This is a genomic window from Leifsonia sp. NPDC056665, assembly GCF_042791795.1.
Classification (GTDB): Bacteria; Actinomycetota; Actinomycetes; order Actinomycetales; family Microbacteriaceae; genus Leifsonia.
On the sequence record NZ_JBHTXK010000015.1, the window covers coordinates 24958 to 80976 of the forward strand.

Consider the following 56019-nt stretch of genomic DNA (forward strand, 5'->3'; position numbering starts at 1 on the left):
CCCGGGTGGCCGCGCGGGCGGTCGTGGCCCTGGGTGCCCACCGAGCCGGTGCGTTTGGGGCGGGGGGCGGGCGGGGGGGCTGCACCGGGGGGCGCGGGGCGGGGGGGGGGGGGGGGGCTTTCCGCGTGTTCGGCACGGGGGGGCGGCGCCCGCCCCCCCCCCCCACTCTTCATTCGCTAGCGGTTGAAGGCGACGCACTTCTCGGTGAAGCTGCTCACGTTGCCCGGGGAGACTCCGAAGCCCCAGTTCAGTGTGCTCTTCCCGCTGTTATACGAGTACGAACCATTCGCCGTGACCTGGCGAACAAGGGTGTCCTGCGCCCACGCCATGTTGGAGGTGAAAGTGAAGAGATTCACCGTGCCGGTGCTCTTCCAATCGATCTGAGCGGTCTTCCCCCCTCCGCAACCGAGAGTTCGGATCCCGAAGCCGGACATGGCGGTCGCCGGAGCGGCGGTCAGAACACCGCCGGCCAGGACGCCGGCTGAGACAGCCAGGACCGCAACAACGCGCTGGATAGCCTTCATCAGTACCTGCTTCCAATCGTTAGTGATACATCGCACAGCGGGCGTGACTGACGACCGGAACCGGATTCCCGTCGTCGTCCGCGAACGCCCACGTCAGCGTGTGGTGTGCGCTGGCGTACGAGTGCTCGCCCCGAGGTGCGGGAACGTCCGTCGTGGCTCTCGCGCCCGCGGTGTTGTTCTCGTACACGGTGAGGTGGAGGGCTGCGTCACTCTGCCACGACACTTCGACGACCCCCGCGCCGCATCCCACCGTCTGCCTCTCGCTGACAGAGGTCCTTTCGGACCGCTCGGGGGTTGCGGCACCGGGGGCGCCGGGGAACCCTACCGACAGGGCCGCGAGCGCCATTGCACTGAACGTCGCGGATCTGAGGAAGGGAATTGTGGTTCGCACGCTAGTGATCGTAGCGCGTTGAATCAGGAATTTCAATGTAACCAGAAGTACTTGCAACTCCAGCGCAGAGGCCCTATGGTCTGAAGTCGACCCCGCTCAGGAGGAAATCGTGGCCATCAGACTTCTCGGTCGTACTTTCGCTGCTCTAGCGGCGGCCGGCGTGCTCGTGCTCACCGCCTGCAGCAGCCCCGACGCCGCGTCGAAGGCGGACACGGCCGCCATCGTCACCGTGAACGGCAGCGAGCCGCAGAACCCGCTCATCCCGACCAACACGAACGAGGCCGGCGGCGGCAAGATCATCGAAGCCGTGTTCTCCGGGCTGCTGACCTACCAGGCGGACGGCAAGCCGGTCAACGATGTCGCCCGGTCGATCGAGACGAGCGACTCGCAGCACTTCGCCATCACGATCAACGGCGACCGCACCTTCAGCAACGGCGAGAAGGTCACCTCCCGCTCGTTCGTGGACGCCTGGAACTACGGGGCCAAGAAGAGCAACGCGCAGCTCCTGAACTCGTTCTTCGAGGACATCGAGGGCTTCTCCGCCGACACGGACAGCGAGCTCACCGGCCTCAGCGTCGTCAGCGACACGGAGTTCACCGTCGACCTGAAGACCCCCGTGTCCGACTTCCCGCTCCGGCTCGGATTCTCCGCGTACTATCCGCTGCCCAGCGTCGCCTTCGACGACATGGCGGCCTTCGGCGCGCACCCGATCGGGAACGGTCCGTACACGCTCGCGAGTGCGAAGGCCTGGAAGCACGACGAGAGCATCGACCTCGTCGCGAACCCCGGCTACACCGGCCCGCGCACGGCGAAGAACGGCGGGCTCCGCATCGTGTTCTACGCCTCGCTGGACTCGGCGTACGGCGACCTGAGGTCGGGGACGCTCGACGTCCTCGACGCGATCCCCGAGGCTGCGATCTCGACTTTCGAGAAGGACCTCGACGGCCGGGCGGTCAACCAGCCCGCCGCCGTCTTCCAGAACGTCGCGATCCCGGAGCGGATCGCGCACTTCGCGGGCGAGGAGGGCAGGCTGCGCCGCCAGGCCATTTCGCTGGCGATCGACCGGCCGCAGATCACCAAGGTCATCTTCGACGGCACGCGGACTCCGGCCAAGGACTTCACGTCGCCGGTCATCCCGGGCTGGTCCGGCAGGCTCGACGGCTCCGGCGTGCTCGATCACGACGCGAAGAAGGCCAAGCTGCTCTGGGCGGAGGCCGACAAGCTCTCGCCGTGGACGGGAGTGTTCACCATCGCCTACAACGCCGACGGCGGCCACCAGGGCTGGGTGGACGCGGTCGCGAACAACCTCAAGAACACCCTCGGGATCGACGCGAAGGGCGACGCCTCGCCGACGTTCGCACTGCTCCGCACCGCGATCACCGATCACACGATCGACTCGGCGTTCCGCGCGGGCTGGCAGGGCGACTACCCGGGGCTGCTCACCTTCCTCCGGCCGGTGTACGGGACGGGCGCGCTGTCCAACGACTCCGGTTACGCGAACCCGGAGTTCGACGCCCTGCTCGCGAAGGGTCTCGCCGAGCCGGACGTGGAGGCCGCGAACGCCGACTTCCGCGCCGCGCAGGAGCTCCTGCTGCGGGACCTGCCGGCCATCCCGCTCTGGTACTCGAACGTCACCGGCGGCTACAGCACGTCGGTCGACCACGTCACGTTCGGGTGGAACTCGGTGCCGCTCTACGAGCAGATCACCAAGCACTCCGCGTCCTAAAGCGATGATCCGCTTCCTGGGCTTCCGGGTCCTGCAGGCCGTCCCCGTCCTGCTGGGCACGACGCTGCTGATCTACTTCATGGTGTTCGCCATGCCGGGGGACCCCATCGTCGCCCTGTTCGGCGACCGGACTCCGAGCCCGGCCGTGCTCGCGGAGCTGCGCAGCCGGTACCTCCTCGACCAGCCCTTCCTCGTCCAGTACCTGAACTACCTCGGCGGCATCCTGCGCGGAGACTTCGGGACGTCGTTCTCCGGCGAGCCGGTGAGCGAGATCCTGGCGCGCACGTTCCCGGTCACGCTGCGGCTCGCACTGCTCGCACTCACGATCGAGATGGTGTGCGGCATCGCTGTCGGGCTCGTCAGCGGGCTGCGGAAGGGCCGGCTCTTCGACGCGAGTGCGCTCGTGGTGAGCCTGCTGCTCATCTCGGCTCCCATCTTCGTGATCGCGTTCGTCCTCCAGTACGTGTTCGGGATCTGGCTCGGCTGGGCGCGGCCGACCGCAGGCCCGGGGGCGCCGCTCCAGGACCTCGTCCTCCCGGCGGTGGCGATGGCGGCGATCAGCTTCGCCCAGATCGTGCGGCTGACCCGTTCATCCGTCATCGACACGAACGGCATGGACTTCGTGCGGGTCGCGGCGGCCAAAGGGCTGCCGCGTCGCCGGATCGTGCCGGTGCACGTGCTGCGCAACTCGCTCATCCCGGTGGTCACGTTCCTCGCGGCGGACTTCGGCGTGATGCTCGTCGGGGCGACGGTGACGGAGGGCATCTTCAACGTCCCCGGCGTCGGGAGGACGCTCTACCAGGCGATCATCCGCGGGGAAGGGCCGACCGTGGTCTCCTTCGTGACGGTCATGGTGCTGCTCTATCTCGTCGTCACCCTGCTCGTCGACCTCCTCTACGCCGTGCTCGACCCGAGGATCCGCCATGCGTCGTGACGAGCCGTCCGCCCGGGCCGCCGCCCGGGCCGCCACCCGGCCCGCCACCCTGGGGTCGGACGCCTGGGAGGACCTGCGCCGCCGGCCGATGTTCTGGTGCTCGGTCATCCTCATCGTGCTGATCACGGCCGTCGCCCTGTTCCCCGGCCTCTTCGCGCAAGCGGCGCCGAACAGCGACTGCCTGCTGAGCAACAGCAACGGCGGCCCGGCGCCCGGCCACCCGCTCGGGTTCACCAAGCAGGGCTGCGACATCTACTCGCGCATCGTCCACGGAACCGGGACGTCGCTCTCCGTCGGCGTGCTATCGACCGCGCTCATGGCGATCCTCGGCGTCGTGTCCGGCGCGCTGGCCGGCTTCTACGGAGGCTGGATCGACGCCGTGCTGTCACGCGTCGGCGACATCTTCTTCTCGATCCCGTACATCCTCGCGGCCGTCCTGATCATGTCGGTGTTCGCGAAGTTCGCGAACGTCTGGGTCATCTCGCTCGCCATCGGGGTCTTCGCCTGGCCCGCGACCGCGCGTGTGCTCCGGGCGGAGGTGCTCCGCGTGAGGACGGCCGACCACGTGCTGGCCGCGACGGCGATCGGGCTGTCCCGGTTCCGCATCCTGCTGCGCCACGTGCTGCCCAACTCGCTCGCGCCGGTCATCGTCGTGACCACGCTGTCGCTCGCGGGCTCGATCGTGGCGGAGGCGACGCTCTCGTTCCTCGGCGTCGGGCTGCCGAGCGACGTGATGTCGTGGGGCAACGACATCAGCCAGGCGCAGAACGACCTCCGGACGGCGCCGCAGACGCTCGTCTACCCGTCCCTGGCGCTCTCGGTCACCGTGCTGAGCTTCATCATGCTCGGCGAGGTGGTCAGGGACGCGCTCGACCCGAAGGCGAGGGCACGCCGGTGAGCGCAGCATCGGATCAGACCGGCGCGAGCCCGCTGCTCGTCGTGTCGGGCCTCCGCGTGGGGTTCCCCTCACGCGGCGGCGTCGCCACCGCGCTCGACGGCGTCGACCTCACCGTCCATCGCGGGGAGACTGTCGCGATCGTGGGGGAGTCCGGCTCGGGCAAGTCCACCACCGCGCAGGCGATCATCGGGCTCCTGCCCGGCGCCGGCCGGGTCCTCGGCGGCTCGATCGTGCTCGACGGCGTGGAGCTCACCACTCTCGGCCGCAGAGAGCTGGAGGCCGTCCGCGGCCGGGAGATCGGCTTCGTGCCGCAGGACCCGATGTCGAGCCTGAACCCGGTGTGGAGCGTGGGCTTCCAGGTCGAGGAGGCCATCCGGGCGAACGGCGTCGCCACCGGCCGCCGTGCGGTGCGCGCGAAGGCGATCGAGGTGCTCGAGCGCGCCGGTCTCGCCGACGCGGGCAGCAGGCTCCGGCAGTACCCGCACCAGTTCTCCGGCGGGATGCGCCAGCGCGCGCTGATCGGGATCGGCCTCTCCGGCGACCCCAAGCTCCTGATCGCGGACGAGCCCACCTCGGCCCTCGACGTGACGGTGCAGCGCGGCATCCTCGACCACCTCGGCACGCTCACTCGGGAGCTCGGCACCACCGTGCTCCTGATCACGCACGACCTCGGGCTCGCGGCCGAGCGCGCCGACCGGGTGGTGGTGATGCACCGGGGCCGGGTCGTGGAGGCCGGACCGAGCCGCGAGGTGCTGCTGCGCCCCGCGCACCCGTACACGCGCAGCCTGGTGGAGGCCGCCCCGAGCGTCGCCGCGGGCCCGCTGCGCGCGACGGACCGGCGACTGGCCGCGGCGGCCCAGGCGACCCCGTCGACCCCGGCCATCGCGGTCAGCGGGCTCACGAAGGTCTACCGGGTGCGCAGCGGCGGCCTCCGGTCGACGGCCCTCACGGCCGTGGACGGGGTGAGCTTCACCGTGCCGCGGGGCACCACCACCGCCCTCGTCGGCGAGTCGGGCTCCGGCAAGTCCACCGTCGCGAAGCTGATCCTGCGCCTGGAGGAGCCGACCAGCGGCCGTGTCGCTATCGACGGTCAGGACACCGGCGCCCTGAACGTGCGGGAGGTCTTCGCCCTCCGCCGCCGGATGCAGCCGGTGTTCCAGGACCCGTACGGGTCGCTCGATCCGCTCCGCAGCGTCGGCGCCAGCATCGCGGAACCGCTCGCCGTGCACCGGGTCGGCGACCGGGCGTCGCGTCGGCGGCGCGTCGCCGAGCTGCTGGACCGCGTGGCGCTGCCCGCCGCCTTCGCCGCGCGCTACCCGAACGAGCTCTCCGGCGGCCAGCGGCAGCGCGTCGCCGTCGCCCGGGCGCTGGCGCTGAACCCCGACATCGTCGTGCTCGACGAGGCGGTGTCGGCGCTCGACGTGCTGGTCCAGGCGCAGGTGCTCGACCTCCTCGGCGAGCTGCAGGACGACCTGGCGCTGACGTACCTGTTCATCACGCACGATCTCGGGGTGGTGCGCCGGATCGCGGACCACGTCTGTGTGATGCGGAAGGGCCGGCTGGTGGAGCAGGGGACGGCGGCGGAGGTGCTCGCCACGCCGCGCGAGGAGTACACGCGCGCCCTGCTCGACGCCGTTCCCGGTGCGGACATTCCGCTCGGTCATCGGCCGTTAACGGAGGCGCCCGGCCGCTGGGATAGAATAGACCGTTCCCCTTCTTCCTTCTGACGAGAGTCGAGCCCTCACGCATGTCCGAGAACGCCGTCGCCCACCGCGACGATCTGCGCAATGTCGCGATCGTCGCCCACGTCGACCACGGCAAGACCACGCTGGTCGACGCCATGCTGCGGCAGACCAACTCGTTCGGCGACCACGAGCACGTCGAAGAGCGTGCCATGGACTCCAACGAGCTGGAGCGTGAGAAGGGCATCACGATCCTCGCCAAGAACACGGCGATCTCCTACAAGGGCAAGCACGCCGCCAACGGCCCGATCACCATCAACGTGATCGACACCCCGGGTCACGCCGACTTCGGCGGCGAGGTCGAGCGCGGCCTGTCGATGGTCGACGGCGTCGTCCTGCTGGTGGACGCGTCCGAGGGCCCGCTGCCGCAGACCCGCTTCGTGCTGCGCAAGGCGCTGGAGGCCAAGCTCCCGGTCATCCTGCTGGTCAACAAGACCGACCGTCCGGACGCGCGCATCGACGAGGTCGTGCACGAGAGCCAGGACCTCCTGCTCGGTCTCGCGAGCGACCTCGCCGACGATGTGCCGGACCTCGACCTGGACGCGATCCTCGACGTCCCCGTCGTCTACGCCTCCGGGCGCAACGGCGCGGCCAGCCTGAACAAGCCCGAGAACGGCGACCTGCCGGACAACGGCGACCTCGAGCCGCTCTTCGAGGCCATCCTCGAGCACATCCCGGCGCCGACCTACGACCCGGAGGCTCCGCTCCAGGCCCACGTCACCAACCTCGACGCCTCGCCGTTCCTCGGCCGCCTGGCGCTGCTGCGCATCTTCAACGGCACGCTGCGCAAGGGCCAGACCGTGGCCTGGGTGCGTCACGACGGCGACGTGCACAACGTGCGCGTGACCGAGCTGATGATCACCAAGGCCCTCGACCGCTACCCGGCCGAGAGCGCCGGCCCCGGCGACATCGTCGCGGTGGCGGGCTTCGCCGACATCATGATCGGCGACACGCTGGCCGACCCGGACGACATCCGCCCGCTGCCGCTCATCCACGTGGACGACCCCGCGATCTCGATGACCATCGGCACCAACACTTCCCCGCTGGTGGGCAAGGTCAAGGGCCACAAGCTCACCGCGCGCATGGTCAAGGACCGCCTCGACCGCGAGCTGATCGGTAACGTGTCGCTGCGCGTGCTCGACATCGGCCGCCCCGACGCGTGGGAGGTGCAGGGCCGCGGCGAGCTGGCGCTGGCCATCCTGGTCGAGCAGATGCGCCGCGAAGGCTACGAACTGACCGTCGGCAAGCCGCAGGTGGTCACCAAGAAGGTGGACGGCAAGACGCACGAGCCGTTCGAGCACCTGACCATCGACGTGCCGGAGGAGTACCTCGGCGCGATCACCCAGCTGCTCGCGGCGCGCAAGGGCCGCATGGAGAACATGTCGAACCACGGCACCGGCTGGGTGCGCATGGAGTTCATCGTCCCCTCGCGCGGCCTGATCGGCTTCCGCACCGAGTTCCTCACGATCAGCCGCGGCACCGGAATCGCGAACGCGATCTCGCACGGCTACGACGAGTGGGCCGGGCAGATCATCACCCGCAGCAACGGCTCGATCGTGGCCGACCGCTCCGGCGTGGTCACCCCGTTCGCCATCATCGCCCTCCAGGAGCGGATGACGTTCTTCGTGAACCCCACCGAGGAGGTCTACGAGGGCATGGTCATCGGCGAGAACTCGCGCGCCGACGACATGGACGTGAACATCACCAAGGAGAAGAAGCTGACCAACATGCGTCAGTCGACGGCCGACAACTTCGAGTCGATGACTCCGTCCCGCCAGCTCACGCTGGAGGAGTGCCTGGAGTTCGCCCGCGAGGACGAGTGCGTGGAGGTCACCCCGGAGGCCGTGCGCATCCGCAAGGTCGAGCTCGACGCGACCGCCCGCGGCCGCGCCGCGTCGCGCCTCAAGCGCCAGGACGCGTAAGCGTCACGCTCGGCTCCGCGGCGCGCATAATCGACTCATGAGACGCTCCCGCCTGCTCGCGCTCCCGGTCGCGGCCCTCCTGTTGGTGGGGGTCGCGCCGGCGCTCGCGGGCTGCAGCTTCCAGACCGTCGTGAAGAACGTCACCGGCGGCAACGTGGATCTGGGCGGGAACAAGGTTCCCTCCGACTTCCCGAAGGCCGTCCCGCTCGCGAAGGGCGCCGTCGTCTTCGGCGCCAGCGTCGGCAGCGGCCACGGCAAGGTCTGGAACGTCACGATCAAGGTGCCGGACGCGAAGGCATACCAGGACATCGCGAAGCAGCTCGCGGACGCAGGCTTCGACGGCGGCTTCGGCGCCCAGGGGCCGGACGGCGGAGGCACCGGGACGTTCTCGAACAGCGAGTTCGGCGTCCTCGTCGTCGTCAGCGACGCCGGCAGCAACGGCTGGGTGGCCAACTACTCGGTGTCGCGCGCGGCCGTCGAGACCCCCGCGCCCACGGCGACGCCGTAGCAGCAGGTCAGGCGAAGAGGGGGGCGCCGACGTAGGAGCCCTCGCGGGCGCCGGGCGGCACCGCGAACACCGCGGAGCCGACGTGCTTGAGGTACTCGTTCATGAGGTCGTTCTTCGCGAGCTGGTTCTGGATGGGGATGAACTGCTTGCGCGGGTCGCGCTGGAACGCGATGAAGAAGAGCCCGGCGTTCAGCCGGCCCAGGTCGTCGTTGCCGTCCACGAAGTTGTAGCCGCGGCGCAGGAGCTGCGCGCCGTCGTTCATCGTCGGATGCGCCAGGCGCACGTGCGAGTCGGGGTCGATCGTGGTGCCGCCGGCCGGTGACAGCGCGAGGAAGTTCGGCTCGCTGAACTCGGTGCCGCCCGAGAGCGGCGCGCCCTCGCCCTTGTCCCGCCCGACGATGCGCTCCTGCTCGCCGAGCTGCTGGCGGTCCCAGGTCTCGATGACCATGCGGATCTTCCGCGCCACCAGGTACGAGCCGCCGTGCATCCACGCCGCGCCGTCGCCGCGGTCGGCCCAGACCTGGTCGGCCACGACGGAGGAGTCCTCGGCCTTGATGTTCGCGGTGCCGTCCTTGAAGCCGAACAGGTTGCGGGCCGTGGTCTGGCTGCGCGAGGTGGACGAGGTGCGGCCGAAGCCGAGCTGCGACCAGCGGATGGCGGCGCGGCCGAACGCGATGCGGGACAGGTTGCGGATGGCGTGCACGGCCACCTGCGGGTCCTCGCTGCACGCCTGCACGCACAGGTCGCCGCCGGTGAGGCTGTCGAGCAGCGCGTCGCCGGGGAAGTGCGGGAGGTCGACCAGCGCGGCCGGGCGCTTGCCGGCGATCCCGAACCGGTCGGTTCCGTCGGAGGCCGTGAACAGCGTCGGGCCGAAGCCGAACGTGAGCGTGAGGCCGCCGGGCGGGAGGTCGAGCGCTTCGCCCGTGTCGTCCGGGGGAGCGTCGGACGGGCCGGAGGCCGGGCCGTACTTGCCGGCCGGCTTGCCCTGCGTCATCCGCGCGGCCGCGACGGTCCAGTCCTGCAGCAGCTCGATGAGTCCGTCCCGGTCGAGCCCGTCGGCGACGTCGAACGCGGCGAAGTGGAGGCGGTCCTGGGTGGGCGTGACGATGCCCGCCTGGTTCGCGCCGTAGAACGGGTAGGTCGCGCTGTCGGGGGAGGAGGCGACCGCGTGGCCCACGGCCGCGCCGGCGCCGAACCCGACGACGCCGGCGCCGACCGCCGCGCCGGCGAGGCCGAGCATCCCGCGCCGGGACAGGCCGGAGCGTCCGGCGCCCGCCTCGGGCGCCGGACGATCGGCGGAGGTCGTGTCGTCTGCCACCGTCACTTGACCAGGATCGAGGTGAGCTGGCTGAGCGGCTCGCTCAGGGCGTTGACCGAGTCGGAGAGCTCCTTCACCTGCGCGGTGGTGAGCTGGGTGTAGCTCACGTAGCCGGCGCCCTCCGTGTACTGCGCGAGGAGCTTGTCGATCGTCGCGAACTCGACGTCGAGCTTCTGCGCCGTGGTCTTCCCGGTCGCGCCCTTCTCCAGCAGCACCGCCCGGACGTTGCCGTAGGCGACCTCCGCGCCCTCCACGTTGGCCTTGAAGTCCCAGAGGTCGGTGTGCGAGAAGATCTCCTCCTCACCGGTGATCTTGCTGCGCGAGACCTCCTCCATCAGGCCGGCGGCCCCGTTGGAGATCTGGTCGAGCGTGAGGGTGAAGTCCTTCGCGTGCACGAGGTCGTAGAGCCGCTGGGTGTCGGCGACGAGCCGGTCGCCGAGGGTCTTCCGGCCGGCGGCGTCGGAGGCCGTGAACCCGGCGGGCGCCCACAGGTCCTTCTCGATGCGGTGCCAGCCGGTCCACTCCTGGCCCTGCTCCAGGTCGGCCTCGCGGAGGTCGAGGGCGGGGTCGATGTCGCCGAACTGCTCGGCGGTCGGCTCGATCCGCTCGTAGTAAGAGCGCGCGACAGGGTACTGGGCGCGGGCCGCCGCGTCGTCGCCGGCCTCGTAGGCCGCCGCGAACGCCTTCGTCGCGGTGAGGAGCTCCCCGGCCTGGTCTTTGACATAGGAGACGTAGTTGGTCACGGCCTGCGCGACCTGCTTGCTCTCGCTGACGGACTTCGTGTCGCCGGCGCCTTTGGTCACGGTGAACTTCGCGACCGAGGTCGGGTTGCCGACCATCCCCTTGCGGCACGCGGTGAAGTAGCTGCCCTCGGCGAGCTGGACGACGTAGTTGACCGTGGTGCCCGGGCCGATGTTCTCCTTCTCGCCGGCGATGCGCAGCTTGTCCGGCGCGAGAACCTCGAACTCGTTGACGTCGCTGCCGGTGTTGGTGACCTGGAAGGTGATCGGGCCGGCGGGAGCGGTGGCGGTCTTCACGGTGCAGGCGGTGTCGGTCAGCGTGACCTGGATGGCCTCCGCCTCGGCGACGGCCTTGTTGGGGACGCAGCCGGTGAGGGCGAGTGCGACGGCCGCTGCGGCGGCCAGGGTGCCGGCGATCGTGCCGAGCTGACGGTGTCGGGGCATGGCGATGCTGTGCTTTCTGCTCTGGTGGATGCTGTGGGCCCGCGCGGTGGCGGGGCCGGATCAGGAGTGGACGGGCGTCCGCGGCGCGGGGGCGGACGGGGCGGAGGGGGTGGCGGCCGGTCGCGTCTGCGACGCCCGGTGCTGTCGCACGTAGAAGAACGTCACGACGACGATGTAGCCGGCCCAGGCGATGACCTGCGGCCAGGTCGGCGACGGGTTGAAGTTGAGGATGCCCGCGAGCGCCGTGCCGTACCAGCTCGACGACGGGATGAGGCCGCTGATGTCGTACGCGTGGATGCCCGCGCCGGGGATGACGCCCGCCTCCTGCAGGTCGCCGATGCCGTAGGCGAGCACGCCGCCCGCGACGAGGATGAGGAACGCGCCGGTCCAGGTGAAGAACGAGCCCAGGTTGATCCTCACCATGCCGCGGTAGAGGAGGAAGCCCAGCACCGCGGCCGTGACGAGGCCGAGGACCGCGCCGATCACCGGCTCCCAGCCGCCGCCGATGCTGGCGACCGTCGCCCAGACGAAGAGCGCCGTCTCGATGCCCTCGCGGCCCACGCTCAGCATGGCGAGGATCACGACGCCCCAGCCCGCGCCCACGAGCGCGGAGTCGAGCCGGTTCTGGAGGGTGGACTTCATGCTGCGGGCGGTCTTGCCCATCCAGAAGATCATCCAGGTGACGAATCCGACCGCGATCAGCGACAGCGTCCCGCCCACGATCTCCTGCGCCTCGAAGCTGAGTCCGTACGGGCCCCAGGTGAGCAGCGCGCCGATCCCGAGCGGGACGACGAGCGCGATGCCGACGCCGACCCACAGTTTCGAGAGCACGTCCGTGCGCCCGATCTTGACCACGTACGCGACGAGGATGGTGACGATGAGCGCCATTTCGAGGCCTTCGCGGAGGCCGATCAGATAGTTCGCGAGCACAGAAGACCTTCGAGTGGAGGCGGGGGGATGTTGGTAAGGCTAACCTTACCTGTTCGACTCTAGAACACGTCCGGCCGATGTGTCCAGCTAGGATTCGAGCATGCTGAGCCGGATCGTCAACGCCGTCCTCCTGGTCGTCGCGGGAGCGGTGATCGGCGGGATCGGCACGGTCGCGCACCAGCTCACGGTCACCTGGGGCGTCACCATCCCGCTCGGGCTGATCGGCTCGCTGCTCTGCTTCACCGCGCTGCTGGTCGGTCTCCGGTTGCTGGGCGGCTCCCGCTGGCCCGCGCTGTACGCGGCGCTCGGGGCGATCGCCGTCATCCTCGTTTTCACCCAGCAGAGCCCGGGCGGCTCCGTGCTCATCCCGAACAACCTGTGGGGGCAGATCTGGCTGGTCGGGCCGATCCTCATCGCCGCCGTCGTCGTCTCCTGGCCGGACGTCAAGCGCGCCGCGGGCCGGGCCGGAACGGCCTAAGCTAGAGGGACAGCCACCCGCCGTCCGAAGGGAACCTGAAGCACAGTGACCTACGTCATCGCCCTCCCGTGCGTCGATGTGAAAGACCGCGCCTGCATCGACGAGTGTCCCGTCGACTGCATCTACGAGGGCGAGCGCTCGCTGTACATCCACCCCGACGAGTGCGTCGACTGCGGCGCCTGCGAGCCGGTCTGCCCCGTCGAGGCGATCTACTACGAGGACGACCTCCCCGAGGAGTGGGCCGACTACTACAAGGCCAACGTGGAGTTCTTCGACGACATCGGCTCGCCCGGCGGCGCCGCCAAGGTCGGCGTGATCGCCAAGGATCACCCGCTCATCGTCGCCCTGCCGCCGCAGGCGCACTGACGTGGCGCTCGGGGAACTGCCGGAATACCCCTGGGATCTGATGGCGCCGTACGCGGCGCGCGCCCGAGCAGCCGAACCCTTCGGTGACGCCTCCGGGATCGTCGACCTCTCGATCGGCTCGCCGGTCGACCCGACCCCCGCACTGATCCGCGACGCGCTCGCGCACGCGACCGACGCGCACGCCTACCCGCAGACCGTCGGCACGCCCGCGCTGCGCGAGGCGATCGCCGCGTGGTTCAGGCGTCGCCGCGGCGTGCCCGGCCTCGCGCCGGAGGACGTGCTCCCGACCATCGGCTCCAAGGAGCTCGTCGCCTTCCTGCCGTTCTTCCTCGGCCTCGGCGAGGGGGATGCCGTGGTGCACCCCCGCGTCGCGTACCCGACCTACGCGATCGGCGCGGCGTTCGCCGGCGCGGAGGCCGTGGCGAGCGACGATCCCGCCGAGTGGCCCGAGAACACGCGCCTGGTCTGGCTGAACAGCCCCGGCAACCCGGACGGCCGCGTGCTGTCGGTGGAGGAGCTGCGGGCGGCCGTGACGCGGGCCCGCGAGCTGGGCGCGGTCGTCGCGGGCGACGAGTGCTACGCCGAGCTCGGCTGGGACGCGCCGTGGGACGACGCGCCGACCCCCAGCGTGCTCGACCCGCGCGTGGTCGGCGACGACCGCAGCGGCGTGCTCGCCGTCTACTCGCTGAGCAAGCAGTCCAACCTCGCCGGCTACCGGGCCGCGTTCGTCGCGGGCGACCGCGCGCTGATCGCGCGCCTCACCACGGTGCGCAAGCACGCCGGGCTCATGCTGCCGTCGCCGCTGCAGGCCGCGATGGTCGTCGCGCTCGGCGACGACGCGCACGTGGCGGAGCAGCGCGAGCGCTACCGGGCGCGGCGCGCGCTGCTGAAGCCCGCACTGGAGGCCGCGGGCTTCCGTATCGACCGCAGCGAGGCCGGGCTCTACCTCTGGGCGACCGAGGGACGCGACGCCTGGGACAGCATCGGCCGGCTCGCGGACCTCGGCATCCTGGCCGGTCCCGGCGTGTTCTACGGCGACCACAATGCGGAGCACGTGCGCCTCTCGCTCACGGCCACGGACGAGCGGATCGCCGCCGCGGCCTCCCGGTTGCGCGCCTTTGGAGAGACCCTCTAAAGGACCTCCTCAGCCTTTGCCCGATGCGACAGTTGTCGTGTGGGTTGGCTAGGCTGTACCAGCACGGCTTCACTGCGTCGTCGACACGATCGGCACGCGAAGCATCCCCAAACCACTCAGGAGGCGTTGTGAGCGGACTCGGCACCGAGCAGGCCGGCACCGATCGGACTGCCGTTCAGCCGCAGGCGGAGCAGCGCGGCCCCGCCCAGGACGCGGCCACCGCCCGGCTGAGCTACCCCGGCGGCGTCGCCGAGTTCCCGATCCTGCCGAGCACGCAGGGCGCGTCGAGCATCGACCTCTCCAGCCTGACCAGGCAGACCGGGCTCACCAGCCTCGACTACGGCTTCGTCAACACCGCCGCCACGCGCTCGGCGATCACCTACATCGACGGCGATGCGGGCATCCTGCGCTACCGCGGCTACCCGATCGAGCAGGTCGCCGAGAACTCGACGTTCCTCGAGGTGGCCTGGCTGCTCATCCACGGCGAGCTGCCGACGCCGGCAGAGCTCGCCGACTTCGACGAGCGCATCCGCCGCCACACGCTGCTGCATGAGGACCTGCGCCGCTTCTTCAGCGCCCTCCCGCACGACGCGCACCCGATGTCGGTGCTGTCGAGCGCGGTCTCGGCGCTGTCGACCTTCTACCAGGACTCGCTCAGCGTCAGCGACCCGGAGCAGGTGGAGCTCTCCACCATCCGCCTGCTCGCCAAGCTGCCCGTGATCGCGGCCTACGCGCACAAGAAGAGCATCGGTCAGGCGTTCCTCTACCCGGACAATTCGCTGAGCTTCGTCGACAACTTCCTGCGGCTCAACTTCGGCACCATGGCCGAGCCGTACGAGGTGAACCCGGTTCTCTCGCGGGCACTGGAGCGCCTGCTGATCCTGCACGAGGACCACGAGCAGAACGCCTCCACGTCGACCGTCCGCCTGGTCGGATCCACACAGGCGAACCTGTTCGCGTCGGTCTCGGCCGGTATCAACGCGCTCTACGGCCCGCTGCACGGCGGCGCGAACGAGGCCGTCCTGCAGATGCTCGCGGACATCCGCGACTCCGGCGAGAGCGTCCAGAAGTTCGTCGAGCGGGTCAAGAACAAGGAGTCCGGCGTCAAGCTCATGGGCTTCGGTCACCGCGTCTACAAGAACTTCGACCCGCGCGCCCGGCTCGTCAAGCAGTCCGCCGACGAGGTGCTCGCCGCCCTCGGCGTGCACGACCCGCTGCTCGACATCGCGAAGGAGCTCGAGGAGGTCGCGCTCGCCGACCAGTACTTCGTCGACCGCCGCCTCTACCCGAACGTCGACTTCTACACCGGCGTGATCTACAAGGCGATGGGCTTCCCGACCCGGATGTTCACCGTCCTGTTCGCGATCGGCCGCCTCCCGGGCTGGATCGCCCACTGGCGCGAGATGACGCAGGACCCGAGCACCAAGATCGGCCGCCCGCAGCAGCTCTACGTCGGCGACGCCGAACGAACCTGGCCCACCGCCCGCTGACCGCGCACACCCTTCCACCGAGGGGCACGTCGTTGTCACTTTTCGCCGCGAAAAGTGACAACAACGTGCCCCTCGATGCTTCTCAGGGCGTGAGGGTGAGGGTTTGGGTGGCGGCGGTACGCGTCGCTTTTGCCGTGAAGGGCCAGGGGCGGGTCTGGCCGACCGCCCACAGGCGCGCCTGGTCGGCGTAGTGGGAGTCGAACGCGTGCCCTGACGCGCCGGTGAGGTTGATCCAGGTGCTGCGGTCGAAGTCGCCGAGGTCAACCACCATCCGCATCGAGGGCGCCCTGGTGACCTGGTAGCCGTCGGAGGCGTCCCAACCGGTCGCGTCCACGACGCTCGACCCGCCGCCCAGCGGGTACGGCCCGCGGTTGAACAGCCACTCGATCGGCGGGACGCCGGACGACCCGAACGACGCGTTGGTGAGCTCCAGGGTGTGCAGGCGGTCCCAGCGCCAGCTCTTCGGGTCGCCGCCGAGGGTGCTCTGCGTCTCCTTCCAGGCCTGGTTCGCCGCGTACTCGATCATGTCGTCGCGGTCGAGCGTGCCCAGCCTGCTGTCCGCCCACCACGCGGAGTCCGGCTGCTTCACGAGGGTCTGGACGACCTGGAACCAGCGGTCGCCTCCGGTCGGGGGCGCGTCGGCCGGGAGCTTGCGGCCGAACGCGTCGGCCAGCAGGTTCTTCCAGAACACCGCGAAGTAGGCCGCAGCGGCGCTGTCGCCGTCGTCGTGGTAGTTCCAGCCGCGCAGCAGCGCCGCGCCCTTGGCGACGCCGGAGGTCGGGTCGGCCTTCGCGCCGACCGCGATGAGCAGGGGAGCGAGCGTGGCCGCGTTGGCGTCGTAGGTGTCGGCCTGGATGGCGGACATGTCCTTCGAGGTCACCTTGTGCCCCGCGTTGAGCAGTTTCGTGAGGCGGAGCTGGATCTGGTTCGCGCGGTAGCCGGCGTCCCAGTCCTGCGTGATCATCGCGGGGAACTGCGAGCCGACGGCGGCGTTGTTGGCCGTCACGATGTACCCGCTGGGCGGGTTCAGCACGCTCGGGAGCTGGTCGTAGGGGATCGTCCCGACCCAGCCGTACGCGCTGGTCCAGCCGGGCACCGGGACGGTCCCGTCGCCTTTCGCCCGCACCGGGATGAGGCCGGGCGCCTGGTAGCCGATGTTGCCGTCCACGTCGGCGTAGAGGAGGTTCTGCGACGGCACCTGGAACGACGCCGCGGCGGCCCGGAAGCTCGCCCAGTCGTGCGCGGTGTCGAAGGCGAAGATCGCCACGGCGGTCGGGCCGGGCGTGAGCGCAGTCCACTCCAAGGAGAGCTGGAACTCCTGCGCCGGGACGCCGAGCTTCCCGGCCTGGTCCTTCGCGATGACGCCGTAGCCGTCGCTGAGGTCGGTGATGATCGGGCCGTGCCGGGTCGAGCGGACCGTGATCCGCACGGCCGGACCTCCCGCGACCTGGATCGTCTCGTGCCGGATGGTCAGCGGCACCTGCGCGCCGTCGTACTCGTAGGTGTCGCCGGTGACCTTCTCGACGTAGAGGTCGGCCACGTCCGGCCCGAGGTTGGTGAACCCCCACGCGATGCGGTCGTTGTGGCCGATGATCACGCCGGGGAGCCCGGAGAAGCTGAAGCCGGAGACGTCGAACGGGCACTGCGCGTCGACGACCGCGCAGTGCAGGCCGACCTGGTACCAGACCGAGGGCATCACCGCACCGAGGTGCGGGTCGTTGGCGAGCAGCGGCTTCCCGGTCGCGGTGTGCGCCCCGGAGACGACCCAGGAGTTCGAGCCGATGTCGTCGCCGGCCGGGCCCATGAGGGTCGGCAGGGCGTCGAGGCTCGAGGCCACCTGCTCCAGCCGGTTCTGGTACTGGGCGGTGGGCACACCGGCGAGCGCGGCGGTCGCGTCGGCGTCGCCGGCTGCGGCGGAGGCCGACGCCTTCGTGCCGGCGGGGGCGGCGTCCGGGGTCGTCGTGGCGGGCGTGCCGCCGCCGAGCGCCGTGATCGTCGGGTGCGCGCTGTAGTCGTAGGCGGGGTGCAGCTCGGCGATCTGCTGGGGCGTCAGCTTGGTGGCCAGGAGCGCCCGGTCGATCTCGTCCTCCAGGTTGGAGCGGAGGTCCCAGGCCATCGCCTTGAGCCAGGCGATCGAGTCGGCCGGCGTCCACTGCTCCGGGTGGTAGTCCGGGTTCTGGATGCCGAGGATGGCGTACTCCAGCGACAGCTGCGGGCCGGAGTGCGTGTTGAGGTACGCGTTCACGCCGTCGGCGTAGTCCTGGTAGTAGCGCAGCGAGGTCTTGTCGAGCTGCTTCACCTCCTGCTCGGCGACGTCGTGCCAGCCCAGCGTGCGGATGAAGGTGTCCGTGGGGATCTGGCTGGCTCCGAACAGCTCGGAGAGCCGGCCGGAGGTGACGTGCCGGCGGAAGTCCATCTCCCAGAACCGGTCCTGCGCGTGCACGTAGCCCTGCGCGCGGAAGAGGTCGTCGGCGGTGCGCGCGGTGATCTGCGGGACGCCCGCGGAGTCGCGGGTCACGGTCACCGGCGCGCTCAGGCCGCTGACCTGCAGCGAGCCGGAGGTCTGCGGGAACGAGAGGGTGACCGTCCACACAGCGAGGCCGCCCGCGAGGAGGACGAGGACGAGCAGAACGGCGAGGGTGACTCCGAGCGTCCGCAGCACACGATGGTGCAATCTCAGCCGGGGGGTGTCGTCGCCCACGTCGCCTCCCGTCGAATCCGCCGGGGGCGTCGCCCGGCGCGTGTTCGGACTCTAGCCCACGCCGGTGTCGTACCGAAGAGTCGGTTCGGGCGGGCCGGAGGTCAGGGGAGGCCAGCGCGGTGTCAGCGCGAGGTCAGCGCCGCCCAGGCCATCCGTTCGAGCACCGGGCGCACCGAGGCGTCGGTCGTGTGCGCGGCGCCGGCGCGCGCGGAGTGGGGTGTGGAGTTGATCAGCCCGAAGGTCGCCTGCACGCGCACGCGCAGCTCGTCGGCGGCGAGCGACGGGTGCAGCTCGCCGAGCACGCGCATCCACAGCTCGATGTAGCGGCGCTGCAGGGTGCGCACCGCGCGGCGGTCCTCCGGGGCGAGGGCGTCGAGGTCGCGGTCCTGCACGCGGATGGTGTCCGCCTCGGTCAGCGCGAAGTCGACGTGGAACGCGATCAGCCCGCGCAACGCGCCTGCGGGGTCGGCGGCCTCCCGCTCGACCGCGGCGCCGCCGTCGAGGAGGGTCTCGCTGACGCCGACCAGGAGGGCGGCGAGCACGGCCTGCTTGGACGAGAAGTGCCGGTAGACGGCCGGGCCGCTGACGCCGGCGGCGGCGCCCAGGTCTTCGATCGAGACGCCGTTGAAGCCGCGCTCGGCGAACTTGCCTGCCGCGGCCTCCAGCAGCGCCGCGCGCCGATCGGCCTTCGCTTGACTGCGCTGGGTCGGCCGCGCGAGCGGGTCGGCCGGGACGGTCTCGGTCATCTCTCTAGGACTCCCAGGTGCGGGCTGGACATTCGGGTTAATGAACACTAACCTAAATTCGAGTTAGTGACCACTAACTCATGTCGATGAGGACACGGGAGCACGATGCCTGCCCTGAGCACGATGCCCGACCAGAGCACGACCGCAGGCGCGAGCGCGCCGGCGGGGAACGCCGCCGCCCAGCGCGCGCTGGTGGCCGACCTCCGCGAGCGCCTCGCCGTCGCCGCGGCCGGCGGCCCTGAACGCGCCCGCGAGCGCCACGTCGCCCGCGGCAAGCTGCTGCCGCGCGACCGCATCGACGCGCTGCTCGACGAGGGCAGCCCGTTCCTGGAGATCGCCCCGCTGGCCGCGACCGGGATGTACGGCGACGAGAGCCCGGCCGCGGGCGTCATCGCCGGCATCGGCCTCGTCGAGGGCCGCCACGTGATGATCGTCTGCAACGACGCGACGGTGAAGGGCGGCACCTACTACCCGATGACCGTCAAGAAGCATCTGCGCGCGCAGGAGATCGCGCTGGAGAACCGCCTCCCGTGCGTCTACTTGGTCGACTCGGGCGGCGCCTTCCTGCCGATGCAGGACGAGGTCTTCCCCGACCGCGACCACTTCGGCCGCATCTTCTACAACCAGTCCAGGCTCTCGGCGGCGAAGATCCCGCAGATCGCCGCGGTGCTCGGCTCGTGCACGGCCGGCGGCGCGTACGTCCCGGCCATGAGCGACGAGACGGTCATCGTCCGCAACCAGGGCACCATCTTCCTCGGCGGTCCTCCGCTTGTGAAGGCCGCGATCGGCGAGATCGTGACGGCCGAGGAGCTCGGCGGTGGCGACCTCCACGCCCGCACCTCCGGCGTGGTCGACCACCTGGCGGAGGACGACGACCACGCGCTCGGGATCGTCCGCGAGATCGTGGCGACCCTCCCGAAGCCCGCCGCGCCGGCGTGGGAGGTGCTGGCCACCCGCGCCGCCATCGCCGACCAGGAGGAGCTCTACGGCGTCGTCCCCGTCGACGTGCAGGCGCCCTACGACGTGCACGAGGTCATCTCCCGGCTGGTGGACGCGGGGGAGTTCAGCGAGTTCAAGCCGGACTACGGCACCACGCTGGTGACCGGCTTCGCCCACATCCACGGCCACCCGGTCGGGATCGTCGCCAACAATGGGGTGCTGTTCAGCGAGTCCGCGCTCAAGGGCGCGCACTTCATCGAGCTGTGCGACCAGCGCGGGATCCCGCTGGTCTTCCTCCAGAACATCTCCGGCTTCATGGTCGGCCGCGACTACGAGGCCGGCGGCATCGCCAAGAACGGCGCCAAGATGGTGACCGCGGTCGCCACCACCCGGGTGCCCAAGCTCACGGTCGTGATCGGCGGTTCCTTCGGCGCGGGCAACTACTCGATGTGCGGGCGGGCCTACTCACCCCGGTTCCTCTGGATGTGGCCGGCCTCCCGCATCTCCGTCATGGGCGGACAGCAGGCGGCCAGCGTGCTCGCCACCGTCAAGCGCGACCAGCTCGACGCCCGTGGCGAGGAGTGGAGCGCCGAGGACGAGGCGGCCTTCCGGGCGCCGATCACCGCCCAGTACGAGGACCAGGGCAACCCCTACTACTCCACCGCCCGGCTGTGGGACGACGGCGTGATCGACCCCGCAGACACCCGCACCGTGCTGGGACTGGCGCTCGACGTCTGCTCCCGCGCCCCGCTGCCCGACACGGCCTTCGGCCTCTTCCGGATGTGACGACGATGACCGACTACTCCTCCATTCCGTTCGAGTCCGTTCTCGTGGCGAACCGCGGCGAGATCGCCTGCCGCGTCATCCGCACGCTGCGCCGCCTCGGCATCCGCTCGGTGGCCGTCTTCAGCGACGCCGACCGCGACGCCCCGCACGTCCGGCTCGCGGACACGGCGGTCCGCATCGGGCCGGCGCCCGCGCGCGAGAGCTACCTCTCCGTCGAGGCCATCGTCGACGCCGCGCGCCGCACGGGCGCCGCTGCGGTGCACCCCGGCTACGGCTTCCTCTCCGAGAACGCCGCGCTCGCCGACGCCTGCGAGGCCGCCGGCATCGTGTTCGTCGGCCCCGGCGTGCACGCGTTGGAGGTCATGGGCGACAAGATCTCGGCCAAGCAGGAGGTCGGCCGCTCGGGCGTGCCGACCATCCCCGGCATCGCGGAGCCCGGCCTCGGCGACGACGATCTCGTCGCGGCGGCCGAGCGCATCGGCTATCCCGTGCTGGTCAAGCCCTCCGCGGGCGGCGGCGGCAAGGGGATGCAGGCGGTGCACGTCGCCGCCGACCTCCCCGAGGCGCTGCGCGCGGCCCGTCGCGTCGCGGCCGCGGCCTTCGGCGACGACACCCTCTTCCTGGAGCGGCTGGTGGAGTCGCCGCGGCACATCGAGGTGCAGATCATCGCCGACCGGCACGGCGCGGTGGTCCACCTCGGCGAGCGCGAGTGCTCCCTGCAGCGCCGCCACCAGAAGGTGGTCGAGGAGGCGCCGTCTCCCCTGCTCGACGCGGCGACGCGCTCCCGGATCGGCGAGGCCGCCTGCCGGGTCGCGGCGAGCGTCGGCTACGTCGGCGCCGGGACCGTCGAGTTCCTGGTCTCCGCCGAGCGCCCTGACGAGTTCTTCTTCATGGAGATGAACACCCGCCTGCAGGTCGAGCACCCGGTCACCGAGCTGGTGACGGGCGTTGACCTGGTGGAGTGGCAGCTCCGCGTCGCCGCGGGGGAGCCGCTGGGCTTCGTGCAGGACGACATCCGGCTCTCCGGCCACGCCGTCGAGGCGCGCGTGTACGCGGAGAACCCGGAGCGGGACTTCCTGCCGGGCGACGGCGCGGTGCTCGCGCTGCGCGAGCCGACCGGCGAGGGCGTCCGCGTCGACAGCGGCCTCGTGGCCGGCACGCGCGTGGTCACCGACTACGACCCGATGCTCGCGAAGGTCATCGCCTGGGCGCCCGACCGTGCGGGCGCGTTCGCCCGGCTCGACCGTGCCCTCGCCGGCACGGCGGTGCTGGGCCTCGTGACCAACATCGCCTGGGTGCGCGACCTCCTGGCCGACGAGGACGTCCGCGCGGGCAGCATGGACACCACGCTCATCGACCGGCGCTTCTCCGCTCTGGAGCCGGTTCCGGCCTCCGCAACCGAGCTCGCGGCGGCGGCGTTGCTGGCGCACCTGCAGCGGGAGACCGTGACGCCGGGCGGCGTCGGCGCGCTGTGGGGCGCGCCCACCGGCTGGCGGCTCGGCTCGGCGCGGCCCGTCCGCTACGACGTGGACGCGACCACCGTGCCGGTGGACGGCGACCGCGTGACCCTCGCCGGGCCCGACGGCGAGCTCCGCGAGCACACCGCACGGATCGCGGTGCAGCCCGGAGCGGCCGGCGAGCCGGACTCCGTCGTGCTCGATCTCGACGGCGTGGTCACCCGCTTCGACACGGCCCGCGACGGCGGCACCGTCTGGCTCGCGCACGGGGGACGCTCGCGCGCCCTGCGGCTGCGCACGCCCGCCGAGCGGCTGGCCGCTGCGCTCGCCGCCCGCGAGCGCGGCGAGGCGACCGCGCATCCCGAGGTCCGCTCGCCGATGCCCGGCACCGTCGTGGCCGTGCCGATCGTCTCCGGCGCGGAGGTCGCGGCCGGCGACACCGTCGCGGTCGTGGAGGCCATGAAGATGGAGCACCGCCTCCTCGCCCCCATCGCCGGCACCGTGACCGTGAAGGTCGCGCCCGGCGACCTCGTGAAGCTCGACCAGCTCGTGGCCGTCGTGGACGCGCCGGAACCGGACGACGCCTCCACCACACCGAACGCGTCCACCACACCGAACGCGTCCACCACACCGAACGCGTCCACCACACCGAACGTCCCGCCGACCCCGGCGGACACCCCAGAGCCGACAGAATCGGCCGCCACCTCCCACGGCGAGCACGCCGCGGCAGCGACCGTCACCACAACAGACAGGAATCTCCGATGACCATGCAGATGCCACGCCCGGCCGACCTCGACGTCGCCGGCTTCGAGCTCACCGACGAGCAGCGCCGGCTCCGAGACCAGGTCCGCGACTTCGCCGACACCGTCGTCGCGCCCGCCGCGTACGAGTACGACACCAAGCGCAGCCTCCCGTACGACATCATCGCCGAGATGGGCCGGATGGGCCTGTTCGGCCTCCCGTTCCCTGTCGAGTACGGCGGCCAGGGCAAGGACTACCTCTCGCTCTGCCTCGCGGTCGAGCAGCTCGGCCGGGTGGACCAGTCCATCGGCGTGACACTGGAGGCCGGCGTCGGCCTCGGCGCGATGCCGATCTTCCGCGGCGGCACGGAGGAGCAGAAGCAGCAGTGGCTGCCGATGCTGGCCCGCGGCGAGGCGCTCGCCGGGTTCGGCCTGACCGAGGCCGACGCCGGCTCGGACGCCGGTGGCACGAAGACCACGGCGATCCTGCGCGACGGCGAGTGGGTCCTGAACGGCACCAAGCAGTTCATCACCAACTCCGGCTCGGAGATCACCAAGCTCGTCACCATCACCGCCGTGACCGGCGAGGAGCGGCGCGCGGACGGCTCGATCAAGAAGGAGCTCTCGGCGATCATCGTCCCGACCGGAACGCCCGGCTTCGTCGCGGAGCCGGTCTACGACAAGGTCGGCTGGCACACCTCCGACACCCACCCGCTGACGCTCACCGACGTGCACGTCCCGGAGGCCAACCTCCTCGGCGAGCGCGGCCGCGGCTACGCCAACTTCCTCCAGACCCTCGACGAGGGCCGGGTCGCCTTCGCCGCCCTCTGCACGGGCGCAGCGCAGGGCTGCCTGGAGGAGGCGGTGCGCTACGCGAAGTCGCGCAACGTCTTCGGCCGGTCGATCGGCTCGAACCAGTACATCGCCTTCAAGATCGCGCGGATGCAGGCCCGGGTGCACGCGGCTCGCCTCGCGTACTACGACGCCGCGTTCAAGCTGATGGCGGGCGTCCCCTTCAAGATGGAGGCCTCCATCGCCAAGCTCGTCGGCAGCGAGGCCGCGATGGACAACGCCCGCGACGCGACCCAGATCTTCGGCGGCTACGGCTTCATGAACGAGAACCCCGTGGCCCGCCACTACCGCGACTCGAAGATCCTGGAGATCGGCGAGGGCACCAGCGAGGTCCAGCTCATGATCATCTCCCGCGCCCTCGGCTTCGAGGCCTAGCCGGTCCCGCCGAGACGGCGGACAATCTGACCACTCGACGGATTTCGGAGCACTTTCCGCCTTCTCGGCGGCGTAGACAGGAGAACGGATGATCGACAAGACGGTGGGGAGCGCGGCGGAGGCCGTCGCGGACATCCCGAGCGGCGCGTCCCTGGCGGTCGGCGGCTTCGGGCTGTGCGGCATCCCGAGCGCGCTCATCCAGGCGCTGCTGGAGGCCGGGACGACCGACCTGGAGGTGGTCAGCAACAACTGCGGCGTGGACGACTGGGGGCTCGGCCTCCTGCTCGCCCAGCGTCGCATCCGCAAGATGATCAGCTCGTACGTCGGCGAGAACAAGGAGTTCGCGCGGCAGTTCCTCTCCGGCGAGCTGGAGGTGGAGCTGACCCCGCAGGGCACGCTCGCAGAGAAGCTGCGGGCGGGCGGCGCGGGCATCCCGGCGTTCTACACGCCGGCCGGCGTCGGCACGCAGATCGCGCTCGGCGGCCTCCCTCGGCGCTACAACGACGACGGGTCGGTCGCGGTCGCGAGCGAGCCGAAGGAGGTGCGCGAGTTCGACGGCGCCTCCTATGTGCTGGAGCGCTCGCTGCGCCCCGAATTCGCGCTCGTGCACGCGGCCAAGGGCGACCGGCACGGCAACCTCGTGTTCCACGCCGCCGCGATGAACTTCAACCCGCTCGCCGCGATGGCCGGCGGCATCACCATCGCCGAGGTGGAGGAGCTGGTCGAGCCGGGCGAGCTCGCACCGGGGGAGGTGCACCTGCCCGGGATCTTCGTCCAGCGCGTCGTGCACGCGCCCGACGTGGAGAAGCGGATCGAACGGCGCACGGTCGCCACGCCAGCCGCACAGGAAGGAAGCGCCCGATGAGCCTCACCCGCACCGAGCTCGCCGCCCGCGTGGCGCTGGAGCTGGAGAACGGCCAGTACGTCAACCTCGGCATCGGCATGCCGACGCTCATCCCGAATTACATCCCGGAGGGCGTTGAAGTCATCCTGCACTCCGAGAACGGCGTGCTCGGGGTCGGCCCGTACCCGGCCGACGCCGACGTGGATCCTGACCTGATCAACGCGGGCAAGGAGACGGTGACCGTCAAGCGCGGCGCGGCTTACTTCGACTCGTCGCTGTCGTTCGGGATGGTCCGCGGCGGCCACGTCGACGTCGCCGTGCTCGGCGCGATGGAGGTCTCGGCGACCGGCGACCTGGCCAACTGGATGATCCCCGGCAAGATGGTCAAGGGCATGGGTGGCGCGATGGACCTCGTCTTCGGCGCCAAGCGGCTGATCGTGATGATGGAGCACGTCGACAAGGAGGGCCGGCCCAAGATCCTCGCCGAGTGCTCCCTCCCGCTCACGGGCACCGGCTGCGTCGACCGCATCATCACCGACCTCGCCGTGATCGACGTGACGCCGGACGGGCTCGTGCTGCGCGAGACCGCGCCGGGCGTCACGGTCGAGGAGGTCGTGGCCGCGACGGGCGCGCCGCTCGCGGTGGAGCTGGAGGCGGCATCATGAAAGAGATCGAGCAGCGCGGCCTCTACTACGAGGAGTTCGAGCTGGAGACCCGCTACCTGCACCGCCCCGGCCGCACGGTGACAGAGGCCGACAACGTCCTCTTCACCACGCTGACCATGAACACGCAGGCGCTGCACCTGGACGCCGCGTGGTCGGCGCGGCAGCCGTTCGGCACGCGGCTGATGAACTCGATGTGGACGCTCGCGACGATCGTCGGCGCGTCGGTCGCCCAGCTCACGCAGGGCACGATCGTCGCCAACCTCGGCTTCTCGGAGGTCTCCTTCCCGCACCCGCTGTACCACGGCGACACGCTCTACTCGGAGACGACGGTGACGGGCAAGCGGCTGTCGGCCTCCCGCCCCGGCCAGGGGATCGTGACGCTGGAGCACACCGGCCGCAACCAGGACGGCGTCGTCGTCGCCACGGCGATCCGGCAGGTGATGGTGTGGTGCCGCGACGCGCACCTCGGGACGGCCGACGTATGACGACGTTCCCGTGGGGTCCCGCGCTGCTGTTCTGCCCGGCCGACCGGCCCGACCGGTACGCCAAGGCGCTGGAGCGGTCGGACGCGGTCATCCTCGACCTTGAGGACGCCGTCGACCCTGCACGCCGGCCGGCCGCCAGGGAGGCGCTCGCCGCCTCCGACCTCGACCCTGCGCGGGTGATCGTGCGGGTCAATCCGGCCGGCACCGAGGACCAGGCCGCCGACCTCGCGGCCCTCTCGCTCACGCCGTACACGGCCGTGATGCTGCCGAAGGCCGAGCGCGCGGCCGACCTGCGTGCGCTCGCCGGGCTGCGTGTGATCGCCCTGTGCGAGACCGCGGCCGGCGTCCTCGCGGCGGCCGAGCTCGCTGCGGCGGAGGAGGTCATCGCGTTGATGTGGGGCGCGGAGGACCTGGTCGCCTCCCTCGGCGGGACCTCCAGCCGGCACGCCGACGGCAGGTACCGCGACGTCGCCGTGCACGCGCGCTCCGCGGTCCTGCTCGCCGCCGGAGCCGCCGGGAAACCGGCCGTCGATACGGTGCACCTCGACATCGCCGACCTCGACGGGCTCGCCGCGGAGGCCGAGGACGCGGTCGCCGTCGGATTCGCCGCGACCGCGTGCATCCACCCCTCGCAGGTGGACACTGTGCGCGCCGCGTACCGGCCGGACGAGGCCCAGGTGGCGGAGGCCGTCGAGCTGCTGGAGGCGGCCAGGGCGGCGGGCGGGGGAGTGTTCCGTCACAACGGCAAGATGGTCGACGGACCGGTGCTCTCGCACGCCCGATCGGTGCTCCGGAGGGCGACCAGCACGTTGTGATGAAACCGTGATGAACGATTTTTACGCCGTTCACCGGTTTGGTCGTGCCGTGTCGGCGGCATGCCGTACTCTGCCCTTAACGTTCCAGAGAAGAGCACCCTCGAATCGATTCGAGCCACGAATCGGTCGCCTGCGTGAACACCCGCTCGAACGACTGGAAGGGGGACGAGATGCCACAGCTCCTTCCCTTGCGCCTGCTCGAGAGCGTCGGCCTCCGCACCCCCGCCGCCGCGGTCGCGTCGGGCGCTGACGGCATGTCGGTTCCCGCGCCCGTGCGGCCTGCGACGACCTCGGAGCGGCCCGCTGCGCCCGCGGCACCGGCCATGACCTTCTCCGAGCCGTCCACCGACACCGGCGGCCCCCTCGACATCGACAGCGGCCTGGAGCGCACCGGCCCGCTCTCGATCATCGCCCCGCGCCGCATCGGCGAGAGCGACCTCGCGGTGTACCCGCTGTCGCTCGGCGCCAGCGTCTTCGGCTGGACGGCCGACGGCGACACCTCCCTGGCGATCCTCGACCGCTTCGCCTCGCGCGGCGGCGACTTCATCGACACCGCCGACAGCTACGTCGGCGGTCGCAGCGAGGTCCTCATCGGCAAGTGGATGCACGAGCGCCGCAACCGCGACGGCCTGGTCGTCGCGACCAAGGTCGGCCGCCACCATGAGAACCAGGGCCTCGGCTCGGTGAGCATCGTGCGCGCCGTGGAGGCCTCCCTCGAGCGCCTGCAGAGCGACCACATCGACCTGCTGTACTTCCACGACGACGACCCGGAGGTGCCGCTGGAGGACAGCCTGGCGACGGCGGAGTGGCTCGTCGAGACGGGCAAGGTCCGCTACCTCGGCGCGTCCAACTTCAGCGCGGACCGCCTCATCGAGGCGCGCGTGCTGGCGTCGGCCGGCCTGCCGAAGTTCGTCGCCATCCAGACCCAGTACAACCTCATGCACCGCGCCGAGTTCGAGAGCGCCCTGCGCATCGTCGCGGCCGCCCAGGGACTCGCTGTGATGCCGTACTACGCGCTGGCCAACGGCTTCCTCACCGGCAAGTACCGCTCGAAGTCCGACCTGAGCGCCGACGCGCGCAGCGTGCGCGCCTCGGCGTACGTCAACCGCAAGGGCATGCGCGTCCTGGCGGTGCTCGACCGCATCGCCGCCGAGCACGGCGTCTCCGCGGCGAGCGTCGCGATCGCGTGGCTGCTGGCAAAGCGCACCATCGTGGCCCCGGTGGCGAGCGCCAGCCGCCCCGAGCAGGTCGACGGCCTGATGGCCGCCGCCGGCATCCGCCTCACCCGGGCCCAGATGCTCGACCTCGACCGCGTCTCCGAGTAACGTCTCCAACCCCCCGTCGCCAACGGAGGACTCCCGCCCGCAGCTCCGCCCGTCGCGCAGTCAACGGAGGACTTCCGCCCGCAGCTCCGCCCGGATCTCCTCCGTTCGCCGCGTTGGCAACGGAGGGCTTCCGCCCCGATCCCGGCCGGATCTCCTCCGCTAGCCCGCAGGCAACGGGGGCCTCCGTCCCGATCCCGCCCTGATCCGCTCCGCTCGTTCGTAGCTAACGGAGGACTCCCGCCCCGGCCCCGGCCGGATCTCCTCCGCTAGCCGACATCGGGCAGCGTGTCGCGCCCGATGTCCTCCGCTGGCCGCGGCCTACGACTCGGAGAGGATGTGGTCCAGCGCGCGGTGCAGGGCCGCGCCCGCCGCGATCGGGTCGCCCACGTAGCCGCCGGCCAGGGCGCCGTCGCGCGCGAGGATGAGGTCGTCCGCCGCGTCGCCCGGCCGCGGGTGACCGATCTGACGGAACAGCTCCTCGATGTGCTTGGCGTACCAGTCCCTGTGCACGGTCACGGCGACACGCACCGGGTGGGTCTCATCGGCGAACTGCGCGGCGGCGTTGATGAACGGGTCGCCGCGGAAGCCGGGGCGCACCGCATCGGAGTTGATGGAGTCCACGAGGGCGCGGGCGATCGCCGTCGGGTCGGACAGCTCCGCCTCCTTCTCGGCGAACCAGTCGCGCACCTGGCGGTCCCTGCCCTCGACGTAGGCGATGATCAGGAGGTCCTTGGAGCGGAAGTGCTTGTAGAAGGTCGCCTTCGTCACCCGGGCGCCCGCGATGATGCGGTCGACGCCGACCGTGTGGATGCCCTCCTGGTAGAAGAGTTCGTCAGCGGTCGCGAGGATCTTGATCTTCGACGGTGCGGGCGGCCGGATGGTGGCGCGGGCACTGATGACCATCTGGTCGTCTCCTCTCTCCGGGAGGCTCGGCCTCCGCTCAGCCATGAGAACCCCCCGACCGGTCCGAGGGGGGACGACCGGTCGGGGTGGTCACTTCAGTATAGTGGTAGACAGACCAGTCTGTTTGTCCTCAATTTCCCAATCTCCGCGTTCGAACGACCGCTGGCGTAGGGTGGAGGGGATGAACAGCGCAGTCGACCTCCCGCTCGGTCTGGCCGACCTCGCATTCGCCGCCTCCGGCGAGGCCCTCGTCCGCCGCACGATCTTGCCGAACGGCGTCCGCATCCTCAGCGAGCAGGTTCCCGGCGCGCGCAGCGCGACCCTCGGCTACTGGGTGGCCGTCGGCTCGCGCGACGAGACCGCCGACGTGGCGGGCAGCCTCGGCTCCACGCACTTCCTCGAGCACCTCCTCTTCAAGGGCACGCGCACGCGCACCGCCCTCGACATCGCGGTGTCCTTCGACTCGGTCGGCGGCGAGCACAACGCCATGACGGCCAAGGAGTACACCTGCTACTACGCCAAGGTGCAGGACCGCGACCTCCCGATGGCGGTGGAGGTCATCGGCGACATGCTCACCTCGTCGGTCCTCGACCCCACCGAGTTCGAGAACGAGCGCGGGGTCATCCTCGAAGAGCTGTCGATGGCGGAGGACGACCCGGCCGACGTCGCCAACGAGCGGCTCTTCACCGCGGTGCTCGGCGGCCATCCGCTCGGGCGGCCGATCGGCGGCCGTCCGGACACCATCCGCGCCGCGACCCGTGACGCCGTCTGGAGCCACTACCAGGCCAACTACCGGCCGCGCGACCTGGTCGTCACGGCCGCGGGCGCGGTCGACCACGACGTGCTCGTGGCGGGCGTGCGGCGCGCGCTCGACGCCGCGGGCTGGGACCGCGACGAGGAGGCCGTGCCGGTCGACCGCCGTCCGACCGCGGCGGCGACCGTCGAGCGCGGCGCCTCGGTCGTGACCGTCTCCCGGCCGATCGAGCAGGCGAACCTCATCATCGGCATGCCCGGCATCGTCGCGACCGACGAGCGCCGCACCACGATGAGCGTGCTCAACTCCATCCTCGGCGGCGGGATGTCGAGCCGGCTGTTCCAGGAGGTCCGCGAGAAGCGCGGCCTGGCCTACGCCGTCTACTCGTTCTCCGGCTCCTACTCCGACGCCGGCGTCTTCGGGCTGTTCTCCGGCTGCGCCCCGGCGAAGGCCAGGCAGGTCGCCGAGCTGATGCTCTCCGAGCTGCACCGCCTCGCCGACGGCGGGGTGACGGCGGACGAGCTCCGCCGCGCGGTCGGTCAGCTCTCCGGCGGGGCGGCGCTCGCGCTGGAGGACTCCGACACCCGGATGTCGCGGCTCGGTCGCGCCGAGATCAGCCTGGGGGAGTTCGCCGACCTCGACGAGAGCCTCCGGCGGTTGCACCTCGTCACCGCCGGTGACGTCCAAGAACTCGCACGTGACCTGGCCGACCGCCCGGTCTCGATCTCAGCGGTGGGTGGCGTCGACGATGACGTCTTCGCGGGCCTCGTGGCCTGACCGCCTGCCTCCATTTCCGTTACCTCGAAAGGTCTACCGGTGCCCCATTACCTCTACCTGGTGCGTCACGGCGAGCAGCAGGACGCCCAGCACGGCCTGCCTGACGGTCCGCTCTCGCCGCGCGGCAAGCGCCAGGCGCAGCTCATCGCCGACCGGTTGAGCGGCCTGCCGCTGACCGGCATGTACCACTCGCCGCTCGTGCGCGCGGAGCAGACCGCCTCGATCATCGCCGAGCGGATGCCCGCGGTGGAGCCGGAGCCGTCCAGCCTGCTGTTCGACTGCATCCCGTCCGGGCCGACGCCCGACATGCCCAAGGCGTTCGAGTCGTTCTTCGGCTCCGTCACGGAAGCCGAGATCGACGCGGGCCGGGCCCAGATGGACGACGCCGTCAACGAGTTCCTGACGCCCGCGATGGGCGACAGGCACGACCTGCTGGTGACGCACAACTTCGTGATCGGCTGGTTCGTCCGGCACGTGTTCGACGCGCCGGCCTGGCGCTGGCTCGGCCTCAACCAGGCCAACTGCGGGCTCACCATCATCCGGGTGCGCTCGGCGAAGCCGCCCGTGCTGGTGGTGCACAACGACCTCGGCCACCTGCCGGTCGAGCTGCGAACCGGCCTGCCGGAGCTGCAGCCGGTCTAGCGGCTCACGCCGGAGTGACGTTCGGGCCGAGCCGCTTGCGGAACCAGTCCGTCGCGTTCGGGTTGTCGTTGTACGGCTGGATGCTGTCGTAGCCGTGCGAGCGGTAGAGGCCGGCGGCGGCCTCCAGGCTCGCATTGGTGTCCAGCACCACCTCGGTCGCGCCGAAGCCGCGCGCCCGGTGCTCGAGCTCGGCGAGGATGGCGCGGCCCAGGCCCTGACCGCGGTGCGTGGGCGCCACCCAGAGGTGCTTGATCTCGTAGCGGACGATCTGCTCGCCGTCGTCGGTCTCCGACAGCGGGACGCCCAGCTCGCGGACGCCGCCGCAGCCGGCCTCCCCGTCGTCGTACGCCAGCAGGAAGACGCCGGCCGGCGGGACGAACTGGCCCGGGTCGGGGAAGGTCGTGCGGTACGCGCCCTGGGAGGCGGGGAACGTCTCGGCGCGCTCGGCGAAGTAGTCCGCGAGCATCCGGTGGGCGGTCGCGTCGGTGACGGCGACATCGGCAAAGGACACCATCGTCCCAGCGTAACCGTCGGGCATTCGTGCCGAATGTCGCGTTCGTCGGCGCGTTATGCGGCATTCGTGCAGAATGTGCGCGGGTAGGGTGGACGGGTGACTATTCGCGTGGCCGTTGCCGGGGCGACCGGCAAGCTCGGATCCGTGGCGGTCCGTCTCATCGAGGCGGCCGACGACCTGGAGCTGGTGGCCGCACTCGACTCCCGCACCCCGCTCGACGCGATGCTCGGCGCCGACGTGCTGGTGGACATGACGCTCCCGCAGGTCAGCCCGGGGATCGTGGCCTTCGCCGTCGACCACGGCCTCAACGTGCTGGTCGGGACCTCCGGCTGGTCGGCCGACCGCATCCTGGACCTGGAGCGCCGGGTCGCCGAGCACGAGGGCGCGGGCGCCGTCGTCATCCCGAACTTCTCCCTGGGCTCCGCGCTCGGCACCGCCTTCGCGACCGTCGCCGCCCGGTTCTTCGACTCGATCGAGATCGTCGAGACGCACGGCCCGGGCAAGGTCGACTCGCCCTCCGGCACCGCGGTGCGGACCGCCGAGCTGATCGCGGCCGCCCGGCTGCAGCGCGGCCCGGTGGATGCGCCGCACACCGACCAGCGGGCGCGCGGCCAGCAGGTCGGCAGCGTGCCGATCCACAGCCTCCGGATGCGCGGCGTCTCCGCCCAGCAGCAGGTGATCTTCGGTGGGGCGGGGGAGACCCTCACCATCCGCCACGACGCGAACGGGCAGGAGGCCTACGAGGCCGGCATCCTGCTCGCGCTGCGCGCCGCCGCCACGACCACCGGCGTGCTCGTCGGGCTGGACAAGCTGGTCGACCTCGGCATCTCCGAGCCGGACGGGGAGCCGCCGCGCCCGACCGTCCGCGAGGTGTAGGCCTCCCGATGCGCAACCGTCTCTCGGCGCTGTTCATGGCGCTGCTGCTCGTCGTGTACCTCGTGCTGGTCTTCCAGCGGGCCGTGCTGCTCTTCGCCTCCGGGTCGGCCGTCGGCATCGCGATGAGCGTCGCGCTGATCGTGATCGGGCTCGTCGCGGCGTGGGCGCTCATCCGCGAGCTGCTTTTCGGCCTCCGCACCGAGAAGCTCGTCAAGCTGATGGCGGCCGAGGGGACGCTGCCGGTGGACGACCTCCCGCGCCGCGCCTCCGGGCGTCCGCTGCGCGACGCCGCCGACGAGGAGTTCCCGCAGTTCAAGGCCGAAGTGGAGGCGTCGCCGGAGAGCTGGCGGGCGTGGTTCCGGCTCGGGCTCGCCTACGACGCGAGCGGCGACCGCCGCCGGGCGCGCGCGGCGCTGCGGCAGGCGATCGGGCTGTACCGCTCGCAGGAGCGCGCAGCCGGCTAGGCCGCCCGCTCCACCAGCCGCGCCATCGCCTCCTGCACGGTCGTGTCCCGGAACACGAACCCGTCGTCGAGCAGGCGCTGCGGCAGCACCCGCTGATCCGCGAGCAGCAGTTCGCGCCCGGCCTCGCCGAGTGCGAGGGTCACGACCGGCCGCGGCAGCGGGAGGCCGTACGGGCGGTGCACTGCCTTCGCCAGCGCGCGCAGCACCTCACCGCCGGTGGCGGGCTGCGGCCCGACGAGATCGACCGGCCCGCTCAGGCCGGAGGTCAGCAGGTGGACGATCGCGGCGGCCTCGTCGTGCAGGCTCACCCAGGGCCAGTGCTGCCGGCCGCCCGCGATCGGGCCGAGGAGCCCGAGCTTCGCGAGCGGCAGCAACGGCGCCATCGCGCCGCCGGGCCCGACGACGACGCCGGTGCGGAGGGTGACGACGCGGGTCCCGGTCGGCGCGAGGTGCGCGGCGGTCTCCCAGGCGTCCACCACGCCCGAGAGGAACCCGGTGCCCTTGGCGGAGTCCTCGGTCAGGGTCTGCCCGGGGCGGTCGCCGTAGTACCCGACTGCCGCGCCGCTGACGAAGACGCCGGGCGGGTTCGCTGCCTGGCGCATCCCGTCCGCGAGGGTGCCCGTCGCGGCCAGGCGCGAGTCGAGGATGCGGCGCTTGTGCGCGGCCGTCCACGGCAGCCGGTTGAGGGAGGCCCCGGAGAGGTTCACCACGGCGTCCGCGTCGTCCAGCAGTCGCAGGTCGATGCTCCGCGCCGAGGGGGCCCAGGCGCGCTCGTCCGCGGCGGCCGGCTCCCGCCGCACCAGGCGGAGGGCGACGTGGCCCTCCGCCCGCAGCGCGCGGACGAGCTCGGTGCCGATCATGCCGGACGCGCCGGCCACGAGCACCCGCATCGGCTCAGGCGCCATCGTCTCAGGCCAGCGTGGCTTCGATCGTGATCGGGATGCCGACCAGCGCCCGCGAGACCGGGCAGGTGCGCTTGGCTTCGTCGGCGAGGCGCTGGAAGTCCTCCTCGCCGAGCCCTGGCACGGTCGCCTCGACCAGGAGGTGGCTGCCGGTGATGCCCTCCGCGGGGTCGAAGGTCACGGCGGCGGTGGTGCGGATGCTCTCGGGCGCCGTGCCGAAGGCTGCGAGGACGTTCGAGAACGCCATCGAGAAGCAGGCGGAGTGGGCGGCGCCCAGCAGCTCCTCGGGCGTGGAGGTCTCCGCGCCGCCCTCCGAGCGCGCCTTCCAGTTCACCGGGAGCGTCGCCGCTCCCGACGAGTCGAGCGAGACCGTCCCCGAGCCGGACTTCAGATCGCCGGTCCAGACCGTGGTGGATTCGCTGGTGACTGCCATGAGACCTCCTGTTGTTCCCGCCGCAGAATGCCGCGGGTCCGACCAGACTACTGGCGGCGTCCGACGCGTCGACCCCCGTCCGGGGGATTCCCGGTTTCGGCCCTCAGACCGCGGTCGCGCGCCTGCGGATGATGCCGGCCCGCACCAGCAGCAGGTAGATCTGGCAGCCCAGGCAGTAGGCGAACACGGCGTTCAGGAAGGCCGCGACGAACGCGAGCGCGGCGGCGATCGGCAGCGCGGCGGGCACGCCGAGCACGAACAGCAGGAGGCCGAGCCCGGTGACGACGAGGCCCACACCCTGCGCGAACGTCGGCGGAGCCGGGTCCTCCAGCTCGGCCGGCGGCGCGAGCCGGGGGCGCACCGCGACGCGGTACAGCGCGCCGTACGGATGGCGGCGCACGCCGGCGAAGGCCCCCCAGGCGAACAGAGCGGCGATCAGGAGCAGCAGCACAGCGGCAGCGACGGTCGCGCCGGTGAGGGCCAGGAAGAGGTCGATCAGCAGCAGGACGGCCGTGATCGCGGCGCCGAACCGCGGCGAGCGCGGGTCGATGCCGGGCTGGGTGGTCAGGGAGGTGGCGGGGGTCTTCGGGGCGTCGGTCATGGTCACTCCGTCAGGATGCGGTCGAGGGCGCTGCGCACGTCGCCGGGCCGTGCGGCCCCGGCGATGCGGCCGCGGACGGTGCCGCGGGCGTCGAGCAGCAGGGTAGTCGGGGTCTGCAGCACACCGAACCGGCGGGCGAGCTCTGGACGGACGGTCAGGTCGACGTCCAGGTGCTCGACGCCGTCGTGCTCGCCCGCGACGCCGTGCAGCACGCGCGCGGTCGACGGGCACTGGGCGCAGAAGGCGGTGGAGAACTGGACGAGCGTCGCGCGCGAGCCGAGTCCGGCCGCACCCACCTCGGCGGCCGTCACGCGGTCGGCCCGCGTCGAGCGGACCCGGCCGGTGCGGGCGCGCCAGAGGAGGCCGGCGGCCGTCGCGACGGCGACCAGTCCGAGCAGGACGAGGAGGGCGGAGGGTGCGGACATGGTGAGCGTGACGATACGCGCGCTGTGCGGCCGGCTGAAGGCAGTGTGAACGAACATGACGGCGGCTGTCCTCCACAGCCTGTCCTCCACAGGCCCGGCCCTCGCACGACCTCTCCACAGATCGGCCGGCGGGGAGGCGGTCGCCTGGCCCGACCCGATAGCCTTTACTTCATGGCTGCTCCCGCTAATCCCTTCGGCCAGGTGCTCGTCGCCCTGGTCACGCCCTTCACCGCCGATGGCGAGGTCGACTGGGCCGGCGTGGAGAAGCACATGGATGACGTGATCGTCGCGGGTGCGGACGGCATCGTCGTCACGGGCACCACGGGCGAGACCTCCACCCTCACCGACGCCGAGAAGCTGCGCCTGGTCGAGGTGGGCAAGGAGGTCGCGGGAGGCCGCGCCAAGATCATCACCGGCGGCGGTTCCAACGAGACCGCGCACGCCATCCAGCTCTACAAGCAGAGCGAGAAGGCAGGCGCCGACGGCGTCATGATCGTCACGCCGTACTACAACAAGCCGACGCAGGCCGGAATCCTCACGCACTTCCGTATGATCGCGGACTCGACCGACCTGCCGGTCATCCTCTACGACATCCCGGGCCGCACCGGCGTCCCGATCAAATACGAGACCATCCTGCGCATCGCCAAGCACCCCAACGTGCTCGCCATCAAGGATGCCAAGGGCGACTTCAGCGAGGTCAGCCGGGTGCTCAACCAGACCGACCTGATGTACTTCTCGGGCGACGACGCCAACGTCCTCCCGCACCTGGCGATCGGCGCCACGGGCCTCATCGGCGTCACGGCCAACATCACCGCGACCCCGTACCGCCAGATCGTGGACGCGGTCAACGCCGGCGACCTGGCCACGGCAACGGCCGCCCACCAGAAGCTGGAGCCGCTGGTCCGCGCCGTCATGACGCACGTCCCCGGCACCGTCGCGGCCAAGTACATCCTGCACGGATTGGGGCGCATCTCCAGCCCGCGCGTCCGTCTCCCGCTGGTCGGCCCGGAGGAGTGGGAGGCCGCCCAGATCGAGGACGAGCTCGACCTCGTCCGCGACATCCCGGGAGCCGACTTCCGCAACTTCCGCCCCGATCGCAACGCCGCCGCCGGCGGCGCGCTGCCCAAGATCGCCGGCGCCACACGCTAGGGCCGCTCTTCGGCCGGATCCACCCCGGGCCCGACGCCCGGACGCACGTACACACCTGAACATTGGAGGGCAGATGCCCAACCTCGTCTCCGCGCCCCCGGCACTCGAACCGGGAACGCTCCGAATCATCCCCACCGGCGGTCTCGGCGAGATCGGCCGCAACATGACCGTCTTCGAGTACGAAGGCAAGCTCCTCATCGTCGACTGCGGCGTCCTGTTCCCCGAACAGGACCAGCCGGGCGTCGACCTGATCCTCCCGGACTTCACCCCGGTCCGGGACCGCCTCGACGACATCCTCGGCGTGGTGCTGACGCACGGCCACGAGGACCACATCGGCGCTGTGCCGTACCTCCTCAAGCTGCGCGCCGACATCCCGCTGATCGGCTCCGGCCTCACCCTCGCGCTCGTGGAGGCGAAGCTCAAGGAGCACCGTATCCAGCCGTACACGCTCACGGTCAAGGAGGGCCGCACCGAGCAGCTCGGCCCGTTCGACCTGGAGTTCGTCGCGGTCAACCACTCCATCCCCGACGCGCTCGCCGTCGCCATCACCACGCCCGCGGGCACGGTGCTGCACACCGGCGACTTCAAGATGGACCAGCTCCCGCTGGACGACCGGATCACCGACCTGCGCGCCTTCGCCCGCCTGGGTGAGAAGGGCGTCGACCTGTTCATGGCCGACTCCACCAACGCCGACGTGCCGGGCTTCACGCCGCTCGAACGCTCCATCGGCCCGGTGCTCGACAACGTGATCGCACGGGCTCCGCGCCGGGTGATCGTCGCCAGCTTCTCCAGCCACGTGCACCGCGTGCAGCAGGTTCTCGACGCCGCCGCCGCCAACGGCCGCCGCGTCGCGCTGCTCGGCCGCTCGATGGTGCGCAACATGACCATCGCCTCCGAGCTCGGCTACCTCAAGGTGCCGGAGGGTGTGCTCATCGACTACAAGAAGGCCGCCGACCTCCCGGACGACGAGATCGTCTACATGTCGACCGGCTCCCAGGGCGAGCCGATGGCGGTGCTCGCGCGCATGGCGAACCTGGACCACCAGATCGAGGTCGGCCCCGGCGACACGGTCATCCTGGCCTCCAGCCTCATCCCGGGCAACGAGAACGCCGTCTACCGGGTCATCGACGGCCTGACCAAGCTCGGCGCCAACGTCGTGCACAAGGGCAACGCCAAGGTGCACGTCTCCGGCCACGCGGCCGCCGGCGAGCTGCTCTACTGCTACAACATCCTGAAGCCGCGCAACGTCATGCCCGTGCACGGCGAGTACCGCCACCTGGTCGCCAACGCGCGGCTCGCGATGGACACAGGCGTGCCGGAGAAGAACACGATCATCGCCGAGGACGGCACGGTCATCGACCTCCGCGACGGCGTCGCCCGCGTGGTCGGCCAGCTCGACCTCGGCTTCGTCTACGTGGACGGCTCGAGCGTCGGCGAGATCACGGACGCCGACCTCAAGGACCGCCGGATCCTCGGCGAGGAGGGCTTCATCTCGATCATCGTGGTGGTGGAGGCCGCCAGCGGCCGCATCGTCACGGGTCCGGAGATCCACGCCCGCGGCTTCGCAGAGGACGACGCGGTGTTCGACGCCGTCAAGCCGAAGATCGCGGCGGCGCTCGCCGACGCGGCGCACAACGGCGTCCGCGACTCGCACGCGCTCTCCCAGGTGGTCCGCCGCACGGTCGGCCGCTGGGTGAACACCAGCTACCGCCGCCGTCCGATGATCGTCCCGCTCGTCATCGAGGCGTGATCCGGAGTGCGTCTGCCGCCGCTGTAACCCGCACGAAACACGCCGGCGAGTAGCGTTCAGCCATGACAGGGTTCCTGATCCGCCCGGCGAACCGCGACGATGCGCGCGTCCTCTCGGACATGCTGGTGGAGGCGGCGAACTGGAACGTCTCCCTTGCACGTCCGCGCGTCGCGGTCCTGGAGGACCCGGCAGTCCTGCGCTACGTCGCCGGCTGGAAGCGGCCGGGGGACTTCGGCTGCGTCGCGGAGGACGCCCACGGCGCCGCTGTGGGAGCCTGCTGGGCACGGCTGTTCCCGGCCGACGCGCCAGGCAAGGGGTTCGTCGCCGTCGGCGTCCCGGAGCTGACCCTGGGCGTCAACGCGCAGTGGCGCGCGCAGGGCGTCGGCCGCGCGCTGCTCCAGGAGCTCGGCAGGCAGGCCGCCGCCTCCGGGGCGAACCGGCTGAGCCTGAGCGTCGAGCGCGCGAACTTCGCCCAGCGGCTCTACGTGAGCGAGGGATACGTGACGGTCCAGTCGCGCGCGACGGCCGACACGATGATGCGCGCTGTGCGCTGATGTCGGCCCGGTAGACGCTCGTCTACCGGACGCCTTGTATCCCCGCTTGGCCGTATGCTCGTGGCGAGGATCGGGGGCTGATGGAGGAGTTGCTGGCCGGCGGCAACACGACCGAGGGCGTCGTCAAAGCAGGCCAAACCGTTCGACGCCCGCGTGGCCATGGTTCGACATTCGCGAGCGAGGTTCTTCGCACGCTGAATAGGGCCGGCGTCGCCTGGGCGCCCACCTACCTCGGCATCGACGCGGAAGGCCGCGACACCTTCTCCTACATCCCCGGGGCGACCACCGATCACCCCTCGCAGCGCGACGAGCGCTGTTATGCGGCCTTCGGAGGAATCCTCCGCGAACTTCACGAGTTCAGCCGCGGCATTCCACTCGCGTCCGGTGCCGAGTGTCTGGTTCATGGTGACCCGGGTCCGTTCAATGTGGTCATGGCGGAGGGGATGCCGGTGGCGCTGATTGACTGGGACAGCGTCCATCCCGGTGACCCGATGGAGGACGTCGGCTATGCGGGATGGACCTGGTGCATCTACGCAGCGGGTAACGTGCCGGTTGTCGAGCAAGCGCGACGGCTGCGCCTGCTCGTGGACGGCTACGACCCGGAGCTGCGGGCAGACGTTATGATCGAGGCGATCTTTCAGTGCCAGGACTCGATCACCCGGATCGAGGGCGCGAACGCCGGCGACGAGCGTCTGAGCGACCAGCGACGCCAGCACGCACGCGGCGCTGCCGAGTGGGCCAGCAGCTGCCGGGGTGTGCTGAGCACGAACCTCCAGATCTTCGCGGAAGCCCTCCAACGCGACTGACGACGAGAAGAACGCGGAACGATCCCTCACAGCCCGCGCGTCGCTGCCGATTTTCCCCAATATCAGCGCGTGATCCGTCCCCCTGCCGGGGGTCCGAAGTAGCGTTGAACCTATGGCTACGAGCACCAAGTCGACTTCGTCCGCCCGGGGGTCCGGTCGCGGCGGCTCGACGGCGCGCAAGACGGCCGCCAAGACCCCGACGAAGACGCAGAACCAGAAGACCGTCGCGTACCCGGCAGCCGACGACGCGCCGAGTCCGCTCGTCCGCGCCTGGATGGGCCTGGCGCACCTCACCGGTGGGGCGTTCCGCGCTCTCGGGCCGGAGAAGCTGAGCAAGGAGGAGCGCCGCGACGGCTTCCCGTTCTTCCTCGTGCTGCTCGCCGTCGCCGGGGTCGTCGTCGAGTGGTTCCTGATCAACGACCAGGTCGCCCGCACGCTCGACTCCTGGACCTTCGGCCTGCTCTTCGGCCGCGTCTCGTTCGCTCTCCCGGTGATCATGGTGATCTTCGCCGCCTGGCTGTTCCGGCATCCCAGCTCCGTGCACGACAACACGCGCATCGGGATCGGCCTCGGCATCCTGCTGCTCATGGTCTCCGGCCTCTGCCACCTGTTCAGCCACCACCCGTCGCCCACCGACGGCGTCGCCGCGCTGGCGCAGGCCGGCGGCATGCTCGGCTGGCTCATCGCCGCCCCGCTCTCCTGGCTGATCACGCCATACGGGGCCGCAGCGGTCATCATCCTGCTGCTGATCCTGAGCCTCTTCATCATCACCAAGACGCCGCCCAACAAGCTGCCCGCGCGCATCCGCGAGCTGTACGCCTACCTGTTCGGCGCGCAACTCCCCACGGAGGAGGAGCGCCAGGAGGCCAAGGACGAGCGCAAGAACCAGCGCACAGAGCAGGTCGAGCTCGACGGACTGGACGAGACGGAGGGCGAGACGGCGCTGCCCTGGTGGCGGCGCAACAAGTCCCAGCGCGAGGAGGACCCGGACTACGAGGCCCCGGCCGACCTCACCGAGGTGTTCGGCGCCCCCGCGCGGGGCAAGGGCGAGTTCGCCACTGCGCTGGAGCCCGACCCGGCGAGCGACCACTACAACACGGACGTGCTCAGCGAGCTCGCCAACGCGGAGACCGTGCTGCAGCGCTTCACCGGCGAGCTGCCGCCGACAGCGGCCGCGGCGCCGCTCGTGCCGACCGCTCCCGCCGTGCTGCCGGGCTTCCAGGCCGGCGCCGACGACTTCGACGAGACCGTCACGGTGGACGAGGGCGCCGCGCAGCCGACCGCGCCTTACAACCTCCCCTCGGCCTCCATGCTCGCCGCGGGCACGCCGGCGAAGATCCGCTCCAGCGCGAACGAGGAGATCGTCGCCGCGATCACCGAGGTGCTGACCCAGTTCGGCGTCGACGCCAAGGTGACCGGGTACTCCCGCGGCCCGACAGTCACGCAGTACGAGATCGAGCTCGGCCCCGGCGTCAAGGTGGAGCGCGTCACGGCGCTCAGCAAGAACCTCTCCTACGCGGTCGCGAGCAACGAGGTCCGCATCCTCTCGCCCATCCCGGGCAAGTCCGCGATCGGCATCGAGATCCCGAACAGCGACCGCGAGATCGTCTCGCTCGGCGACATCCTCCGCTCCCCGGCGGCCGCCAAGAGCGTCCACCCGATGACCATCGGCGTCGGCAAGGACGTCGGCGGCGGGTTCGTGGTCGCGAACCTCGCGAAGATGCCGCACCTCCTGGTGGCCGGCTCGACCGGCTCAGGAAAGTCGAGCTTCGTCAACTCGATGATCACCAGCCTCCTGATGCGCGCGAAGCCGTCGGAGGTCCGCATGGTGCTCATCGACCCGAAGCGCGTCGAGCTCACCATCTACGGCGGCGTCCCGCACCTCATCACGCCCATCATCACGAACCCCAAGAAGGCCGCAGAGGCGCTGCAGTGGGTCGTCAAAGAGATGGACATGCGCTACGACGACCTGGCGAGCTTCGGCTTCCGGCACATCGACGACTTCAACAAGGCGGTCGTCAACAACGAGATCGTGCTGCCGGAGGGCAGCGAGCGCAAGCTCAAGCCCTACCCGTACCTCCTCGTGGTCGTCGACGAGCTCGCCGACCTGATGATGGTCGCCCCGCGCGACGTCGAGGACTCCATCGTCCGCATCACCCAGCTCGCGCGCGCGTCCGGCATCCACCTGGTGCTCGCGACGCAGCGCCCGTCGGTGGATGTCGTCACCGGCCTCATCAAGGCCAACGTCCCGTCCCGCCTCGCGTTCGCCGTGACCAGCGTCACCGACTCGCGCGTCATCCTCGACCAGCCGGGCGCCGACAAGCTCATCGGCCAGGGCGACGCGCTGTTCCTGCCGATGGGCGCCTCCAAGGCGCTGCGCGTGCAGGGCGCGTGGGTGAACGAGGACGAGATCCAGAAGGTCGTGGAGCACGTCACCCGCCAGGCCCAGCCGGAGTACCGGCAGGACGTCGCGGTCGGCGCCGAGAAGAAGCAGATCGACTCGGACATCGGCGACGACCTGGAGCTGCTGCTCGCGGCCGCCGAGCTCATCGTCTCGTCGCAGTTCGGCTCCACGTCGATGCTGCAGCGCAAGCTGCGGGTCGGCTTCGCCAAGGCGGGGCGGCTCATGGACCTCCTGGAGTCCCGCGAGATCGTCGGGCCGTCCGAGGGCTCGAAGGCCCGCGACGTGCTCGCGACAGCGGAGCAGCTCCCGCAGGTGCTGGCGCGCCTGCGCGGCGAGGAGCCGCCGTCTCGTCCGGCCGCAGCGCCGGCGCCGTCGGGCCAGCCGGCCGCGCAGCCGCACGAGGACGGCGACCGGTACGGAGCCGACCCCGTCGCGGAGATGACTCAGGGCTATCCTGAGGTGGACGGCGACTCGGACGAGGACGCCTGGCAGCTGACCGACAGGGAGTAGATCGCATGTCGGTGCCTGACACGCCTCCGCCTGCCGCGGCGGACGGCAGCACGAACCGTGCGAGCAACTGGAACGTGCCCAACCTCATCACTGTGGTGCGCATCCTCCTCGCGCCGGTGTTCGTCTGGATGCTGCTCGCCGACGCCGGCCACGACGGCCCGCTGCGCTGGACGGCGGCCGTGCTGTTCGTGCTCGCCATCGCCACCGACGGCGTGGACGGCGCGATCGCGCGACGCAACAACCTGGTCACCGACCTCGGAAAGCTGCTCGACCCGATCGCCGACAAGGTGCTGACCGGCGGCGCGCTGGTGTCCCTCTCGATCCTCGGCGAGCTGCCCTGGTGGGTCACCATCGTCATCCTCGTGCGCGAGGTCGGGATCACCGTCTACCGGTTCGTGGTCATCCGTCAGGGCGTCATCGCGGCCTCCCGCGGCGGAAAGATCAAGACCATCGTGCAGTCGGTGGCCATCTCGTTCGCGCTGTTCCCGCTGTGGACGATCTTCGGCGACTGGATCTTCTGGGTGAACGGCATCCTGATGACCGCCGCCGTGATCCTGACCGTCGTGACCGGCTTCGACTATCTCTGGCAGGCCTACCGCGGCCGGAGGGCCAAGCGTGTCGGGGCCTGACGACGTCGCCGCCGCCGACCTCACCTTCCGGGTGGTGCGAACGCTCATCGAGCGCCGCCAGACGATCGCCGTCGCGGAGTCGCTGACCGGGGGCGGCCTGGCGGCCGAGCTGACCCGCGTCCCCGGCGCCTCGGCGGTCGTGCTCGGCGCGGCCGTCGCCTACGCGACCGAGCTCAAGCACACGCTGCTCGGGGTGGACGCCGACCTCCTGTTGCGGGAGGGGCCTGTCGACCCGGAGGTCGCACGGCAGCTCGCGGCCGGGGTGCGGGAGCGGCTCGCGGTCGACGGGCGTCCAGCCGACCTCGGCCTCTCGACGACCGGTGTGGCCGGCCCCGACCCGCAGGGCGGCCGCGCGGTGGGCACGGTCTACGTCGGCGTCGCGTCGGCGGCGGGAGGGCGCTCCGTCGAGCTGAGGCTGACGGGGGACAGGCAGTCGATCCGCTCGCAGACCGTCTCGCGGGCGGTGCGCGAACTGGCCGTGGAGCTCGGGATCGTGGAGCGCTGACACCCCTTCGGGGGTGCTTCCGGACTCGGCTGCAGCCCAGGGAATAGCTGGTGTTTCCGTTCGGTTACACCTCCTTGCATTCACAACGAAAGCCCAGTCGTCGCGGATATCGTGACTGACATGGATGCGGTACAGTTGGCATCCATTCGATACGTCGGCAGGGTAGAAGAAGGAGGCTCCGAAATGATTCTTGTACGTCAGGAAATCGGCGACGTGCTCAGGGACTTCCGCCTGCAGAAGGGCCGCACCCTCCGCCAGGTCGCGAGCAAGGCGAGTGTCGCCCTCGGCTACCTCAGCGAGGTCGAGCGCGGTCAGAAGGAAGCGTCGAGCGAGATCCTCGCCTCGGTGGCCGACGCTCTGGAGACTCCGGTCTCCGTCATCATGCGCGAGGTCGGCGACCGCATCGCGGTGCTCGAAGGCCTCGAGCCGGTCATCCCCGACACCATCCCCGACGACTTCGTCTCCGCCATGGACGCGAACCTCGTCTCCCGCTGAACATCCACGACATTCTCGAGGGCGCCCCGCACGATGCGGGGCGTCACTCGTTTAAGGTGAACCCATGAAGTTGAGCGAGTTCCAGCGCGCCGTCACCGACGAGTTCGGCTCGGGATACGGGCAGGCGCTGCTGAGCGACCTCGTGCTCGGCGAGCTCGGCGGACGCACGGCGCAGGACGCCCTGAACGCCGGCATCCCGCCGCGCGAGGTCTGGCTCGCGCTGTGCCGCGAGACCGGCGTCCCCCACTCGCACTGGTACGGCGCCGGCAAGCCCGCCCCCCAGCGCTGACCGGCGCCGCTGACCCCCCGCACATTCGTCACGAATGTCGCGAATGCCGGCGGCGAAGGCGACCTTCGTGACGAATGTGGGGCGGACACGCCGGGGCGAGTCGCTCGAAGATATGTTCGGAACTGGGTAGACTCCTGCACAGGCAGCAATCGAAAACGAGTTGTCCACGGATCCATTGGCCGACGCCCGGAGTGTCGGCGGTCGGCCATACAGTCGAACTCGTCAGCGAAGCCCACGAAGGAGAACCGCAATGCCATCACCCGCAGACCGCGAGAAGGCGCTCGAGACCGCGCTCGCCCAGATCGACCGTCAGTTCGGCAAGGGCTCGGTCATGCGACTGGGCAGCGACGAGCGCGCCCCCGTCGAGGTCGTCCCCACCGGGTCGATCGCGCTCGACGTGGCCCTCGGCATCGGGGGTCTGCCCCGCGGCCGAATCGTCGAGATCTACGGTCCGGAGTCCTCCGGTAAGACCACGCTGACCCTGCACGCCATCGCCAACGCCCAGCGGGCCGGCGGCATCGCGGCCTTCATCGACGCCGAGCACGCGCTCGACCCGGAGTACGCCCGCAAGCTCGGCGTCGACATCGACGCCCTGCTCGTGTCGCAGCCCGACACCGGTGAGCAGGCGCTCGAGATCGCCGACATGCTCGTGCGCTCCGGCTCCATCGACCTCATCGTGATCGACTCCGTGGCCGCGCTCGTGCCCCGCGCCGAGATCGAGGGCGAGATGGGTGACTCCCACGTCGGCCTCCAGGCGCGCCTCATGTCGCAGGCGCTCCGCAAGCTCACCGGTGGGCTCAACCAGACGAACACCACGATGATCTTCATCAACCAGCTTCGCGAGAAGATCGGCGTCTTCTTCGGAAGCCCCGAGACCACCGCGGGTGGTAAGGCGCTCAAGTTCTACGCGTCGGTGCGACTCGACATCCGCCGCATCGAGACCCTGAAGGACGGCACCGAGGCGGTCGGAAACCGCACCCGCGTCAAGGTCGTGAAGAACAAGATGGCGCCGCCCTTCAAGCAGGCCGAATTCGACATCCTCTACGGTGTCGGCATCTCGCGCGAGGGCAGCCTGATCGACTTCGGTGTCGAGCACGCCATCGTCAAGAAGTCCGGCGCCTGGTACACCTACGAGGGCGACCAGCTCGGCCAGGGCAAGGAGAACGCGCGCAACTTCCTCATCGCGAACCCCGACATCGCCGCCGAGATCGAGAAGAAGATCCTGATCAAGCTCGGCATCGTCGCGGACCCGAACGCGGTCGCGGCGCCGGCGGAGGCGGACAACGTGGACTCGCTGGAGAAGAAGCTGCAGGCCCGTAAGGGGGCGTGAGCGCGGGCTCGGCGTGAGTCGGGCGGCGAGAGCGAGCAGCACTGACGTCAGCGGGAGAAGAATGTGGAGGGGCCGTCGTGGTCGTGAGATTTCCTTCCGAAGCGTCGGGTGCCGGGGGCGACGGGGCTGACCATGTGGCTCCGGTGACGCCGTTGCGTCGTTCGGCGAGGTCGGGGTCTGCGTCGGCGAACTCGAAGCGTGAGCGTTCGAATGAGCCGGGGGTGGTGCGGCCGGTGGCGGAGCTTCCGGGAGCGCAGGAGTCGGCGGCTGGGGGTTCGGATGAAGCGTCCGAGCGGTGGAACAACACGTGGGCGGGGGAGCCGGTGCGGCGTTCCAAGGCGGTGGATCCCACCGCTTCGCCCGACCCGAGCGCTTCGCTCGACGCCGAAGCCGCGTCCGCGGACGACGAGGAGACCGAGCGGCTGTCGCGGAAGGCGTCGGGGCTCACGATCCGACAGCTCGCGCGGCGGGGGATGTCGCGGTGGGAGCTGGAGCAGTTGCTCACCAAGCGGGAGATCGCTCCGGAGGTGTTCGGCCCAGAGCTCGATCGGCTCCATGCGATGGGCGTGATCGACGACGCATCGCTCGCGGCGACGCTGGCGTTCACGCAGCACAGCCGCAAGGGGCTCGGGCGGTCGGCGATCGAGCTCGACCTGAAGCGGCGGCACATCGACCCCGAGCTGATCGAGGAGGCACTGGCCGACATCGCGGACGAGGACGAGCTGGAGCGGGCGACCGAGCTGGCCGTCAAGCGGATCGGGCAGCTCTCGTCGTACGACGACGAGACCGCGCGGCGGCGACTCCACGGGTTCCTCGCGCGCAAGGGCTACGACTCCTCGGTGGTCCGGCAGGCGATGGACGCGGCGTTCGCCACGCGTGGGCGTCGCGGCGGAGTGCGATTCCAGTAGGCGCGAACGGGGGCCGGGGCGGTCGTTCGATTCCCGTCCCGGTCGAACGTAGAATCGTACGCATCATGAGCACCATCGAGCACTCCCGCGTCTTCGAGCCGTCCCCGGCCGCCCTTACCGAGGACGGCCGTCCGCGGACGTACGAGGTGCGCACGTTCGGCTGCCAGATGAACGTGCACGACTCCGAGCGGCTCAGCGGCTCGCTGGAGGCCGCAGGTTACGTCCCGGCGGACGGCGCCGAGGCGGACATCGTCGTGATCAACACCTGCGCGGTCCGGGAGAACGCCGACAACAAGCTGTACGGCAACCTCGGCCACCTCGCCGGGGTGAAGCGCCGCCACGCGGGCATGCAGATCGCCGTCGGCGGCTGCCTCGCTCAGAAGGACAAGAACGTCATCCTCGAGAAGGCGCCCTGGGTCGATGTCGTCTTCGGCACGCACAACATGGGCTCGCTGCCCGGCCTGCTCGAACGCGCGCGGCACAATGACGCGGCGGAGATCGAGATCCTGGAGTCCCTCGAGACCTTCCCGTCCACGCTGCCCACCAAGCGCGACTCGTCCTACTCGGGCTGGGTGTCCATCTCGGTCGGCTGCAACAACACCTGCACCTTCTGCATCGTGCCGTCGCTGCGCGGCAAGGAGAAGGACCGCCGTCCCGGCGACATCCTCGCCGAGATCGGCACGCTGGTCGAGGACGGCGCCATCGAGGTGACGCTGCTCGGCCAGAACGTCAACTCCTACGGCGTCGAGTTCGGCGACCGCCAGGCATTCAGCAAGCTGCTGCGCGCGGCGGGGGAGATCGAGGGCCTGGAGCGCATCCGCTTCACCAGCCCGCACCCGGCCGCGTTCACCGACGACGTCATCGACGCGATGGCGGAGACGCCGAACGTCATGCCGCAGCTCCACATGCCGCTGCAGTCCGGCTCGGACCGCATCCTCAAGTCGATGCGCCGCTCGTACCGGTCCGAGAAGTTCCTCGGCATCCTCGACCGCGTGCGCGCCAAGCTGCCGGACGCGGCGATCAGCACCGACATCATCGTGGGCTTCCCCGGCGAGACCGAGGATGACTTCCTCGAGACGATGCGCGTCGTGGAGCAGGCCCGGTTCGCGTCCGCGTTCACGTTCCAGTACTCGATCCGCCCGGGCACGCCGGCGGCGGACATGGCCGACCAGGTGCCGAAGGAGGTCGTGCAGGAGCGCTACGAGCGCCTGATCGCTCTCCAGGAGCGCATCTCCCTGGAGGAGAACGAGCGCCTGATCGGTCGCGAGGTCGAGCTGCTGGTGGCCAACGGGGAGGGCCGCAAGGACGCCGACACGCACCGCCTGAGCGGCCGGGCGCGCGACAGCCGCCTCGTCCACTTCGAGCTGCCGGACGGCTCCGACGCGCCGCGCCCCGGCGACGTGGTCACCGTGCGGATCACGCAGGCGGCGCCGCACTATCTGATCGCGGACAGCGTCGACGGCGCACCGCTCGCCATCCGCCGCACCCGCGCGGGCGACGCGTGGGACCGCGCGGAGGCCGAGTCGTGCGCAGTGCCGGCCCACGGCGACGGCGCGCAGGCGGTCGGCCGGGTGTCGCTCGGCCTGCCCACGCTGCGCCCGCGCGACCCGCTGAGCTCCCCGGGCGTCGGCACGATGCCGATCTACGACCCGTCGGACGGCCAGCGCTGAGCGCGCCCGCCGCGGCTCTGCCCGACCCCACCACCCCCGGCATCATCGCCATCGTCGGCGCCACCGGCACCGGCAAGACTGAGCTCTCGCTCGCCCTTGCGGAGGCACTCCGCGCACACGGCCGCGACGCCGCGGTCGTCAACGCGGACGCGATGCAGTTCTACCGGGGCATGGACATCGGCACTGCGAAGCTTCCGCAGGCCGAGTGGCGCGGCGTGCCGCACCACCTGTTCGACATCCTCGACGTGACAGAGGAGGCCACCGTCGCGCGCTACCAGCCCGAGGCGCGGCGGGTGGTCGAGGAGATCCTCGGGCGGGGGGCGACGCCCATCCTCGTCGGCGGGTCCGGGCTGTACGTGTCCAGCGTGATCTTCGACTTCCGGTTCCCCGGCACCGACCCGGAGCTCCGGGCGCGGCTGGAGGCCGAACTGGAGGCGCAGGGGCCGGGGATGCTGTTCCGGCGGCTGGTGGAGGTCGACCCGGAGGCGGCGCAGCGCATCGGGTCGTCCAACGGGCGCAGGATCGTCCGCGCACTGGAGGTCGCCGAGCTCACGGGACAGTCCGTCAGCGGCGCCCTCCCGGACGAGCCGCAGTACTGGCGCCCGACCGTCGTGCTCGGGCTCGCGGCGCCGCGCGAGGAGCTCGTCCTCCGGCTCGACGCGCGGGTCGAGCGGATGTGGCGCGACGGGCTCACCGATGAGGTGCGGCGGCTGATCCCGCTCGGCCTGGAGGACGGGGTGACCGCCCGCCGCGCGATCGGCTACGCCCAGGCGCTGGCGGAGGTGAAGGGCGAGCTGACCCGCGCGGAGGCCGTCGCGGCCACCCAGCAGCTCACCCGGCGGTACGCGCGCAGGCAGGTGAGCTGGTTCAAGCGCTACGCCGGCATCCACTGGCTCGACTACGACGATCCCGATCTCACCGCCACAGCCCTGGACTCCCTCGGCATTCGCTGAGTCGGCGCCCGATAGGCTGGGGCGATGGCGACGCTCCACTTCACCAAGGGTCAGGGGACCGGCAACGACTTCGTGCTCTATTCCGACCCGGACGGGCGCCTGCCGCTGACGCCGCAGCAGATCGCCGCGATCTGCGACCGGCACTTCGGGATCGGCGCCGACGGCATGATCCGGGCGGTCCGCTCCACGCACCTGCCGGAGGGCGCGGAAGCGCTCGCGGAGGACGACGGCGCCGAGTGGTTCATGGACTACTACAACGCCGACGGCTCCGTCGCCGAGATGTGCGGCAACGGCATCCGCGTGTACGTGCGCTACCTGCTGGCGTCCGGGCTCGCCGAGCTCGCCGACGGCGACACCCTCCCGATCGGCACCCGCTCCGGCGTGCGCGACGTGCAGCGCAACCTCACCGGGTTCCAGGTCGACCTCGGCCGGTGGAGCCTCGACGGCGGCGAGCCGCTGGTGCGCGCCAAGGAGCTGCCGGTCGCGCGCCCCGGTCTCGGCATCGACATGGGCAACCCGCACGTGGTCGTCGCGGTCGCCGACGAGTCCGAGCTGGAGGTCGCCGACCTCACCTACATCCCGCACATCGAGCCGGAGCCCGAGGACGGCGCCAACGTCGAGTTCGTCGTTCCGCAGGAGCCGCTCGTGCGCGACGGCGTCGGCCGCATCCGGATGCGCGTGCACGAGCGGGGGAGCGGCGAGACGCTCTCGTGCGGCACGGGCGCGGCCGCGGCGGCGCTGGCCGTGCGGCACTGGGCCGGCTCCGGCGCGCCCGACCAGTGGCGCGTGGAGGTGCCGGGCGGCACCGTGGGCGTGCGGATGTTCCCGACCGAGGACGGCGAGCACGTCGCGCTCTCCGGCCCGGCCGAGCTGGTCTACACCGGCACCCTCGAACTCGCCTGAGACGAACGTGCGGGGCGCTCAGCCCTCCGCCGCGCGCCGGGTGCGGAGGACGCGGTAGCCCTTGGAGATGGCGGCGCGGGTCGTCGTCAGTTCGGGCATCGTCGCCTGGATCCAGCGCTGCAGCGAGTCGCTGCCGAGGTTGCGCTGCACGACCAGCCATGCGTCCGAGCCCGGCTCCAGCCGCGGCAGCCAGCGCTGCAGGATGTCGTGCAGCTCGTTCTTGCCGACCCGGATGGGCGGATTGGACCAGATGGTTGTGAATTCCACCGACTCGGGAACATCATCCGGCGTCACGGGGTTAACATTTGTCAGACCGAGCTTCTGCGCATTCAGGCGCACCACGTCCAGTGCTCGGGTGTTGACGTCGACCGCCCAGACGGTCGCATGAGGGGATTCGAGAGCAAGTGTGAGAGCCAGAGGTCCCCAGCCGCAGCCGAGGTCGAGGAACTGACCGCCGGGCGGCGCGGAGGGGACATGGTCGAGGAGCACTCGCGTACCCATGTCGATGCGCTCGGGGCTGAAGATCCCGTTCGCCGTCACCAATTCGTACGTCTGGCCCGCCAGGCGTGCGGTGAACGGCCGCAGGTTCAATTCGCTCTCGGGAGCGGGTGAGAAGTAGTGATCTCCGCTGGCCATATAGAGGACCGTACAGGACGCGGACCATCAGACAAACACGGCAGAACAGACCGACTAGGGTGTACCCCACCTGGATCAGGGGACAGTGAATGACCGAACGAACAGATTTCGAAGAGCAGACCGCGGAAGTGACCGCGGACCACACCGCAGAACACACCGTCGACGATGTCGTCGCGCGCGTGCTCGCCACCCAGCAGAACCGCGCCACCGTGACGCTGTTCGGCTCCGGAGCCCAGGCGCTCCAGTCGAATGACACCGACGGCCACGGCCACGACGGCGAGCAGTTCGAGCGCGAGGAGCGCGCGGCGCTCCGACGGGTCTCCGGGCTCTCCACCGAGCTCGAGGACGTCACGGAGGTCGAGTACCGGCAGCTGCGGCTCGAGAACGTCGTGCTCATCGGCGTGTACTCGCAGGGCTCGCTGCAGGACGCGGAGAACTCGCTGCGCGAACTCGCCGCCCTCGCCGAGACCGCGGGCGCCGCGGTGCTCGACGGCCTCCTGCAGCGGCGGCCGCATCCCGACCCCAGCACGTACCTCGGGCGCGGCAAGGCGGAGGAGCTGACCGGGGTCGTCCGGGCGCTCGGCGCGGACACCGTCATCGCCGACACCGAGCTCGCGCCCAGTCAGCGGCGCGCGCTGGAGGACGTGGTGAAGGTCAAGGTGATCGACCGCACGGCCGTCATCCTCGACATCTTCAGCCAGCACGCCAAGAGCCGCGAGGGCAAGGCGCAGGTCGAGCTCGCGCAGCTCGAGTACCTGCTCCCGCGCCTGCGCGGCTGGGGCGAGTCGATGTCCCGCCAGGCCGGTGGCCAGGTGGGCGGCGCGGGCGCGGGCATGGGTTCGCGCGGACCGGGTGAGACGAAGATCGAGCTCGACCGCCGCCGCATCCACACGCGCATGGCGAAGCTGCGCAAGCAGATCGCCGGCTTCAAGCCGGCGCGTGAAGCGAAGCGGGCGAACCGCAACCGCAACTCGGTGCCCTCCGTCGCGATCGCCGGGTACACGAACGCGGGCAAGTCCAGCCTCCTGAACCGGGTGACCAAGGCGGGCGTGCTCGTGGAGAACGCCCTGTTCGCGACACTGGACGCGACCGTGCGCCGCTCGGTGACCGCCGACGGCCGCCTCTACACTCTGGCCGACACGGTCGGCTTCGTGCGCAACCTGCCGCACCAGCTCGTGGAGGCGTTCCGCTCGACGCTGGAGGAGGTCGCCGACTCCGACGTCATCCTGCACGTGGTCGACGGCTCGCACCCCGACCCGGCGTCGCAGCTCGCGACCGTCCGGGACGTGATCGGCGAGGTCGGCGCGCGGGACATCCCGGAGATCGTGGTGTTCAACAAGGCCGACCTCATCCCGGCCGACGACCGGCTCGTCCTGCGCGGCCTGGAGCCTGGCGCGATCTTCGCGTCCGCCCGGACCGGGGAGGGCATCGACGAGGTGCTCGCGGCGATCGCACGCCTGCTGCCCGACCCGTCCGTCGAGGTGGAGCTGGTCGTCCCGTACGACCGCGGCGACCTCATCTCGGCGCTGCACGAGCGCGGCCGCGTGCTCTCGACCGAGTACGTGGAGGACGGCACGCGGGTGCGGGCGCGGATCATGCCCGAGTACCAGTCCGTGTTCGAACCGTTCGCCGTCTAAGGCGCGCGAGCACCGGCAGAAAGGCCGGGCGGAACCACTGTGTCGCCAGATGACGCAGCGGGTTCCGCCCGGCCTCCGTCGTTGTTACTGTGCCTACACAACCGAAGCGGGCGACCGCTGACGTGGTGCGACAGCCGAGCCCGGCACCCGCCCGCCCCTCCATTTCGACGTTTCCGACGTCGACCGGAGGAGGCCGCCTGTGACGCTGATCGACACCCGAGGAATCATGGACTGTACCGACGCGCGGTTCTCGTTCGAACTGTACCCGCCGCGCAATGAGCGCGCCGCGGCCGCGCTGCCCGCGACGATCGACCGCCTGGCCGCCGCCGGTCCCGACTTCATCTCGGTGACCTACGGGGCCAACGGCTCGTCGCGCTCGTCGTCGCTGGAGGTGCTGCGCTACATCCTGGAGCAGACCGACGTCAGCCCGATGGCGCACCTGACCTGCGTCGGGTCCACGCACACCGAGGCGAACCGGCTCATCCGCGAGTTCCTGGACGCCGGCATCCGGCGCTTCCTGGCGGTGCGCGGCGACCCGCCCGCGGGCCTCGCGCCGGGGGACGACGGCCTGGGCGACATCAAGAGCTCCGCCGAGCTCGTGCAGCTCATCCACCGGGTGCAGGCCGAGCGTGTCCCGTACGACGCGCTCCCCGTGCCGGGGCTGCGGGCGCAGGCCGTGCTGTCGCAGCGCGAGCACGTGCAGATCGCGGTCGCGGCGTTCCCGCACGGGCACCCGTCCCGGTCCGTGTCGCAGGACATCGACGCCCTGCTCGCCAAGCAGGCGGCCGGCGCCAATCTCGGGATCACCCAGCTCTTCTTCCACGCCGAGGACTACCTCTCGTTCGCCCAGCGGGCGAAGGAGGCCGGTGTGGCCTTCCCCATCCTGCCCGGCATCATGCCGGTCACCTCGCCCGCACGGCTCGCCCGGATGCTGGAGCTCAGCGGCGAGGACCTCCCGAGCGACCTCGCCATCCAGCTCGAAGTCGAGCCGGACGACGAGGGCCGTCGCGAGCTCGGCATCGAGTGGACGGCGCGCCTGGCGCAGCGGCTGCTCGACGGCGGCGCCCCCGGCATCCACCTCTACACGTTCAACCAGCACTCCGCCGTCCTCTCGGTGCTCGAGAGGGTCGGTCTGCTGGATCCGGCCTCATCCACCACCTCCACCCCCTCGCAGAAAGCAGGCGACCCCGCATGACCGACACCACCACCCGTTCCGCCTTCCCGGTGGGCACCATCATCGGCTACCCGCGCATCGGCCGGCGCCGTGAGCTCAAGAAGGCCGTCGAGGCGTTCTGGGCCGGGCAGACCACCGCCGAGGAGCTGGAGGCCACGGCCGCCGCGCTGCGCGCCGCCACCCGGGAGCGGCTCGCCGCGCTCGGGCTCGGCCGCGACGACGCGGCGATCCCGGAGAGCTTCAGCTTCTACGACCAGGTGCTCGACGCCGCAGTGACGGTCGGCGCCATCCCGTCGCGGTTCGCCGGGCTCGCCGGGACGGACGGCTCCGTCGACCTGGCCGGCTACTTCACGATCGCCCGCGGCGAGGGCGACAAGGCCCCGCTGGAGATGACCAAGTGGTTCGACTCCAACTACCACTACCTCGTGCCGGAGCTCGGCCCGGAGACGGCCTTCCGGCTCGCGTCCGACCGCATCGTGCGGGAGTTCGAGGAGGCCCGCGCGGCCGGGTTCGTCACCCGTCCGGTGATCGTCGGCCCCGTCACCTTCCTGCTGCTCAGCAAGGCGAGCGACGAGGCGCCGGAGGGCTTCCGCCCGCTGTCGCGCCTCGCCGACCTGCTGCCGGTGTACCGCGAGCTGCTGGCCCGGCTGGCCGCTGCCGGCGCGCCGTGGGTGCAGCTCGACGAGCCGGCGCTCGTCTCCGAGAGCATCGACGAGCCGCGCACCGAGGTGCTGGAGGCCGCCCGTGCGGCCTACGCGGACCTGGGCGGTGCGGCAGAGCGGCCCGCGATCTTCGTCGCGGCGCCGTACGGCAGCCTGGACGACGCCCTCCCCGTGCTCGCCGTGTCGCCGGTGGAGGCCATCTCCCTCGACCTGGTGCGGGGCAGCGTCCCGGCCGGGCTCGACGCGGCCACGCGCACCGCGCTGGCGGGCAAGACCCTCGTCGGCGGCGTGATCGACGGCCACAACATCTGGCGCGGCGACCTGGAGGCGGCCTTCGGGACGCTGACCGAGCTGCTCTCCCTGAGCCCGGACGTCGCGGTGTCGACCTCCACCTCCCTGCAGCACGTCCCGCACGACGTGGACGACGAGCCGGACCTCGACGCGCGCCTGAAGACCTGGCTCGCGTTCGCCGACCAGAAGGTCGGTCAGGTGGCGGTGCTGGCGCGCGGCATCGTGGACGGCCACGAGGCCGTGCAGGACGAGCTCACCGCGGCGACGGCGGCGCTCGCCGACCGTGCCTCCGCCCCGGGCGTGCGGGTCGACGCCGTGCGTTCGCGCGAGGCCGCGCTGACCCGTGCGGACTTCCGCCGCGGCGAGTACGGCGCGCGGCAGGCGGCACAGGACGAGGCGCTGCACCTGCCGTTCCTGCCGACGACCACGATCGGGTCGTTCCCGCAGACGGCGGACATCCGGCGCTCGCGCGCTCAGCTCGTCGCGGGAGTCATCGACGAGGCGGAGTACCTCGGCCGCATGCAGGCCGAGATCAAGCGCGTCGTCGACCTCCAGGAGGAGATCGGCCTCGACGTCATCGTGCACGGCGAGCCCGAGCGCAACGACATGGTGCAGTACTTCGCCGAGAACCTGGACGGGTTCGCGGTAACCCGCAACGGCTGGGTGCAGTCGTACGGATCGCGCTGTACGCGGCCGTCGATTCTCTGGGGCGACGTGTCCCGGCCGAAGCCGATCACCGTGGACTGGTCGACCTACACCCAGACGCTGACCGAGAAGCCGGTCAAGGGCATGCTGACCGGGCCGGTCACGATCCTCGCCTGGTCGTTCGTGCGCGACGACCAGCCGCTCGGCGAGACCGCGCGGCAGGTCGCCCTCGCCCTCCGCGACGAGATCGCCGACCTGGAGACCGCGGGCATCCGGGTCGTGCAGGTGGACGAGCCGGCGCTGCGCGAGCTGCTGCCGCTCAAGCGCGCCGACCAGGCCGCCTACCTCGACTGGTCGGTGGGCTCGTTCCGGCTCGCGACCTCCGGCGTGGCGGACGCGACGCAGATCCACACGCACCTCTGCTACTCGGAGTTCGGCGTGGTCATCGACGCGATCCGCAACCTCGACGCGGACGTGACCAGCATCGAGGCCGCGCGCAGCCGGATGGACGTCGTCCACGACATCCAGCGCTCCGGCTTCGAGCACGGCATC

53 protein-coding genes (1 of these 53 only partly in view) are annotated in these 56019 nt (G+C 71.0%); 39 read left to right on the forward strand and 14 right to left on the reverse strand.

From position 1 onward, the window contains the following. Window positions 1-176: 176 nt before the first annotated feature. Both ACFQ9V_RS14195 and ACFQ9V_RS14200 read right to left on the reverse strand, forming a co-directional pair. Window positions 177-524: a hypothetical protein gene (locus ACFQ9V_RS14195; protein ID WP_382459779.1), complete on the reverse strand. Its 348-nt coding sequence runs from the start codon at window positions 522-524 to the stop codon at window positions 177-179. Between the two features lie 19 nt (window positions 525-543). Next, window positions 544-915 (reverse strand): hypothetical protein, encoded by a 372-nt coding sequence (locus tag ACFQ9V_RS14200; RefSeq protein ID WP_382459780.1) that lies wholly within the window; start codon window positions 913-915, stop codon window positions 544-546. A gap of 109 nt (window positions 916-1024) precedes the next feature. Here ACFQ9V_RS14200 and ACFQ9V_RS14205 point away from each other — a divergent pair, with 109 nt between their 5' ends. The 6 genes from ACFQ9V_RS14205 to ACFQ9V_RS14230 are packed head-to-tail and all read left to right on the forward strand — an operon-like array spanning window position 1025 to window position 8645. Then, complete coding sequence (locus ACFQ9V_RS14205; RefSeq protein ID WP_382459781.1) at window positions 1025-2641, forward strand: ABC transporter substrate-binding protein; 1617 nt, start codon at window positions 1025-1027, stop codon at window positions 2639-2641. Window positions 2642-2645: 4 nt separating this feature from the next. Continuing rightward, window positions 2646-3575 (forward strand): ABC transporter permease, encoded by a 930-nt coding sequence (locus ACFQ9V_RS14210; protein WP_382459782.1) that lies wholly within the window; start codon window positions 2646-2648, stop codon window positions 3573-3575. Continuing rightward, window positions 3565-4473, forward strand: coding sequence for an ABC transporter permease (locus tag ACFQ9V_RS14215; protein ID WP_382459783.1), 909 nt, complete (start codon window positions 3565-3567; stop codon window positions 4471-4473). Before ACFQ9V_RS14210 ends, ACFQ9V_RS14215 begins: the two co-directional genes overlap by 11 nt. After that, the gene (locus ACFQ9V_RS14220; protein WP_382459784.1) at window positions 4470-6200 is read left to right on the forward strand and encodes a dipeptide ABC transporter ATP-binding protein; all 1731 of its coding nucleotides are present in this window, start codon (window positions 4470-4472) and stop codon (window positions 6198-6200) included. Before ACFQ9V_RS14215 ends, ACFQ9V_RS14220 begins: the two co-directional genes overlap by 4 nt. Before the next feature lie 20 nt (window positions 6201-6220). After that, window positions 6221-8137 (forward strand): translational GTPase TypA, encoded by a 1917-nt coding sequence (gene typA, locus ACFQ9V_RS14225; protein ID WP_382459785.1) that lies wholly within the window; start codon window positions 6221-6223, stop codon window positions 8135-8137. Between the two features lie 37 nt (window positions 8138-8174). Continuing rightward, window positions 8175-8645 carry a hypothetical protein gene (locus ACFQ9V_RS14230; RefSeq protein WP_382459786.1) on the forward strand — a complete coding sequence of 157 codons (471 nt, stop codon included), beginning with the start codon at window positions 8175-8177 and terminating at the stop codon, window positions 8643-8645. Window positions 8646-8652: 7 nt separating this feature from the next. Here ACFQ9V_RS14230 and efeB read toward each other — a convergent pair whose 3' ends face one another. The 3 genes from efeB to efeU are packed head-to-tail and all read right to left on the reverse strand — an operon-like array spanning window position 8653 to window position 12077. Then, window positions 8653-9969 (reverse strand): iron uptake transporter deferrochelatase/peroxidase subunit, encoded by a 1317-nt coding sequence (gene efeB, locus ACFQ9V_RS14235; protein ID WP_382459787.1) that lies wholly within the window; start codon window positions 9967-9969, stop codon window positions 8653-8655. Further along, on the reverse strand, window positions 9966-11147 hold the full coding sequence (efeO, locus tag ACFQ9V_RS14240) for an iron uptake system protein EfeO (protein ID WP_382459788.1): 1182 nt from the start codon (window positions 11145-11147) through the stop codon (window positions 9966-9968). The genes efeB and efeO overlap by 4 nt, the downstream gene beginning before the upstream one ends. A gap of 60 nt (window positions 11148-11207) precedes the next feature. Next, window positions 11208-12077, reverse strand: a complete 870-nt coding sequence (gene efeU, locus ACFQ9V_RS14245; protein WP_382459789.1) for an iron uptake transporter permease EfeU — start codon at window positions 12075-12077, stop codon at window positions 11208-11210. A gap of 100 nt (window positions 12078-12177) precedes the next feature. Between efeU and ACFQ9V_RS14250 the strand changes: the two genes are divergently transcribed. The 4 genes from ACFQ9V_RS14250 to ACFQ9V_RS14265 all read left to right on the forward strand — a co-directional run bounded on the left by ACFQ9V_RS14250 (window position 12178) and on the right by ACFQ9V_RS14265 (window position 15546). Beyond that, entirely contained in the window at window positions 12178-12555 is a 378-nt protein-coding gene (locus ACFQ9V_RS14250; RefSeq protein WP_382459790.1) for a hypothetical protein, read from the forward strand. 45 nt (window positions 12556-12600) lie between these two features. Further along, complete coding sequence (gene fdxA / locus ACFQ9V_RS14255; protein WP_382459791.1) at window positions 12601-12921, forward strand: ferredoxin; 321 nt, start codon at window positions 12601-12603, stop codon at window positions 12919-12921. A gap of 1 nt (window position 12922) precedes the next feature. Further along, window positions 12923-14056 (forward strand): succinyldiaminopimelate transaminase, encoded by a 1134-nt coding sequence (gene dapC, locus ACFQ9V_RS14260; RefSeq protein ID WP_382459792.1) that lies wholly within the window; start codon window positions 12923-12925, stop codon window positions 14054-14056. A 227-nt stretch (window positions 14057-14283) separates the two neighbouring features. Beyond that, complete coding sequence (locus ACFQ9V_RS14265) at window positions 14284-15546, forward strand: citrate synthase (protein ID WP_382459844.1); 1263 nt, start codon at window positions 14284-14286, stop codon at window positions 15544-15546. Between the two features lie 82 nt (window positions 15547-15628). On the opposite strand, the gene ACFQ9V_RS14270 is transcribed toward ACFQ9V_RS14265, so the two are convergent. Then, complete coding sequence (locus ACFQ9V_RS14270; RefSeq protein ID WP_382459793.1) at window positions 15629-18247, reverse strand: penicillin acylase family protein; 2619 nt, start codon at window positions 18245-18247, stop codon at window positions 15629-15631. Between the two features lie 122 nt (window positions 18248-18369). Further along, window positions 18370-18993, reverse strand: a complete 624-nt coding sequence (locus ACFQ9V_RS14275) for a TetR/AcrR family transcriptional regulator (protein ID WP_382459794.1) — start codon at window positions 18991-18993, stop codon at window positions 18370-18372. Window positions 18994-19116: 123 nt separating this feature from the next. Here ACFQ9V_RS14275 and ACFQ9V_RS14280 point away from each other — a divergent pair, with 123 nt between their 5' ends. The 8 genes from ACFQ9V_RS14280 to ACFQ9V_RS14315 all read left to right on the forward strand — a co-directional run bounded on the left by ACFQ9V_RS14280 (window position 19117) and on the right by ACFQ9V_RS14315 (window position 28276). Then, window positions 19117-20718 (forward strand): carboxyl transferase domain-containing protein, encoded by a 1602-nt coding sequence (locus tag ACFQ9V_RS14280; RefSeq protein ID WP_382459845.1) that lies wholly within the window; start codon window positions 19117-19119, stop codon window positions 20716-20718. Window positions 20719-20723: 5 nt separating this feature from the next. Beyond that, window positions 20724-22940, forward strand: coding sequence for a biotin carboxylase N-terminal domain-containing protein (locus tag ACFQ9V_RS14285; RefSeq protein ID WP_382459795.1), 2217 nt, complete (start codon window positions 20724-20726; stop codon window positions 22938-22940). Beyond that, the gene (locus tag ACFQ9V_RS14290) at window positions 22937-24142 is read left to right on the forward strand and encodes an acyl-CoA dehydrogenase family protein (RefSeq protein WP_382459796.1); all 1206 of its coding nucleotides are present in this window, start codon (window positions 22937-22939) and stop codon (window positions 24140-24142) included. The genes ACFQ9V_RS14285 and ACFQ9V_RS14290 overlap by 4 nt, the downstream gene beginning before the upstream one ends. Before the next feature lie 88 nt (window positions 24143-24230). Continuing rightward, window positions 24231-25007 (forward strand): CoA transferase subunit A, encoded by a 777-nt coding sequence (locus ACFQ9V_RS14295; protein ID WP_382459797.1) that lies wholly within the window; start codon window positions 24231-24233, stop codon window positions 25005-25007. Beyond that, window positions 25004-25651, forward strand: a complete 648-nt coding sequence (locus tag ACFQ9V_RS14300) for a CoA transferase subunit B (protein WP_370054081.1) — start codon at window positions 25004-25006, stop codon at window positions 25649-25651. The genes ACFQ9V_RS14295 and ACFQ9V_RS14300 overlap by 4 nt, the downstream gene beginning before the upstream one ends. Next, complete coding sequence (locus ACFQ9V_RS14305; RefSeq protein ID WP_382459798.1) at window positions 25648-26136, forward strand: MaoC family dehydratase; 489 nt, start codon at window positions 25648-25650, stop codon at window positions 26134-26136. The genes ACFQ9V_RS14300 and ACFQ9V_RS14305 overlap by 4 nt, the downstream gene beginning before the upstream one ends. Continuing rightward, window positions 26133-26951: an HpcH/HpaI aldolase/citrate lyase family protein gene (locus ACFQ9V_RS14310; RefSeq protein WP_382459799.1), complete on the forward strand. Its 819-nt coding sequence runs from the start codon at window positions 26133-26135 to the stop codon at window positions 26949-26951. The genes ACFQ9V_RS14305 and ACFQ9V_RS14310 overlap by 4 nt, the downstream gene beginning before the upstream one ends. A gap of 170 nt (window positions 26952-27121) precedes the next feature. After that, window positions 27122-28276, forward strand: coding sequence for an aldo/keto reductase (locus tag ACFQ9V_RS14315; protein ID WP_382459800.1), 1155 nt, complete (start codon window positions 27122-27124; stop codon window positions 28274-28276). Between the two features lie 318 nt (window positions 28277-28594). On the opposite strand, the gene ACFQ9V_RS14320 is transcribed toward ACFQ9V_RS14315, so the two are convergent. After that, window positions 28595-29179, reverse strand: coding sequence for a TetR/AcrR family transcriptional regulator (locus ACFQ9V_RS14320; protein ID WP_382459801.1), 585 nt, complete (start codon window positions 29177-29179; stop codon window positions 28595-28597). Between the two features lie 181 nt (window positions 29180-29360). Between ACFQ9V_RS14320 and ACFQ9V_RS14325 the strand changes: the two genes are divergently transcribed. Together ACFQ9V_RS14325 and ACFQ9V_RS14330 are read left to right on the forward strand one after the other, a co-directional pair. Beyond that, a complete protein-coding gene (locus tag ACFQ9V_RS14325) occupies window positions 29361-30710 on the forward strand; it encodes a M16 family metallopeptidase (RefSeq protein ID WP_382459802.1) in 1350 nt (449 codons plus the stop codon). Between the two features lie 39 nt (window positions 30711-30749). After that, on the forward strand, window positions 30750-31352 hold the full coding sequence (locus ACFQ9V_RS14330) for a histidine phosphatase family protein (RefSeq protein ID WP_370054075.1): 603 nt from the start codon (window positions 30750-30752) through the stop codon (window positions 31350-31352). A gap of 4 nt (window positions 31353-31356) precedes the next feature. On the opposite strand, the gene ACFQ9V_RS14335 is transcribed toward ACFQ9V_RS14330, so the two are convergent. Next, window positions 31357-31866 carry a GNAT family N-acetyltransferase gene (locus ACFQ9V_RS14335; protein WP_382459803.1) on the reverse strand — a complete coding sequence of 170 codons (510 nt, stop codon included), beginning with the start codon at window positions 31864-31866 and terminating at the stop codon, window positions 31357-31359. Window positions 31867-31962: 96 nt separating this feature from the next. On the opposite strand from ACFQ9V_RS14335, the gene dapB reads away from it, so the two are divergent. Together dapB and ACFQ9V_RS14345 are read left to right on the forward strand one after the other, a co-directional pair. Next, entirely contained in the window at window positions 31963-32742 is a 780-nt protein-coding gene (gene dapB, locus ACFQ9V_RS14340; RefSeq protein WP_382459804.1) for a 4-hydroxy-tetrahydrodipicolinate reductase, read from the forward strand. An 8-nt stretch (window positions 32743-32750) separates the two neighbouring features. After that, window positions 32751-33206 carry a hypothetical protein gene (locus ACFQ9V_RS14345; protein ID WP_382459805.1) on the forward strand — a complete coding sequence of 152 codons (456 nt, stop codon included), beginning with the start codon at window positions 32751-32753 and terminating at the stop codon, window positions 33204-33206. Here the strand turns inward: ACFQ9V_RS14345 and ACFQ9V_RS14350 are convergent. From ACFQ9V_RS14350 to ACFQ9V_RS14365, 4 genes are all read right to left on the reverse strand, one after another. Further along, entirely contained in the window at window positions 33203-34111 is a 909-nt protein-coding gene (locus ACFQ9V_RS14350; RefSeq protein ID WP_382459806.1) for a TIGR01777 family oxidoreductase, read from the reverse strand. The two genes, ACFQ9V_RS14345 and ACFQ9V_RS14350, sit on opposite strands and share 4 nt — an antisense overlap. Window positions 34112-34115: 4 nt before the next feature. Then, window positions 34116-34541, reverse strand: coding sequence for an OsmC family peroxiredoxin (locus ACFQ9V_RS14355; protein WP_382459807.1), 426 nt, complete (start codon window positions 34539-34541; stop codon window positions 34116-34118). A gap of 103 nt (window positions 34542-34644) precedes the next feature. Further along, complete coding sequence (locus ACFQ9V_RS14360; protein WP_382459808.1) at window positions 34645-35142, reverse strand: DUF4395 family protein; 498 nt, start codon at window positions 35140-35142, stop codon at window positions 34645-34647. A gap of 2 nt (window positions 35143-35144) precedes the next feature. Then, complete coding sequence (locus ACFQ9V_RS14365; RefSeq protein WP_382459809.1) at window positions 35145-35567, reverse strand: thioredoxin family protein; 423 nt, start codon at window positions 35565-35567, stop codon at window positions 35145-35147. A 171-nt stretch (window positions 35568-35738) separates the two neighbouring features. On the opposite strand from ACFQ9V_RS14365, the gene dapA reads away from it, so the two are divergent. The 14 genes from dapA to dapF all read left to right on the forward strand — a co-directional run bounded on the left by dapA (window position 35739) and on the right by dapF (window position 50422). Continuing rightward, window positions 35739-36716, forward strand: coding sequence for a 4-hydroxy-tetrahydrodipicolinate synthase (gene dapA, locus ACFQ9V_RS14370; protein WP_345834610.1), 978 nt, complete (start codon window positions 35739-35741; stop codon window positions 36714-36716). A 73-nt stretch (window positions 36717-36789) separates the two neighbouring features. After that, the gene (locus tag ACFQ9V_RS14375; RefSeq protein WP_382459810.1) at window positions 36790-38466 is read left to right on the forward strand and encodes a ribonuclease J; all 1677 of its coding nucleotides are present in this window, start codon (window positions 36790-36792) and stop codon (window positions 38464-38466) included. A gap of 62 nt (window positions 38467-38528) precedes the next feature. Further along, complete coding sequence (locus ACFQ9V_RS14380; protein ID WP_382459811.1) at window positions 38529-39020, forward strand: GNAT family N-acetyltransferase; 492 nt, start codon at window positions 38529-38531, stop codon at window positions 39018-39020. An 80-nt stretch (window positions 39021-39100) separates the two neighbouring features. Beyond that, entirely contained in the window at window positions 39101-39826 is a 726-nt protein-coding gene (locus ACFQ9V_RS14385; RefSeq protein WP_382459812.1) for an aminoglycoside phosphotransferase family protein, read from the forward strand. Between the two features lie 112 nt (window positions 39827-39938). Further along, complete coding sequence (locus ACFQ9V_RS14390; RefSeq protein ID WP_382459813.1) at window positions 39939-42740, forward strand: DNA translocase FtsK 4TM domain-containing protein; 2802 nt, start codon at window positions 39939-39941, stop codon at window positions 42738-42740. Window positions 42741-42745: 5 nt separating this feature from the next. Then, window positions 42746-43369 carry a CDP-diacylglycerol--glycerol-3-phosphate 3-phosphatidyltransferase gene (pgsA, locus tag ACFQ9V_RS14395; protein WP_382459814.1) on the forward strand — a complete coding sequence of 208 codons (624 nt, stop codon included), beginning with the start codon at window positions 42746-42748 and terminating at the stop codon, window positions 43367-43369. Next, window positions 43356-43874, forward strand: coding sequence for a CinA family protein (locus ACFQ9V_RS14400; RefSeq protein WP_382459815.1), 519 nt, complete (start codon window positions 43356-43358; stop codon window positions 43872-43874). Before pgsA ends, ACFQ9V_RS14400 begins: the two co-directional genes overlap by 14 nt. Window positions 43875-44057: 183 nt before the next feature. Continuing rightward, complete coding sequence (locus ACFQ9V_RS14405; protein ID WP_345834619.1) at window positions 44058-44369, forward strand: helix-turn-helix transcriptional regulator; 312 nt, start codon at window positions 44058-44060, stop codon at window positions 44367-44369. Between the two features lie 64 nt (window positions 44370-44433). After that, window positions 44434-44658, forward strand: a complete 225-nt coding sequence (locus ACFQ9V_RS14410) for a DUF3046 domain-containing protein (RefSeq protein WP_382459816.1) — start codon at window positions 44434-44436, stop codon at window positions 44656-44658. A 250-nt stretch (window positions 44659-44908) separates the two neighbouring features. Then, entirely contained in the window at window positions 44909-45988 is a 1080-nt protein-coding gene (gene recA / locus ACFQ9V_RS14415; RefSeq protein WP_370054061.1) for a recombinase RecA, read from the forward strand. Between the two features lie 221 nt (window positions 45989-46209). Then, entirely contained in the window at window positions 46210-46896 is a 687-nt protein-coding gene (locus tag ACFQ9V_RS14420; protein ID WP_382459817.1) for a regulatory protein RecX, read from the forward strand. 65 nt (window positions 46897-46961) lie between these two features. Then, window positions 46962-48566: a tRNA (N6-isopentenyl adenosine(37)-C2)-methylthiotransferase MiaB gene (gene miaB / locus ACFQ9V_RS14425; protein WP_382459818.1), complete on the forward strand. Its 1605-nt coding sequence runs from the start codon at window positions 46962-46964 to the stop codon at window positions 48564-48566. 17 nt (window positions 48567-48583) lie between these two features. Then, window positions 48584-49519, forward strand: coding sequence for a tRNA (adenosine(37)-N6)-dimethylallyltransferase MiaA (miaA, locus tag ACFQ9V_RS14430; RefSeq protein WP_382459846.1), 936 nt, complete (start codon window positions 48584-48586; stop codon window positions 49517-49519). A 24-nt stretch (window positions 49520-49543) separates the two neighbouring features. Continuing rightward, window positions 49544-50422 (forward strand): diaminopimelate epimerase, encoded by an 879-nt coding sequence (gene dapF, locus ACFQ9V_RS14435; protein WP_382459819.1) that lies wholly within the window; start codon window positions 49544-49546, stop codon window positions 50420-50422. Between the two features lie 18 nt (window positions 50423-50440). Here dapF and ACFQ9V_RS14440 read toward each other — a convergent pair whose 3' ends face one another. Then, window positions 50441-51058, reverse strand: a complete 618-nt coding sequence (locus ACFQ9V_RS14440; protein WP_382459820.1) for a class I SAM-dependent methyltransferase — start codon at window positions 51056-51058, stop codon at window positions 50441-50443. An 89-nt stretch (window positions 51059-51147) separates the two neighbouring features. On the opposite strand from ACFQ9V_RS14440, the gene hflX reads away from it, so the two are divergent. The 3 genes from hflX to metE all read left to right on the forward strand — a co-directional run. After that, window positions 51148-52695: a GTPase HflX gene (gene hflX, locus ACFQ9V_RS14445; RefSeq protein ID WP_382459821.1), complete on the forward strand. Its 1548-nt coding sequence runs from the start codon at window positions 51148-51150 to the stop codon at window positions 52693-52695. Window positions 52696-52894: 199 nt separating this feature from the next. Continuing rightward, the gene (locus tag ACFQ9V_RS14450; protein WP_382459822.1) at window positions 52895-53890 is read left to right on the forward strand and encodes a methylenetetrahydrofolate reductase; all 996 of its coding nucleotides are present in this window, start codon (window positions 52895-52897) and stop codon (window positions 53888-53890) included. After that, window positions 53887-56019: the 5' portion of a 5-methyltetrahydropteroyltriglutamate--homocysteine S-methyltransferase gene (metE, locus tag ACFQ9V_RS14455; protein WP_382459823.1), read on the forward strand. Its footprint extends 219 nt past the window's final position; the window shows 2133 of its 2352 coding nt (coding positions 1-2133); it begins with the start codon at window positions 53887-53889; the stop codon falls past the right edge of the window. Before ACFQ9V_RS14450 ends, metE begins: the two co-directional genes overlap by 4 nt.

Excerpts from the sequence above, each read along its gene's own strand:
- ACFQ9V_RS14350 (WP_382459806.1), bottom strand. The coding sequence starts at position 34,111 with ATGGCGCCTGAGCCGATGCGGGTGCTCGTGGCCGGCGCGTCCGGCATG.
- ACFQ9V_RS14230 (WP_382459786.1), top strand. The coding sequence starts at position 8,175 with ATGAGACGCTCCCGCCTGCTCGCGCTCCCGGTCGCGGCCCTCCTGTTG.
- ACFQ9V_RS14195 (WP_382459779.1), bottom strand. The coding sequence starts at position 524 with ATGAAGGCTATCCAGCGCGTTGTTGCGGTCCTGGCTGTCTCAGCCGGC.
- recA (WP_370054061.1), top strand. The coding sequence starts at position 44,909 with ATGCCATCACCCGCAGACCGCGAGAAGGCGCTCGAGACCGCGCTCGCC.
- ACFQ9V_RS14275 (WP_382459794.1), bottom strand. The coding sequence starts at position 18,993 with ATGACCGAGACCGTCCCGGCCGACCCGCTCGCGCGGCCGACCCAGCGC.
- ACFQ9V_RS14325 (WP_382459802.1), top strand. The coding sequence starts at position 29,361 with ATGAACAGCGCAGTCGACCTCCCGCTCGGTCTGGCCGACCTCGCATTC.
- ACFQ9V_RS14390 (WP_382459813.1), top strand. The coding sequence starts at position 39,939 with ATGGCTACGAGCACCAAGTCGACTTCGTCCGCCCGGGGGTCCGGTCGC.
- ACFQ9V_RS14290 (WP_382459796.1), top strand. The coding sequence starts at position 22,937 with ATGACCATGCAGATGCCACGCCCGGCCGACCTCGACGTCGCCGGCTTC.
- ACFQ9V_RS14285 (WP_382459795.1), top strand. The coding sequence starts at position 20,724 with ATGACCGACTACTCCTCCATTCCGTTCGAGTCCGTTCTCGTGGCGAAC.
- ACFQ9V_RS14360 (WP_382459808.1), bottom strand. The coding sequence starts at position 35,142 with ATGACCGACGCCCCGAAGACCCCCGCCACCTCCCTGACCACCCAGCCC.
- ACFQ9V_RS14280 (WP_382459845.1), top strand. The coding sequence starts at position 19,117 with ATGCCCGACCAGAGCACGACCGCAGGCGCGAGCGCGCCGGCGGGGAAC.
- ACFQ9V_RS14300 (WP_370054081.1), top strand. The coding sequence starts at position 25,004 with ATGAGCCTCACCCGCACCGAGCTCGCCGCCCGCGTGGCGCTGGAGCTG.
- ACFQ9V_RS14295 (WP_382459797.1), top strand. The coding sequence starts at position 24,231 with ATGATCGACAAGACGGTGGGGAGCGCGGCGGAGGCCGTCGCGGACATC.
- efeO (WP_382459788.1), bottom strand. The coding sequence starts at position 11,147 with ATGCCCCGACACCGTCAGCTCGGCACGATCGCCGGCACCCTGGCCGCC.
- miaB (WP_382459818.1), top strand. The coding sequence starts at position 46,962 with ATGAGCACCATCGAGCACTCCCGCGTCTTCGAGCCGTCCCCGGCCGCC.
- ACFQ9V_RS14250 (WP_382459790.1), top strand. The coding sequence starts at position 12,178 with ATGCTGAGCCGGATCGTCAACGCCGTCCTCCTGGTCGTCGCGGGAGCG.
- ACFQ9V_RS14345 (WP_382459805.1), top strand. The coding sequence starts at position 32,751 with ATGCGCAACCGTCTCTCGGCGCTGTTCATGGCGCTGCTGCTCGTCGTG.
- ACFQ9V_RS14335 (WP_382459803.1), bottom strand. The coding sequence starts at position 31,866 with ATGGTGTCCTTTGCCGATGTCGCCGTCACCGACGCGACCGCCCACCGG.
- ACFQ9V_RS14410 (WP_382459816.1), top strand. The coding sequence starts at position 44,434 with ATGAAGTTGAGCGAGTTCCAGCGCGCCGTCACCGACGAGTTCGGCTCG.
- ACFQ9V_RS14320 (WP_382459801.1), bottom strand. The coding sequence starts at position 29,179 with ATGGTCATCAGTGCCCGCGCCACCATCCGGCCGCCCGCACCGTCGAAG.
- ACFQ9V_RS14385 (WP_382459812.1), top strand. The coding sequence starts at position 39,101 with ATGGAGGAGTTGCTGGCCGGCGGCAACACGACCGAGGGCGTCGTCAAA.
- pgsA (WP_382459814.1), top strand. The coding sequence starts at position 42,746 with ATGTCGGTGCCTGACACGCCTCCGCCTGCCGCGGCGGACGGCAGCACG.
- dapA (WP_345834610.1), top strand. The coding sequence starts at position 35,739 with ATGGCTGCTCCCGCTAATCCCTTCGGCCAGGTGCTCGTCGCCCTGGTC.
- ACFQ9V_RS14380 (WP_382459811.1), top strand. The coding sequence starts at position 38,529 with ATGACAGGGTTCCTGATCCGCCCGGCGAACCGCGACGATGCGCGCGTC.
- ACFQ9V_RS14405 (WP_345834619.1), top strand. The coding sequence starts at position 44,058 with ATGATTCTTGTACGTCAGGAAATCGGCGACGTGCTCAGGGACTTCCGC.
- dapF (WP_382459819.1), top strand. The coding sequence starts at position 49,544 with ATGGCGACGCTCCACTTCACCAAGGGTCAGGGGACCGGCAACGACTTC.
- ACFQ9V_RS14210 (WP_382459782.1), top strand. The coding sequence starts at position 2,646 with ATGATCCGCTTCCTGGGCTTCCGGGTCCTGCAGGCCGTCCCCGTCCTG.
- ACFQ9V_RS14355 (WP_382459807.1), bottom strand. The coding sequence starts at position 34,541 with ATGGCAGTCACCAGCGAATCCACCACGGTCTGGACCGGCGATCTGAAG.
- hflX (WP_382459821.1), top strand. The coding sequence starts at position 51,148 with ATGACCGAACGAACAGATTTCGAAGAGCAGACCGCGGAAGTGACCGCG.
- ACFQ9V_RS14375 (WP_382459810.1), top strand. The coding sequence starts at position 36,790 with ATGCCCAACCTCGTCTCCGCGCCCCCGGCACTCGAACCGGGAACGCTC.
- ACFQ9V_RS14215 (WP_382459783.1), top strand. The coding sequence starts at position 3,565 with ATGCGTCGTGACGAGCCGTCCGCCCGGGCCGCCGCCCGGGCCGCCACC.
- ACFQ9V_RS14305 (WP_382459798.1), top strand. The coding sequence starts at position 25,648 with ATGAAAGAGATCGAGCAGCGCGGCCTCTACTACGAGGAGTTCGAGCTG.
- ACFQ9V_RS14365 (WP_382459809.1), bottom strand. The coding sequence starts at position 35,567 with ATGTCCGCACCCTCCGCCCTCCTCGTCCTGCTCGGACTGGTCGCCGTC.
- ACFQ9V_RS14315 (WP_382459800.1), top strand. The coding sequence starts at position 27,122 with ATGCCACAGCTCCTTCCCTTGCGCCTGCTCGAGAGCGTCGGCCTCCGC.
- ACFQ9V_RS14310 (WP_382459799.1), top strand. The coding sequence starts at position 26,133 with ATGACGACGTTCCCGTGGGGTCCCGCGCTGCTGTTCTGCCCGGCCGAC.
- ACFQ9V_RS14440 (WP_382459820.1), bottom strand. The coding sequence starts at position 51,058 with ATGGCCAGCGGAGATCACTACTTCTCACCCGCTCCCGAGAGCGAATTG.
- typA (WP_382459785.1), top strand. The coding sequence starts at position 6,221 with ATGTCCGAGAACGCCGTCGCCCACCGCGACGATCTGCGCAATGTCGCG.